General features: G+C 68.3%; 62 protein-coding genes (2 of these 62 only partly in view). 10 read left to right on the top strand and 52 right to left on the bottom strand.

Going from position 1 to position 54,944, the window contains the following annotated elements; genetic code table 11:
* Both DC434_RS13065 and DC434_RS13060 read left to right on the top strand, forming a co-directional pair.
* On the top strand, positions 1–739 hold the 3' portion of the coding sequence (locus tag DC434_RS13065) for an HSP90 family protein (protein WP_116635723.1). 1,106 nt of this gene lie to the left of the window's left edge; 739 of the gene's 1,845 nt are visible here — the last part of the coding sequence; the start codon falls outside the window, past its left edge; it ends in the stop codon at positions 737–739.
* A gap of 24 nt (positions 740–763) precedes the next feature.
* Positions 764–3,562 (top strand): hypothetical protein, encoded by a 2,799-nt coding sequence (locus DC434_RS13060; RefSeq protein ID WP_116635722.1) that lies wholly within the window; start codon positions 764–766, stop codon positions 3,560–3,562.
* A gap of 14 nt (positions 3,563–3,576) precedes the next feature.
* On the opposite strand, the gene poxB is transcribed toward DC434_RS13060, so the two are convergent.
* The 7 genes from poxB to gabT all read right to left on the bottom strand — a co-directional run bounded on the left by poxB (position 3,577) and on the right by gabT (position 13,593).
* Positions 3,577–5,301, bottom strand: a complete 1,725-nt coding sequence (poxB, locus tag DC434_RS13055) for a ubiquinone-dependent pyruvate dehydrogenase (protein ID WP_116635721.1) — start codon at positions 5,299–5,301, stop codon at positions 3,577–3,579.
* 133 nt (positions 5,302–5,434) lie between these two features.
* Entirely contained in the window at positions 5,435–6,799 is a 1,365-nt protein-coding gene (locus tag DC434_RS13050) for an NAD-dependent succinate-semialdehyde dehydrogenase (RefSeq protein WP_116635720.1), read from the bottom strand.
* A gap of 26 nt (positions 6,800–6,825) precedes the next feature.
* Complete coding sequence (locus DC434_RS13045; RefSeq protein WP_116635719.1) at positions 6,826–8,292, bottom strand: NAD-dependent succinate-semialdehyde dehydrogenase; 1,467 nt, start codon at positions 8,290–8,292, stop codon at positions 6,826–6,828.
* A 31-nt stretch (positions 8,293–8,323) separates the two neighbouring features.
* Complete coding sequence (locus tag DC434_RS13040) at positions 8,324–9,868, bottom strand: APC family permease (RefSeq protein ID WP_116635718.1); 1,545 nt, start codon at positions 9,866–9,868, stop codon at positions 8,324–8,326.
* On the bottom strand, positions 9,868–10,752 hold the full coding sequence (locus tag DC434_RS13035) for a universal stress protein (protein WP_116635717.1): 885 nt from the start codon (positions 10,750–10,752) through the stop codon (positions 9,868–9,870). Before DC434_RS13035 ends, DC434_RS13040 begins: the two co-directional genes overlap by 1 nt.
* Positions 10,752–12,152, bottom strand: coding sequence for an NAD(P)/FAD-dependent oxidoreductase (locus DC434_RS13030; RefSeq protein WP_116635716.1), 1,401 nt, complete (start codon positions 12,150–12,152; stop codon positions 10,752–10,754). Before DC434_RS13030 ends, DC434_RS13035 begins: the two co-directional genes overlap by 1 nt.
* Positions 12,153–12,231: 79 nt before the next feature.
* On the bottom strand, positions 12,232–13,593 hold the full coding sequence (gabT, locus tag DC434_RS13025) for a 4-aminobutyrate--2-oxoglutarate transaminase (protein ID WP_116635715.1): 1,362 nt from the start codon (positions 13,591–13,593) through the stop codon (positions 12,232–12,234).
* A gap of 95 nt (positions 13,594–13,688) precedes the next feature.
* Between gabT and DC434_RS13020 the strand changes: the two genes are divergently transcribed.
* Positions 13,689–15,197, top strand: coding sequence for a PucR family transcriptional regulator (locus DC434_RS13020; protein WP_116635714.1), 1,509 nt, complete (start codon positions 13,689–13,691; stop codon positions 15,195–15,197).
* Positions 15,198–15,240: 43 nt separating this feature from the next.
* Here DC434_RS13020 and DC434_RS13015 read toward each other — a convergent pair whose 3' ends face one another.
* From DC434_RS13015 to DC434_RS13005, 3 genes are all read right to left on the bottom strand, one after another.
* Positions 15,241–15,867 carry a TetR/AcrR family transcriptional regulator gene (locus DC434_RS13015; RefSeq protein WP_243408923.1) on the bottom strand — a complete coding sequence of 209 codons (627 nt, stop codon included), beginning with the start codon at positions 15,865–15,867 and terminating at the stop codon, positions 15,241–15,243.
* Positions 15,868–15,925: 58 nt separating this feature from the next.
* Positions 15,926–17,464 carry a glucoamylase family protein gene (locus DC434_RS13010; protein ID WP_243408922.1) on the bottom strand — a complete coding sequence of 513 codons (1,539 nt, stop codon included), beginning with the start codon at positions 17,462–17,464 and terminating at the stop codon, positions 15,926–15,928.
* Positions 17,465–17,596: 132 nt separating this feature from the next.
* Positions 17,597–19,069 (bottom strand): helix-turn-helix transcriptional regulator, encoded by a 1,473-nt coding sequence (locus DC434_RS13005; protein ID WP_116635712.1) that lies wholly within the window; start codon positions 19,067–19,069, stop codon positions 17,597–17,599.
* Between the two features lie 121 nt (positions 19,070–19,190).
* Between DC434_RS13005 and aceA the strand changes: the two genes are divergently transcribed.
* The 3 genes from aceA to DC434_RS12990 all read left to right on the top strand — a co-directional run bounded on the left by aceA (position 19,191) and on the right by DC434_RS12990 (position 22,799).
* Positions 19,191–20,531, top strand: a complete 1,341-nt coding sequence (gene aceA / locus DC434_RS13000; RefSeq protein WP_116635711.1) for an isocitrate lyase — start codon at positions 19,191–19,193, stop codon at positions 20,529–20,531.
* A 58-nt stretch (positions 20,532–20,589) separates the two neighbouring features.
* Complete coding sequence (gene aceB, locus DC434_RS12995; RefSeq protein WP_207769971.1) at positions 20,590–22,245, top strand: malate synthase A; 1,656 nt, start codon at positions 20,590–20,592, stop codon at positions 22,243–22,245.
* 119 nt (positions 22,246–22,364) lie between these two features.
* On the top strand, positions 22,365–22,799 hold the full coding sequence (locus DC434_RS12990) for a hypothetical protein (protein ID WP_116635710.1): 435 nt from the start codon (positions 22,365–22,367) through the stop codon (positions 22,797–22,799).
* A gap of 28 nt (positions 22,800–22,827) precedes the next feature.
* Here the strand turns inward: DC434_RS12990 and DC434_RS12985 are convergent, their stop codons facing one another.
* Positions 22,828–23,346, bottom strand: a complete 519-nt coding sequence (locus DC434_RS12985; protein ID WP_116635709.1) for an Lrp/AsnC family transcriptional regulator — start codon at positions 23,344–23,346, stop codon at positions 22,828–22,830.
* 101 nt (positions 23,347–23,447) lie between these two features.
* On the opposite strand from DC434_RS12985, the gene ald reads away from it, so the two are divergent.
* On the top strand, positions 23,448–24,542 hold the full coding sequence (gene ald, locus DC434_RS12980; protein WP_116635708.1) for an alanine dehydrogenase: 1,095 nt from the start codon (positions 23,448–23,450) through the stop codon (positions 24,540–24,542).
* A gap of 72 nt (positions 24,543–24,614) precedes the next feature.
* Positions 24,615–25,814 (top strand): pyridoxal phosphate-dependent aminotransferase, encoded by a 1,200-nt coding sequence (locus DC434_RS12975; RefSeq protein WP_116635707.1) that lies wholly within the window; start codon positions 24,615–24,617, stop codon positions 25,812–25,814.
* 62 nt (positions 25,815–25,876) lie between these two features.
* On the opposite strand, the gene DC434_RS12970 is transcribed toward DC434_RS12975, so the two are convergent.
* Genes DC434_RS12970 through DC434_RS12935 form a run of 8 tightly spaced genes read right to left on the bottom strand, consistent with a single transcriptional unit; the run spans position 25,877 to position 32,293 of the window.
* Positions 25,877–26,278: a VOC family protein gene (locus DC434_RS12970; protein WP_116635706.1), complete on the bottom strand. Its 402-nt coding sequence runs from the start codon at positions 26,276–26,278 to the stop codon at positions 25,877–25,879.
* Positions 26,279–26,300: 22 nt separating this feature from the next.
* Positions 26,301–27,431 (bottom strand): UDP-N-acetylmuramate dehydrogenase, encoded by a 1,131-nt coding sequence (locus DC434_RS12965; RefSeq protein WP_116635947.1) that lies wholly within the window; start codon positions 27,429–27,431, stop codon positions 26,301–26,303.
* Between the two features lie 14 nt (positions 27,432–27,445).
* Positions 27,446–27,844, bottom strand: coding sequence for a MaoC/PaaZ C-terminal domain-containing protein (locus DC434_RS12960; protein ID WP_116635705.1), 399 nt, complete (start codon positions 27,842–27,844; stop codon positions 27,446–27,448).
* Positions 27,844–28,317: a MaoC family dehydratase N-terminal domain-containing protein gene (locus DC434_RS12955; protein ID WP_116635704.1), complete on the bottom strand. Its 474-nt coding sequence runs from the start codon at positions 28,315–28,317 to the stop codon at positions 27,844–27,846. The genes DC434_RS12960 and DC434_RS12955 overlap by 1 nt, the downstream gene beginning before the upstream one ends.
* A gap of 26 nt (positions 28,318–28,343) precedes the next feature.
* The gene (locus tag DC434_RS12950; RefSeq protein WP_116635703.1) at positions 28,344–29,141 is read right to left on the bottom strand and encodes a sulfite exporter TauE/SafE family protein; all 798 of its coding nucleotides are present in this window, start codon (positions 29,139–29,141) and stop codon (positions 28,344–28,346) included.
* A gap of 38 nt (positions 29,142–29,179) precedes the next feature.
* Positions 29,180–30,727 carry a tripartite tricarboxylate transporter permease gene (locus DC434_RS12945; RefSeq protein ID WP_116635702.1) on the bottom strand — a complete coding sequence of 516 codons (1,548 nt, stop codon included), beginning with the start codon at positions 30,725–30,727 and terminating at the stop codon, positions 29,180–29,182.
* Positions 30,727–31,272, bottom strand: coding sequence for a tripartite tricarboxylate transporter TctB family protein (locus tag DC434_RS12940; protein ID WP_116635701.1), 546 nt, complete (start codon positions 31,270–31,272; stop codon positions 30,727–30,729). The genes DC434_RS12945 and DC434_RS12940 overlap by 1 nt, the downstream gene beginning before the upstream one ends.
* 1 nt (position 31,273) lies before the next feature.
* A complete protein-coding gene (locus DC434_RS12935; protein WP_116635700.1) occupies positions 31,274–32,293 on the bottom strand; it encodes a tripartite tricarboxylate transporter substrate binding protein in 1,020 nt (339 codons plus the stop codon).
* A gap of 163 nt (positions 32,294–32,456) precedes the next feature.
* Here DC434_RS12935 and DC434_RS12930 point away from each other — a divergent pair, with 163 nt between their 5' ends.
* Together DC434_RS12930 and DC434_RS12925 are read left to right on the top strand one after the other, a co-directional pair.
* A complete protein-coding gene (locus DC434_RS12930) occupies positions 32,457–33,677 on the top strand; it encodes a PAS domain-containing protein (RefSeq protein ID WP_116635699.1) in 1,221 nt (406 codons plus the stop codon).
* 104 nt (positions 33,678–33,781) lie between these two features.
* Positions 33,782–35,356: an AMP-binding protein gene (locus DC434_RS12925; RefSeq protein WP_116635698.1), complete on the top strand. Its 1,575-nt coding sequence runs from the start codon at positions 33,782–33,784 to the stop codon at positions 35,354–35,356.
* Positions 35,357–35,431: 75 nt separating this feature from the next.
* Here DC434_RS12925 and rplQ read toward each other — a convergent pair whose 3' ends face one another.
* The 33 genes from rplQ to fusA all read right to left on the bottom strand — a co-directional run.
* Positions 35,432–35,983, bottom strand: coding sequence for a 50S ribosomal protein L17 (rplQ, locus tag DC434_RS12920; protein ID WP_116635697.1), 552 nt, complete (start codon positions 35,981–35,983; stop codon positions 35,432–35,434).
* 33 nt (positions 35,984–36,016) lie between these two features.
* Complete coding sequence (locus DC434_RS12915) at positions 36,017–37,006, bottom strand: DNA-directed RNA polymerase subunit alpha (RefSeq protein ID WP_116635696.1); 990 nt, start codon at positions 37,004–37,006, stop codon at positions 36,017–36,019.
* A 153-nt stretch (positions 37,007–37,159) separates the two neighbouring features.
* Positions 37,160–37,558: a 30S ribosomal protein S11 gene (gene rpsK, locus DC434_RS12910; RefSeq protein ID WP_046013422.1), complete on the bottom strand. Its 399-nt coding sequence runs from the start codon at positions 37,556–37,558 to the stop codon at positions 37,160–37,162.
* Positions 37,559–37,589: 31 nt separating this feature from the next.
* Positions 37,590–37,964: a 30S ribosomal protein S13 gene (rpsM, locus tag DC434_RS12905; protein ID WP_017201568.1), complete on the bottom strand. Its 375-nt coding sequence runs from the start codon at positions 37,962–37,964 to the stop codon at positions 37,590–37,592.
* A 176-nt stretch (positions 37,965–38,140) separates the two neighbouring features.
* Complete coding sequence (gene rpmJ, locus DC434_RS12900; RefSeq protein ID WP_005050492.1) at positions 38,141–38,257, bottom strand: 50S ribosomal protein L36; 117 nt, start codon at positions 38,255–38,257, stop codon at positions 38,141–38,143.
* A 65-nt stretch (positions 38,258–38,322) separates the two neighbouring features.
* Positions 38,323–38,544, bottom strand: coding sequence for a translation initiation factor IF-1 (gene infA, locus DC434_RS12895; RefSeq protein ID WP_017201569.1), 222 nt, complete (start codon positions 38,542–38,544; stop codon positions 38,323–38,325).
* A 160-nt stretch (positions 38,545–38,704) separates the two neighbouring features.
* On the bottom strand, positions 38,705–39,367 hold the full coding sequence (locus DC434_RS12890) for a thioredoxin domain-containing protein (RefSeq protein ID WP_116635695.1): 663 nt from the start codon (positions 39,365–39,367) through the stop codon (positions 38,705–38,707).
* On the bottom strand, positions 39,367–40,218 hold the full coding sequence (gene map / locus DC434_RS12885) for a type I methionyl aminopeptidase (protein WP_116635694.1): 852 nt from the start codon (positions 40,216–40,218) through the stop codon (positions 39,367–39,369). Before map ends, DC434_RS12890 begins: the two co-directional genes overlap by 1 nt.
* A 9-nt stretch (positions 40,219–40,227) precedes the next feature.
* On the bottom strand, positions 40,228–40,824 hold the full coding sequence (locus DC434_RS12880; RefSeq protein ID WP_116635693.1) for an adenylate kinase: 597 nt from the start codon (positions 40,822–40,824) through the stop codon (positions 40,228–40,230).
* Entirely contained in the window at positions 40,821–42,143 is a 1,323-nt protein-coding gene (gene secY, locus DC434_RS12875) for a preprotein translocase subunit SecY (RefSeq protein ID WP_116635692.1), read from the bottom strand. Before secY ends, DC434_RS12880 begins: the two co-directional genes overlap by 4 nt.
* A 153-nt stretch (positions 42,144–42,296) precedes the next feature.
* Positions 42,297–42,959 (bottom strand): 50S ribosomal protein L15, encoded by a 663-nt coding sequence (gene rplO, locus DC434_RS20355; RefSeq protein WP_116635691.1) that lies wholly within the window; start codon positions 42,957–42,959, stop codon positions 42,297–42,299.
* Positions 42,959–43,144, bottom strand: a complete 186-nt coding sequence (rpmD, locus tag DC434_RS12865) for a 50S ribosomal protein L30 (protein ID WP_046013417.1) — start codon at positions 43,142–43,144, stop codon at positions 42,959–42,961. Before rpmD ends, rplO begins: the two co-directional genes overlap by 1 nt.
* Positions 43,144–43,821: a 30S ribosomal protein S5 gene (gene rpsE, locus DC434_RS12860; protein WP_279303210.1), complete on the bottom strand. Its 678-nt coding sequence runs from the start codon at positions 43,819–43,821 to the stop codon at positions 43,144–43,146. Before rpsE ends, rpmD begins: the two co-directional genes overlap by 1 nt.
* Positions 43,822–43,841: 20 nt before the next feature.
* Positions 43,842–44,201, bottom strand: coding sequence for a 50S ribosomal protein L18 (gene rplR, locus DC434_RS12855; protein WP_029260926.1), 360 nt, complete (start codon positions 44,199–44,201; stop codon positions 43,842–43,844).
* A 2-nt stretch (positions 44,202–44,203) separates the two neighbouring features.
* Positions 44,204–44,740 carry a 50S ribosomal protein L6 gene (gene rplF / locus DC434_RS12850; protein ID WP_116635689.1) on the bottom strand — a complete coding sequence of 179 codons (537 nt, stop codon included), beginning with the start codon at positions 44,738–44,740 and terminating at the stop codon, positions 44,204–44,206.
* 6 nt (positions 44,741–44,746) lie between these two features.
* Positions 44,747–45,145, bottom strand: a complete 399-nt coding sequence (gene rpsH / locus DC434_RS12845) for a 30S ribosomal protein S8 (protein ID WP_046013414.1) — start codon at positions 45,143–45,145, stop codon at positions 44,747–44,749.
* A 131-nt stretch (positions 45,146–45,276) separates the two neighbouring features.
* Complete coding sequence (rplE, locus tag DC434_RS12840) at positions 45,277–45,867, bottom strand: 50S ribosomal protein L5 (protein WP_116635688.1); 591 nt, start codon at positions 45,865–45,867, stop codon at positions 45,277–45,279.
* A complete protein-coding gene (gene rplX / locus DC434_RS12835) occupies positions 45,867–46,226 on the bottom strand; it encodes a 50S ribosomal protein L24 (RefSeq protein WP_116635687.1) in 360 nt (119 codons plus the stop codon). Before rplX ends, rplE begins: the two co-directional genes overlap by 1 nt.
* A gap of 2 nt (positions 46,227–46,228) precedes the next feature.
* A complete protein-coding gene (rplN, locus tag DC434_RS12830; protein WP_116635686.1) occupies positions 46,229–46,597 on the bottom strand; it encodes a 50S ribosomal protein L14 in 369 nt (122 codons plus the stop codon).
* Positions 46,594–46,926, bottom strand: coding sequence for a 30S ribosomal protein S17 (rpsQ, locus tag DC434_RS12825; protein WP_116635685.1), 333 nt, complete (start codon positions 46,924–46,926; stop codon positions 46,594–46,596). The genes rplN and rpsQ overlap by 4 nt, the downstream gene beginning before the upstream one ends.
* Entirely contained in the window at positions 46,926–47,243 is a 318-nt protein-coding gene (gene rpmC, locus DC434_RS20420) for a 50S ribosomal protein L29 (protein WP_017829202.1), read from the bottom strand. Before rpmC ends, rpsQ begins: the two co-directional genes overlap by 1 nt.
* Positions 47,243–47,662: a 50S ribosomal protein L16 gene (rplP, locus tag DC434_RS12815; RefSeq protein WP_045278748.1), complete on the bottom strand. Its 420-nt coding sequence runs from the start codon at positions 47,660–47,662 to the stop codon at positions 47,243–47,245. Before rplP ends, rpmC begins: the two co-directional genes overlap by 1 nt.
* Positions 47,662–48,417 (bottom strand): 30S ribosomal protein S3, encoded by a 756-nt coding sequence (rpsC, locus tag DC434_RS12810; protein WP_017201587.1) that lies wholly within the window; start codon positions 48,415–48,417, stop codon positions 47,662–47,664. The genes rplP and rpsC overlap by 1 nt, the downstream gene beginning before the upstream one ends.
* A complete protein-coding gene (gene rplV, locus DC434_RS12805; protein WP_116635684.1) occupies positions 48,417–48,815 on the bottom strand; it encodes a 50S ribosomal protein L22 in 399 nt (132 codons plus the stop codon). The genes rpsC and rplV overlap by 1 nt, the downstream gene beginning before the upstream one ends.
* Complete coding sequence (gene rpsS / locus DC434_RS12800) at positions 48,815–49,096, bottom strand: 30S ribosomal protein S19 (protein WP_116635683.1); 282 nt, start codon at positions 49,094–49,096, stop codon at positions 48,815–48,817. Before rpsS ends, rplV begins: the two co-directional genes overlap by 1 nt.
* Before the next feature lie 12 nt (positions 49,097–49,108).
* Positions 49,109–49,948, bottom strand: coding sequence for a 50S ribosomal protein L2 (gene rplB / locus DC434_RS12795; RefSeq protein WP_116635682.1), 840 nt, complete (start codon positions 49,946–49,948; stop codon positions 49,109–49,111).
* Between the two features lie 20 nt (positions 49,949–49,968).
* A complete protein-coding gene (rplW, locus tag DC434_RS12790; RefSeq protein WP_017829206.1) occupies positions 49,969–50,292 on the bottom strand; it encodes a 50S ribosomal protein L23 in 324 nt (107 codons plus the stop codon).
* Positions 50,289–50,951: a 50S ribosomal protein L4 gene (gene rplD / locus DC434_RS12785; RefSeq protein WP_116635681.1), complete on the bottom strand. Its 663-nt coding sequence runs from the start codon at positions 50,949–50,951 to the stop codon at positions 50,289–50,291. Before rplD ends, rplW begins: the two co-directional genes overlap by 4 nt.
* 2 nt (positions 50,952–50,953) lie before the next feature.
* Complete coding sequence (gene rplC / locus DC434_RS12780) at positions 50,954–51,613, bottom strand: 50S ribosomal protein L3 (RefSeq protein ID WP_116635680.1); 660 nt, start codon at positions 51,611–51,613, stop codon at positions 50,954–50,956.
* 8 nt (positions 51,614–51,621) lie between these two features.
* Positions 51,622–51,930 carry a 30S ribosomal protein S10 gene (gene rpsJ, locus DC434_RS12775; RefSeq protein ID WP_017201594.1) on the bottom strand — a complete coding sequence of 103 codons (309 nt, stop codon included), beginning with the start codon at positions 51,928–51,930 and terminating at the stop codon, positions 51,622–51,624.
* A gap of 864 nt (positions 51,931–52,794) precedes the next feature.
* Entirely contained in the window at positions 52,795–53,007 is a 213-nt protein-coding gene (locus DC434_RS12770) for a hypothetical protein (protein ID WP_116635679.1), read from the bottom strand.
* A 150-nt stretch (positions 53,008–53,157) separates the two neighbouring features.
* Entirely contained in the window at positions 53,158–54,348 is a 1,191-nt protein-coding gene (gene tuf / locus DC434_RS12765) for an elongation factor Tu (protein WP_116635678.1), read from the bottom strand.
* 148 nt (positions 54,349–54,496) lie between these two features.
* A protein-coding gene (fusA, locus tag DC434_RS12760) for an elongation factor G (protein ID WP_116635677.1) crosses the window boundary here: on the bottom strand, positions 54,497–54,944 show its end. It continues 1,670 nt past the right edge of the window; only the last 448 of its 2,118 coding nucleotides appear in the window; its start codon lies beyond the right edge, outside the window; it ends in the stop codon at positions 54,497–54,499.

Raw genomic sequence — 54,944 nt, 5'->3', positions numbered from 1 at the left:
CACGCGCTGGCTGACGGTGGAGACCACGCACGGCACGATGCGCATCGGCGATCTCGTCGAGCGGTACCCGCACATCCGCTATGCGCAGAGCGTCGACGAGTTCCGCCAGGTGGCCGGGATCTCCCCCGCCGACGAGGTGCTCGTCAACGGCGGCTACCTGTACGACGCCGACCTGATCCGGATGCTGCCCGAGCTGCACCCGCACGTCTCGGTCGAGCAGGTCGACGTCACGGGCGAGCTCGACCGATTGGACCCCCCGCCTCTCGACGACCGCGATGCCGCCGTAGCCCTCGAAGCCCGAGCGGGCGCCGTGCTCGCGGCATCCGACTGCTCGGTCGTCGTCCGCTCGATCGACCGACCCGAGCTCGCGGCGCTCTACGTCGCCGACCCCGAGGTGCTGAGGGCGATCGACCGCGGACGCACCAAGGGCGTGACCGGGGCGCTCTGGGGCGGCGTGCTCGACCGCATCGACCGGACGCTCTCGACGGCGCGCGAGGACGACCTCCGTGCGCGGCTCTGCCTGAACTGGTCGAACCGCGTCGTCCGCGCCCTCGTCCGCGTGCAGGACGAGGCGGTGTTCGGCCGGACCGTCCAGCTCCTCTACATCCAGGCGCTGCTGGCGGGTCATCATCCGCTCGGCGACGCCGACCGCGCGTTGATGACCAGCGCGCTCTCCGACCTCGTCTCGCTCTCGGCCGGTCTGGAAGGGGACTCGATCCCCTTCGGCGACGCCCACTGACATCTCCACCGAAAGGGCACGTCCATGGCACGTCCGAAGAAGCGCTTCCAGCAGCTCATCGAGGAGATCGACCGCACCCCGTGGGGTCCGGCGGAGCAGGCGCTCGTCGCCGAAGCCGTCGCCCTGGCCGTCGAGCTCGGCGACGAGCGGCTCGAGTACGACGCACGGATGCGGCAGACGGCATCTGCCAACATGGGCGGCGCCACCGACGTCATGCTGAACTCGTTCGCGTGGTGCCTGGCGCACCACGACGCCGACCCGCAGCGCTTCCCCTCCGACATCGACAACGGCGGCGCCGACCTGATGTGGCAGTTCAAGTGGATGGCCTCGGCCCTGCGCTCCTCTCCGGCCTTCTCGCAGGAGCAGATCGCCGCCGTCCTCGACGACATGGAGTCGCACTACCGCACCGCGGGCCTCGGGCTGAGCGGTGTGCTCACGGCGCGCTTCGAGGACGCCTGGGATGCCGGACGCTTCGACGATGCGGAGGCGCTGCGGGTGCAGCTCGAGGCGACCCCTCGCGACGAGCACAGCCACTGCGACGCGTGCGGGCGCAGCCAGTTCGCCGGATTCTTCGCCGAGACCGACCGCGATGCCGATGCCATCCGCCTCGTCGAGGAGATGATCGAGGGCGGCTTCTCCTGCGGAGAGGAGCCGGAGCACGCCCTGTCGCGTGTGCTGCTGCCCTATCTGCGCGCGGGACGCCCCGACGACGCGAAGACGGCGCACCTGCGCAGCTACCGGCTGGCGAAGGACAACCCCGACAATCTGCGCATCGTCGCAGGCAACATCGTCTTCGCCGCGGTCACCGGCAACGAGGCAAGGGCTCTGGCGATGGTCGAGCGGCACATCGGGTGGCTGGCGCACGACGGACTGAACGTCGACGCGCACTTCGCCGCCCTCGCCGCCTTCGCGGTCGCGCTGGACCGGGTGACCGCCGTCGGGCACGGCGAGACTCCCGTCCGCGGCGCCGACTCCGCCGGGCTCGTCCCGTTCTTCGGTGCGCACGACGGGGCGTGGACCGCCGCGGAGCTCGCCGCTGCCGCCTGGGCCGCCGCCGAGCGGATCGGCGCCGAGTTCGACCACCGCGACGGGACCGACGGTCATGCGCGCGCCCTGGCGCGGATGCGCGCGCTCGAGACCGAGAAGCACGACGTGCCGATCCGCTCGGACGCGTTCACTGCTCCTGCGCCGTCGGTCACGCCGGTCGACGCGGACGGCTGGTACGAGCGCGCGATGCAGCTCGCGCAGTTCGGCGCGGAGCACGAGATGCTCGAAGCCCTGCCCCGCGCACTGGAGGTCGACGACCCCGCGAAGCTCGCGCAGCTCCAGTCCATGCGGCTCGGCATCCTGATCGCGCTCGACCGCGCCGATGAGGCCGCCGAGCTGCTGCCGCAGCGGATCGCGGCCCTGCGCGCCGCCGGCCGGGACGAGCAGGCCGACCTGGAGGAGCGCCTGGGCCTCGCCACCTTCGGGCTGAACACCCCCGAGGCGGCCGCCGGACTCGAAGAGGAGATCGCCGCGTCCGCCGCGCTCCCCGCATGGTCGCGAGGCGATCTCGCGATCAGCCGCGCGTCCCTGCATCTGCAGGCCGATGAAGCGGATGCCGCGCTCGACCACGCCGAGGTGGCGGCGCGGGCGTTCGCCGAGGCGGAGGACACGCGCCTGTCCAACACGACCACCCTGGTGGCGATCTCGGCGCTGCTCAGCAAGGGCGACCTCGAAGCGGCATCCGCGCTGCTCGATCGCTTCCTGGCGCAGGACGACGTGAGCGCCGGCCATCGGGCGCAGGCACACCAGACCAGGGCGCGCGTGCGTGGAGGCAGCAGCGCCTATGTCGATGGCGCCACCGACGCGGATGAATCCTGCCGGCTGCTCGCCGAGCTCGGCGCGACCCGCGCGCTGGCCGAGGCGCACCTGCTCGCCGGCGCGCTCTGGGAAGACGCCGACGAGCCGGAGAAGGCCGTGTCGCGCTATCGGCTCGCGGCGCGCATGGGCGGGGAATCGGGAGGGGATTCGACCGGCGTGAACTTCCGGATGGCGCGCGCCATGCTGCGCGCCGGCGACGCCGTGGAGGCCGCCGAGCTGTTCGGCGAGGTGCTCCAGCAGGAGGAGCAGGCCGAGGTGCCCCCGGGTTCGCGCGCCATGACCGCGTCGATGCTGGCGCGTTCGCTGAGCGCGGCAGGCGAGTTCGGCCAGGCGGTGGGCGCGCACGGCTACGCGTCCGAGCTGTTCGCCGAGGCCGAGGAGCACGCCGACCAGGCCATGGCGATGACGGAGCAGGCCAAGATCCTCGCCCGCTTCGACGAGAACGACGACGCGATCGCCCTCCTCGAGTCGGCGGCCGAGATCGTGCGGCAGGCGGAGGATGCCGCCGGGGCCCGCGCCGAGGTGCTGCACAGCCTCGGCCAGGCCTACGGCGGGCGCGGCGACCAGCGCGCCTTCGGGCTCTTCGACGAGGTCGCGGCCCTGGCAGAGGAGCACGACGCGGGCTGGCTGCTGGCCGATGTGACCGACTCCCGCGGACGGGCTCTCGCCGAGCTCGGCAGGGTCGACGAGGCCGTCGCGGCGGCGCTCACGGCGGCCGACGGCTTCGCAGGGCTCGGCGACAGCGGGGCGGCCGGCAGCTCTGAGCTGTTCGCGGCCCGCGTTCTCGCCGGGAACGAGCGACCCGCCGACGCGGTGCCGGTCTACCGCAGTGCCCTCGAGCACGGCGCCGAGATCCCTCCGCTCCGTCAGGTGGCCGCGCTCGAGCTCGGCGATGTCCTCGAGGCGCTCGGACGGCACGGCGAGGCCGCCGAGGTCCGCGCGCTCGTCGAGAGCTGAGCGACCACCGCGACTCAGAAGAGCTGGCGCCAGTTGGCCTTCGCGAGATCGAGGAGCTCGTCGCCGCGGCCGGACATGACCGTGCGGATCGCGTAGAGCGCGAAGCCCTTGACCTGCGCGGCCTCGATCGCCGGCGGCATGGACAGCTCCTGCCGCTCGGTGACGACGTCGAGCAGGGCGGGCCCGTCATGGTCGAGCACTTCGCGCACGGCATCCGGCAGATCCTCGCTGCGCTCCACGCGGCGCGCGAAGATCCCCATCGCCTCGGCGATCGCGGCGAAGCTCGGGTTCTCCAGCCCCGTCCCGTAGGTGACGAAGCCGGCCGCCTTCATCTCCAGCTCGACGAAGTTCAGCGAGGAGTTGTTCACGACGATCGTCTTCACGGGCAGCTTGTTCTGCGTGAGGGTGAGGAGCTCGCCGAGCATCATCGAGAGGCCGCCGTCTCCGGCGAGCGCGACGACCTGTCGCTCCGGATGCGCGACCTGCGCCCCGATGCCGTGCAGCAGAGCGTTCGCCATGGAGCCGTGGGTGAACGAGCCGATGAGGCGGCGGCCCTCGGTCATCGAGAGGTAGCGGGCGGCCCACACGGTCGGCGACCCGACGTCGGCCGTGAAGATCGCGTCGTCGGCCGCGTACTCGTTCACGAGTCTGGCGAGGTACTGCGGGTGGATGGGGCGCTTACCCTTCGCCGGAACCGCCAGTTCGTCGAGCTTCTTCCGCGTCTTGCGGTAGTGGGCGGTGGCGTCGTCGAGGTGGCTGCGGTCGTCGCGCGTCGCCAGCCGGGGCAGCAGCGCCTCGGCCGTGGCGCGCACGTCGCCGACGAGACCGAGATCGAGCGGATGCCGCCTGCCGAGCTGCGCACCGCGGATGTCCACCTGGATGGTGGTGGCATGCTCCGGATAGAACTGCTCGTAGGGGAAGTCGCTCCCCAGCACCAGGAGGGCGTCTGCGGCCTCCATCGCGCGATAGCCCGAGGCGAAGCCGAGCAGCCCGGTCATCCCCACGTCGAACGGATTGTCGTACTCGATGAACTCCTTGCCGCGGAGCGCGTGCACGATCGGCGCGCCCAGTCGGTCGGCGAGCGCGATGACCTCGTCGTGCGCGCCCTCGACACCCGCACCGGCGAGGATCGTGACCTTCTTGGCGGCGTTCAGCAGCGTGGCGGCCTTCTCGAGCTCGGGCCCGCTGGGGACGATCACCGGGCGGGCGCGCTCGATCACGACGGCGCGGTTGTCGGCGATCTCGGCGAGGGCGACGTCGCCGGGGATGACGAGCACCGCGACGCCGCGCTGCTCGATGGCGGCGCGCATGGCGATCTCGAGCAGCCGCGGCATCTGCGCGGGATCCGCGACGTACTCGACATAGACGCTGCACTCCCGGAACAGCTCCTGCGGATGCGTCTCCTGGAAGTAGCCGGTGCCGATCTCGGTCGTGGGGATCTGCGCCGCGATCGCGAGCACCGGCACACGCGAGCGGTTCGCGTCGTACAGCCCGTTGATGAGGTGCAGGTTGCCCGGGCCGCACGATCCCGCGACGACGGCGAGCTCGCCCGTGGTGGCGGCATCCGCGGCGGCGGCGAAGGCCGCGGCCTCCTCGTGGCGCACGTGCACCCATCGGATCGTGCCGTCCTTGCGGAGCGCATCCGTGAAGCCGTTGAGCGAGTCCCCCGGGATGCCGTACACCCGCTCGATCCCGTTGGCGTGCAGAGTCTTGACGATGTTCTCAGCGACGTTGGCCATGCTTCGACCCTACGCCCGTGGTGCGGCCCCGGATCGGGAGCGCCCTTCGTCTCGTCGCTGCGCTCCTCGATCAGGAACCGAGGCTGCCGGTTCCTGAGCGAGCGCAGCGAGACGAAGGGCGCACGCCCTACGCTCAGCCGACGCGGATGAGCTTCTTGTTGACGAACTCGTCGGCCGCCAGGTGTCCCAGCTCGCGGGCCGTGCCGCTGCGCTTGATGCCGCCGAAGGGCAGCTCGGGGCTGTCGGCGAGCACCAGGTTCACGTAGACCATGCCGGCCTCGATCCTGTCGGCCACGCGCTCGGCCTGGTCGGCATCCGTGGTGAAGACGTACGAGCCGAGACCGAAGGTGGTGTCGTTCGCCAGGGCGACGGCCGCATCCTCGTCCGCGACGCGGTAGACGACCGCTGCCGGTCCGAACAGCTCCTCGCGGTAGACGTTCATGTCGGGCGTCACGTCGGCGAGCACGGTCGGCGCGAAGAACGCGCCATCGCGGGTGCCGCCGGTGAGCAGCGTGGCTCCCTGCTCGACGGCCTGGTCGACCTGCTTCTGCAGGTTCTCCGCCGCCGTCTCCGACGACACCGGCCCGAGGACCGTGTCGTCGAGCATCGGATCGGTCGCCTTCACGGCGCCCATCGCTGCCGTGAACTTCTCGACGAAGGCGTCGTAGAGACCGTCGACGATGATGAACCGCTTGGCGCCGTTGCAGGCCTGGCCGTTGTTGTCGAGGCGCGCGTCGACACCCGCCTGGACCGTCGCATCCAGGTCGTCGGTCGAGAGCACGATGAACGGGTCGGACCCGCCGAGCTCCAGCGCGACCTTCTTGAGGTTGCGTCCGGCGACCTCGGCGACGGCGGCTCCCGCACGCTCGGAGCCGGTGAGCGACACTCCCTGCACGCGGGCGTCGGCGATCATCGTCGCGATCTGCTCGTTCGTGGCGAGCACGCTCTGGTACGCGCCCTTCGGGAACCCGGCGTCGTGGTAGATCGCCTCGAGAGCGGTCGACGACTCCGGGCACTGCGGCGCGGGCTTCAGCAGGATCGTGTTGCCCACGATGAGGTTCGGGGCCGCGAAGCGCACGATCTGGTAGGCCGGGAAGTTCCACGGCATGATCCCGATGAGCGGGCCCAGCGACGAACGGCGGATGATCGCCGAGCCCTCGCCGAGGATCGCGATCGGCTGGTCGGCCATGATCGCCTCGGCCTGATCGGCGTAGTACTCCGCGATGTCGGCGGCGAAGTCCACCTCGCCGAGCGCGGCCTCGCGGGGCTTCCCCATCTCGCGCACGAACACGTCGGCGAGCGCCTCGCGGCGCTCCCGGTGCAGCTCGGCGGCACGGCGCAGGAGCGCCGCACGCTCCGCGACGGTCGACGAACGCGACCAGTCACGGTGTGCCTGGTCGGCGGCCGCGACCGCCTCGTCGATCTGCGCGTCCGTGAAGGTGTCGAAGGACGCCAGCGTCTCTCCGGTGGCGGGGTTGATGACGGCGTAGTCGGTCATGATTCGTCCTCTCGTTCGGATGCCGGTCAGGAGACGGGGATCAGCGTGTACTTCGTGGACAGGTACTCGTGGATGCCCTCGAAGCCGCCCTCGCGTCCGACGCCGGACTGCTTGACGCCGCCGAAGGGTGCTGCCGCGTTCGACACCACGCCGACGTTGAGACCCATCATGCCGGTCTCGAGCTTGTCGATCATGCGCTGGCCGCGCTGCAGGTTCTCGGTGAAGACGTACGAGACGAGTCCGTACTCGGTGTCGTTCGCGAGGCGCACGGCCTCGTCCTCGGAGTCGAAGGTCGCGATCGCGAGCACCGGTCCGAAGATCTCCTCACGGAGGATCGCCGATCCCGCCACGACGTCGGTGAGGACGGTCGGCTCGTAGAACGTGCCGGTGCCCTCGACGGCCTTGCCGCCCGCGAGCAGGGTGGCGCCGCGGCCGACGGCCTCGTCGACGAGCTCGCCCGCCTTGGCGACGGCATCCTCGTCGATGAGCGGTCCGATCGCGACGCCCTCTTCGGTGCCGCGGCCGATCTTCATCGCCTTGACGCGCTCCGTGACGCGTGCGGCGAACTCGCCCGCGACGTCCTTGTGCACGATGAAGCGGTTCGCCGCCGTGCACGCCTGCCCGATGTTGCGGAACTTCGCGGCGAGCGCCCCCTCCACGGCCTTGTCGAGGTCGGCGTCGTCGAAGACCACGAACGGCGCGTTGCCGCCGAGCTCCATCGACACGCGCAGCACGCCCTCGGCCGCCTGGGCGATGAGCTTGCGGCCGACCTCGGTCGAGCCGGTGAAGGACAGCTTGCGCAGACGCGGGTCGGCGATGATGGGGGCCGACAGCGCGCTGGACTTCGACGTCTGCACGACGTTGACGACACCGGCGGGGAGACCCGCCTCCTCCAGCAGCTTCGTGAAGAACATCGTCGTGAGCGGCGTGAGGGCCGGGGGCTTGATCACGACGGTGCAGCCGGCGGCAAGCGCGGGCGCGATCTTGCGGGTCGCCATCGCGAACGGGAAGTTCCACGGCGTCACGAAGAACGACGGTCCGACCGGCCGCTGCGACACGACCATGTGGCCGGTCCCCTCGGGGTTGATGCCGTAGCGGCCGCTGATGCGCACGGCCTCCTCGCTGAACCAGCGCAGGAACTCGCCGCCGTAGCCGACCTCGCCGCGCGCCTCCGCGAGCGGCTTGCCCATCTCGAGCGTCATCAGCAGCGCGAGGTCCTCCTTGTGCACCTGCACCAGGTCGAACGCCCGGCGGAGGATCTCGCTGCGAACGCGCGGAGCGGTGGCCGCCCACGAGTCCTGAGCGGCGACCGCGGCGTCGAGCGCGCGCTTGCCGTCGGCGGGCGTCGCGTCGGCGATCGTCCGGATGACGGCTCCCGTCGCGGGGTCCTGCACGTCGAAGGTGCCGCCGGTCTCGGCATCCGTCCACTCGCCGCCGATGAAGAGGCCGGTGGGGATGCTGTCGAGCAGCGCCTGCTCGGTCTGAATGCTCATGGATTCTCTTTCTGTGGGGAGGAGTGCGGGGTCAGCGACGGCGGAGGCTCGGCGGAGCGTCGATGCCGAGGGTCTCGCCGCGGAAGAACGCGGGCCGCTTGACCCGCTGCCAGATCATCACCGCGATGCCCACCACGATGATGAGCATCCCGAGGATGAAGACGATGCCGACGCCGCCGATCTGCGATCCGGATCCGTATGCCGGATCCATGGAGTCGATGAGGGTCGTGAAGAACAGCACCGCGAGGATGATGCCGCCGACGAGGGGGAACAGGAACGTGAAGAAGAAGTTCCTCGTCGAGTCGAACCACTGCTTGCGGAAGTACCAGACGCAGGCGAAGGCGGTGATGCCGTAGTAGAAGCAGATCATCATGCCGAGCGTGAGGATGGTGTCCCACAGCGTGTCCTCGCTGACCACGCGCATGACCGCGTAGAACGCGGAGGCGACGATGGCCGAGACGATGGTCGCGTATCCCGGGGTGAAGAAGCGCGGGCTGACCTTGGCGAACGACTTCGGCAGCGCGCCGTAGTGGCCCATCGCCAGGAGAGTGCGCGCCGGGCCGACGAAGGTCGACTGCAGCGACGACGCCGAGCTGGTCAGGACCGCGAGCGACACGAGGAAGGCGAGCGGGCCGAGGATCGGACCGGAGAGGTGGAAGAACACGTTCTCCTGGATGTCCTCGTTGCCGAGCCCGAGGTCTCCCGTGCCGACGCCCGCGAACATGATCATCGCGACCGCGAGGAGCAGGTACAGCGACACGATCGTGAGCACGGTCAGTGTGGCGGCGCGTCCCGGGGTCTTCTCCGGGTCCTTGGTCTCCTCGTTCATCGTGAGGGTGACGTCCCAGCCCCAGAAGATGAAGATCGAGAGCGAGAGACCGGCGGCGACGGCGCTGAACGACGAGATGGCGAACGGGTTGAACCAGTTGAGGTCGAACGGCTGATAGTCGAAGCCGTTGCCGTTCACCGCCTGCACGATCGCGGCGCCGGCGAAGAACACAAGCACCAGGATCTGGAAGCTGACGAGCCAGTACTGCAGCTTCTGCGTGGTCTGCATGTCGCGGTAGGAGACCCAGGTCGCACCGAGCATGAAGAGCAGACACACCCCGATGTTGATCCAGGTGTTGCTGGCGAGCGCCGAGATGTCGGGATTGTTCGTGATCTGCGAGAGCAACAGGAACAGGAAGTCGACCGCGACGCCGGCGAGATTGGACAGCACCAGGATCGTCGCGACGATGAGGCCCCAGCCGGCCATCCACCCGATCCACGGGCCGAAGGCCCTGGTCGCCCAGGTGAAGGAGGTTCCCGAGTCCGGCATCCGGTTGTTGAGCTCGCGATAGCCGAAGGCGACGAGGAGCATCGGGATGAAGCCGACGAGGATGATGGCGGGGATCTGCGCGCCGACGACGGATGCCGTGGGCCCGACCGCCGCCGTGAACGTGTAGGCGGGCGCGATGCAGGAGATGCCGATCACGACCGCGCCGATGAGGCCGATCGTCCCGGCGCTCAGGCCCTTCGTGGAGATGCCGGTCGTGACACCGGATTCGGGCTCCGTCGCCCGATTCGTGCTGCTCATCAGCGGACTCCTGCTTCGGCGCGGGTGCGCGGGACGACGATCATCGGGACGGGCAGCTCGTGCAGCATCTTCGCTGCCGTGGAGCCCAGGAACAGTCGGCGGGGCTGAGCCAGCCGGCTGGAGCCGACGAGGACGACCTCGCCGGGGAGCCAGGAGAGATGCGCGACCGCGTCCTCCACGGTGTCGCCGGGCGCCCGCTCGACGGCGGCGGTCCGACCGTCGGGCAGCAGCTCCGAAGCGACCGCGAGAACCTCCTGCGAGTGCTCGTCGCCGACCACGCGGATCGCTCCGGTGTCGAGTCCCGGCGGGACGTCGAAGGGCACGAGCGACACGAGCCGGAGATCGACGTCGGCGTCGCCCGCGAGGGCCACCGCCTCGTCGAGCAGCGCGTCGGCGCCCGGGCGGGTGCCGACGGCGACCGTGACGCGCGGGATGACGTGATCGTCCTGCTGCGCCGAACCCACCGGCGCGAGCGCGACCGGGATCGTCGACGAGTGCAGCAGCTCCGAGGCGACGCTGCCGAGACGATGCCGACCGAGGATGCCGCCTCCGGCAGCACCGACCACGATGACGCGTGCGCCGAACTCCTCACCGGCGGCGATGAGTCCCTCGGCGAAGGACTCCGCGAAGCGCACGTGCCCGCTGCGGGTCAGCTCCTGCGGCAGCCGGACGATCGCGTCGGCGAGCCACTTCTTCGCCTGGCCGCGGATGTGCTCCTCGTAGGCGCGCTCCGGAGGGACCGCCGCGCTGCGCGTGCCCTCGTTCGGGAGCACGATGACGAGGTGCAGCGTCGCCCCGAGGCTGCGGGCGAGGCGGGCACCGAGTGCTGCGGCATCCGCTCCGGTGTCCGTCGCGGTGTAGCCGACGACGACCGAGCCGGTCATCAGACGCCGCCCTCGGCCGAGCCGGCGTCGCGGATCGCGTCGACGATGTTCGCGGCGGCGAGCTGCCCCATGCGGATCGCCCCGTCGACGTGCTGGTAGCCGGCGCCGGCCAGGTCGCTGCACGCGAAGTGGATCGGTCCGACGGGGGTGCGCAGGTCGGCGCCGTAGCGGTGCAGGCCTCCCATGTCGAAGCTCGCGGCGTAGGCACCGCGGGTCCACTCCTCGCTGCCCCAGTCGCTCTCGTAGTAGACGACGGGGTTCTTGGCCTCGGCGCCGTAGTAGTGCGAGAGCGACTCGAGGATGCGCTCCTTGCGCTCCTCCGCCGACAGCTCGAAGACGCCGTCGGCGTTCGCGTCGGACACGAAGCCGACCAGCGTCCCGCGCTCGTCGCCGTGATTGGTGTTGTCATACGCCTCGTGCACGAGCTCGTACGGGCTGAAGGCCGTGGCGCTCAAGCCGTCATTCCGCCAGAAGGGCGTCTCGTAGACCGCGTGCACCTTGATCACGAACCCCATCGACAGGTGCTGGTGCATCTGGTGCTGGCGGCGCGGCAGGGGCGGGACGAACGAGATGCGGTGGTACAGCACCGGCGCGTGGGCGAGGATCGCGTAGCGGGCGGTGACCGTGAGATCGTCGGTCGTCGCGCGGACGAACGGGGTCCCCGAGCCGGTCGACGGCCCCCACTCCAGGCTCCGCACGGGCTGGTTCAGCAGCACGTCGTCGCCCAGACGCTCGGCGAGGCGGAGCGGCACCTGCTGCAGACCGCCGACCACGCGCTTGTCGAGGATGAAGTCGGCGTCGACGAGGTTCGAGTACGAGCCGGCGGATGCCGCCATGAGCAGCGACTGCAGCAGAGAGAAGGAGTGCGTGGGCTTGGTGAGCATCGCGGTGCCGGTGGCGAAGGCCAGGTTGCGCACGGCCTCGTCGTCGTCGGTCTGGGCGCGCAGCCAGGCGTCCCAGGTGACGGTGTCCCATTCCTCGGCCTGAGGGTGCGCCCAGGGGCGATCCGGGTCGATCTCCGCGACCATCGCGTCGAGACGCTCGGTGATCTCGGCGATCACGGCCTCGGTCGCAGGCGACACCGGGAACATCTCACCCGTGAAGCGGTGCGACGTGCCGTCCGGGCCGACATACACGCTGTCGCCCTCGCGGTAGCGGCTGTACGTCTCGAGCCCCAGTTCCTCGATGGCGTCCTTCAGCGCGTCCTGATCCGGAGAGACCCACTGCCCGCCGATCTCGAGCATCGCGCCCTCGATCACGTCGGTCCACAGTCGTCCGCCGACACGGTCGCGCGCCTCGAGCACGGCGACCGAGAGGCCGGCCTTGCGCAGGTCGTTCGCCGCCGTGAGCCCTGCGGCTCCGGCGCCGATGATCAGTACGTCGCGTGTGATCTCAGCCATGTGCAACTCCTTCGTTGGGGGATGAAGTGCCGGTCGCGACCCGCAATCCCCCGATCAGGGTCGCGACCGGACGTGTGTGTCAGGCGGCGGCGAGAGCCGCGGCGACGATGTCGAGTCCTTCGTTCAGCAGATCGTCGCCGATCGCGAGCGGAGGCAGGAAGCGGATGACGTTGCCGTACGTGCCGCAGGTGAGCACGATCACGCCCTGGGCGATGCAGGCCTTCGCGACGGCGGCCGTGAGCGCGGCATCCGGCGCGTTGGTCTCGGGGTCCACGAACTCGGCGGCGATCATCGCGCCGTGGCCGCGGACATCGCCCACGCGGGCGTCGCCCTGCTGGATGGCGGTGAGGCGGTCGGTGAGGATCGTGCCGATCTCACGCGCGCGCTCGATCACGCCGTCGTTCTCGAACACGTCGATCGCGGCGAGCGCCGCGGCGCAGGCGATCGGGTTGCCGCCGTAGGTGCCGCCGAGGCCGCCGGAGTGCGAGGCGTCCATGATCTCGGCGCGGCCGGTGACGGCGGCGAGCGGGAGGCCGCCGGCGATGCCCTTGGCCGTGGTGATCAGGTCGGGCTCGATGCCGAAGATCTCGCTCGCGAACATGTGGCCGGTGCGGGCGAAGCCGGTCTGCACCTCGTCGGCGATGAAGACGACGCCGTTGGCACGGCACCAGTCGACGATGGCCGGCAGGAAGCCCTCGGCGGGAACGATGAATCCGCCCTCGCCCTGGATCGGCTCGATGATGACGGCGGCGAGGTTGTCGGCGCCGATCTGCTTCTCGAGCTGCAGGATGACGCGGGCCGCGGCCTCGGGGCCGGCGAGGCCGTCGCGGAACGGGTACGACATGGGCGCACGGTAGACCTCGGGCGCGAACGGGCCGAAGCCGCTCTTGTACGGCATCGACTTGGCGGTGAGGGCCATGGTCAGGTTCGTGCGGCCGTGGTAGCCGTGGTCGAAGGCGACGACGGCCTGGCGACCGGTGTGCTTGCGGGCGATCTTGATCGCGTTCTCGACAGCCTCGGCGCCGGAGTTGAACAGGGCGCTCTTCTTGGCGAAGTCACCGGGCGTGACCCGGTTCAGCGCCTCGGCCACCTCGATGTACGACTCGTAGGGCGAGATCATGAAGCAGGTGTGGGTGAACTGCGCGGCCTGGGCGGCGACGGCGGCGGCGAGCTTCGGGTGCGCGTTGCCGACCGTCGTCACGGCGATGCCGGAGCCGAGGTCGATGAGCGAGTTGCCGTCCGCGTCCACCACGACGCCTCCGCCGGCGGCGACGGTCGCGACGGGGACGGTGTGGCCGACACCGGCGGCGACGGCATCCGCCTTGCGCGCGAGGATCTCGGCCGAGCGGGGCCCGGGAAGCGCGGTGACGAGGCGTCGCTCCTGGGGGAGCTCGGGTCCGCCGAGGGGAACTGCAACAGCTGCGGTGTCGAGGAGTGCCATGCTCGCGAGCGTACGGCGGCATCGGACACCGCCGCACTCGCCCGACTGTACAATCTGGAGAGTCGGATCGCCGACCTGTACAACGGGAGTCCACCATGGCCGCTGCGGAAGAGCCCACGCTGCGGGCACTGCTGCACCGTCGCGACCTCGGTCTGACCCTCGTCTCGCACGAGGATGATCTCCCCGAGAGCGCGCTCGACCGGTCGCTGCGGTGGGTGCACAGCTCCGATCTCGAGGACCCCACGCCGTTCCTCTCCGAAGACCTGGCGCTGCTGACCACCGGCCGGCAGTTCGACGAGCCGGGCGACATCGGCGCCTACGTCGGGCGTCTCGCCGACCGCGGGGTGCTCGGGCTCGGCTTCGGCACCGAGGTGCACCGCTCCGGCATCCCGGAGGAACTCGTCCACGCCTGTGCCGCGAAGGGGATGCCGCTGTTCGAGGTCCCCTACCGCACGCCGTTCATCGCCGTCGCCCGCGCGCACTCCGAGGTCATCGCCGCGCAGGCCTACGCCCGCCGGTCGTGGGCGCTCGACACGCAGCGTGCTCTCGCCCTCGCCGCCCTCCGTCCGCATGGCCTCGACGCGACGATCGCCGAGCTGGGCCGGCGCCTCGACGTCTGGGCCGGGATGTACGACGCGGCCGGAGCGCTGCTGAGCTCGCATCCGCGCGATGCGGTCGAGACCGGCGTGCTCGACGACCTCGGCGAGCGCGTGATCGAGATCCTGGCCCGCGGACTCGAGGCCGGCCAGTCGCTCACGCTCGACGACCGCACCTTCACTCTCTTCACCGTCGGCCGGGGCGGGCACCTGCGCGGCGTCATCGCGCTCGCGATCGACGTGCTCGATGCGGAGGCGCGTTCGGTCGTGACCTCGGTCATCGCGATGGCGGGGCTGGCCATGGAGCAGAGCGAGCAGCTGGCCCGGAGCCGACGGCGGCTGCACGCCCAGCTCCTCGGCTCGCTGCTGACCGATGACCCGGGACTGGCCCGGCGCGTCCTCGGCGGCCTCCCGCCCGCCCCCATGCTCGTCGCCGTCGCGGCCGATGCTCCGGCGGGGACGCTCACCGACTGGTGGGAGCGGCACCGCTCCGAGCACGGCACGCCGTTCTTCCTGGCCGAGTCCGAGGAGGGCGTGACGCTCTGCCTGTCCGAGGCCGACGAGAACCTCCTCGACGAGGTCGCCGTGCGCTTCGGCATCCGCATCGGCGTCTCCGACCCGGAGGGCTACGACGCGTTCTCGCGCGCCCACGCGCAGGCCCTGACGGCACTCCGCCAGCAGGGCGAGCGCGGTGCGGTGAGGTACGCCGACACTGTCGGCTCGAGCATCCTCACCGCTCTCGCGACCGATGAGGCGCGACTCGTGGCGGAGTCCCGCCTCGCACCGCTGCGCGAGCACGACGCGCGGACGGGCGCGGATCTCGAGCGCTCGCTGCGCACCTGGCTGGAGCACGACGCGCGCGCCGAGTCCGCCGCCGCCGCGCTCGGTGTGCATCGGCACACGCTCCGCTCCCGTATCGCCCAGGCGGGAGGGATGCTCGGGATCGACCTGTCGTCGTTCCCGGCTCGAGCCGAGCTCTGGACGCTGCTGCAGACCGCGAGGGACTGAGCGCACATCGCTCCGGTCGCACCGTCTCACCGATCGGGGTCGATCACCCCTGCGTTCTCGCGACCGGAGGGGCGGCCGGGTCAGCGGGGTGCAGGTAGCGGCTCACGAACTCGTCGAAGAGCACGACCATGTCGACCGACTCGTCGAGCAGCCACTGGAGCTGGATCCCGTCCATGACGGCGCTGATCAGACGCGCGGCCAGCGCAGGGTCGATGTCGTCGCGCACCTCACCGGCTTCCTGACCTCGGCGGAGGATCTCCTCGGCCTCGACGGCGCGCGTCCGGTAGCGCTCGGAGAAGTCGTCATGCGAGGGATGCTCGGGGTCGGTCGCCTCCGCCGAGACGATCGCGTACAGCGAGGTGAGCCCGCGAGAGGTCTGGTTGTGCGCGACGACGCGCCTCGCCTGCTCGAGCAGCGTGTGCTCGGCAGGGTCGCCCGCCGCGGCGCGCACCTTCTCGTCGCGCTGGTGGATGACCTCGGCGAAGAGCTCGTCCTTTCCGGCGAAGTGATGAAGGAGCCCGGCGGGCGTCACCCCGACGCGCTTGGCGATCTCCCGCAACGAGCCTCCATGGAAGCCCGTGCGGGAGAACACCCCGAGCGCCTCGTCGACGATGGCCTGACGCCGCGCCTGCCCCGTCGCATAAGGGCCGCGGGTTCCGCGGGAGGTCACCGGTCGTTCATCCGCATCCACAGCCAGCTCTCTTCCCACGGTCCGCGGCGGCGGGGTCTCAGCCGTGGTGGCCGCCCGCTCCCCACGACGAGCCGAACACCTGCTGCTTCATCGCCGGCCGCAGGCGCTGCTCCATCTCGCGATCCACGAAGTAGTCCTTGAGCTTATCCCCCGTGAGCTCGTTGCCGATCGCCGCCATGATCATCGACTGATCGAGCGACAGGTAGCGTTCGGCGACGGTGCCGCTGCGCACGGCGACGGCATCGTAGAACCCGCCGGGGCCGTAGGCGCCGAGGTCCTGCTCGATGCCGTGGAGATTGCTCAGCGCACCCTCCCGGTCGTAGGGCAGCGCGAGGAAGGCGGCGTGCGGCGTCACGACACCGTCGCCGAACGCGGGGGCGGGATTCGTACCGACCGTGCAGCCGGGCCGGTCGACGTCGACGTCGGTCTTCTCGGCGTCGGACGTGTATCCGTCGGATCGCATGCCGGCGATGTCGACCCCGTACTCCGCATATCCGCCGAAGGGATTGCTCGCGGGCGAGAAGCCCCAGTATCCGTAGCCGGCCTCGTCGAGCCCGTGCTGCTTCTGCACGGCGACCGTGATCGGGTGGTTGAGCTTCCAGGACTTCGGGCCCCACTTCGTCTCCGGTACGAGCAGGTCCGGCATGAGCGACTCGAACATGCTGCCGCCCCAGCTCGGGACGAACGACATCCCCTCGTACGTGTACGCGCCCTCCCAGACCTCGACGCCGTCGTAGGTGCGGTACTCGCCTTGCGGGAGCTGCTCCTGCCAGGCCCAATCGCAGCCCGGGGGCATGGTGCGGTGCGTGCCGTACAGCGCCGTCGCCGGGATCTGCCCGTTGGCGATGCCCAGGTAGGTCGCGATGCGGCTCTCGCTCACCGTCGTGTCGTAGTGATGGCACGTGTAGTAGGCCGTCGCTCCCGACCCGTTGTACATCGGCGCCGCGACGCTGCAGTCCGGCGGTGCGGCATCCCAGAATCCTCCTCGATTCGTTCCGGCCGGGAGCCCTGCGGCGCCGGCGGGATCGAAGAACGCGGCGAAGTCCATGGAGTCGTAGAGTGCGTCGGCCTGCGCCGCGAGCGCGGGCTCCGCCTCGCGCACGATGCGCAGCGCGGCGGCCAGCCAGCCGTTGTCGACCGTGCTGAGGAACGGATGCACGGCATCGCCGGAGTCGGGCCAGGTCGTCAGCTTCTCCCCGGTCGCGGGCGAGTACCAGTTGTAGAACATACCGCTCGCGTCGTTGCGCTCGAGTCCGGCCAGCGTCTCGAGGGTCGCGGACATGCGCGAGCGCGCCTCGTCGGCGGTGATGATGCCGAGGTCGCGCGCGGTGACGGTCGACCAGAGGTACCCGCCGATGTTCGTCGGCGAGGTGTAGGCACTCGAGGTCTCGAGATCGCCGGTGACGTTGTCGGCAGGAAGCCCGGTCTCCTCGTCGGTCATCGCCACGAGGGACTGCCAGGTGTCCTCCGCCCATCGATTCAGGTCCTGGGTGCCTGGTCGTCCGCCACCCGCCGCGGCGGGGCCGGCGAGGGCCAGGCCGGCGACGACCACTCCGATCGTCGCCACTGCACTCATCCATCGCTTCATCGCGTCTCCTCATCGAGAACGGCGCTGCGGATCGCAGCGCGACTGACACGCGAAAACCTAACATGTGTTCAGTGTTGGCTCAACCCCCTCTGCCGATCGACGATGGCGACGGGATCCCGTTCAGCGCGGTGCGTGCGCCTCGAGGAACTCGTACACATCCGTCGTGTCGACGCCGGGGAACGACCCGGTCGGCAGTGTCGCGAGCAGCGTGCGGGGCGTCTTCACATTCGGCCAGGAGTTCTCGCGCCAGCGCTCCTCGAGGTCTGCGGGCGCCTGCCGGCAGCACACCTCGACCGAGTGCTTCGATACCCCGCGATGCGCGGTGTCTCGTCCGACGAACCACTTCGTGTCGTCGAAGCGCACGCCCACGCTCACCGAGTGCAGCCCTTCGCTCGACGCCTCGACGCGGGCCGTGCACCAGTAGGTGCCGTTGCCGGTGTCTGTGTACTGGTAGTAGGGATTGAAGCGGTCGTCCTCGTCGAAGACGACCCGGCTCGTCCACCGCCGGCAGCACATCTGGCCCTCGATCGCACCGAGGCGGTCGGTCGGGAAGTTGACGTCGTCGTTCTCGTAGGCCTTCGTGATCGTGCCCGACTCGTGCACCTTGAGGAAGTGCACGGGGATGTCGAGGTGACGCGTCGCGAGGTTCGTGAAGCGATGCGCCGCGGTCTCGTACGAGACGGAGTACGCGTCGCGCAGATCCTCGATCGAGATGGATCGCCGCTCCTTGGCATCCTTCAGCGAGGGCACGACATGCGCCTCGGGGATGAGGAGTGCGCCGGTCAGGTAGTTCGTCTCCACGCGCTGACGCAGGAACTCGGCATAGCTGTGCGGTTCGGAGTGCCCGAGGATCCGGCTCGACAGCGCCTGCAGCACGGCCGTGCGGGCATCCCCCTTGGCCGGCACGCTGCTCGACAGGTACAGGCGCCCGTGCGCGAGGTCGGCGACGCTGCGTGTCGTCTGCGGCAGATCGGGCGCGTAGTGCAGCGTGAATCCCAGGTAGGCGGCGATCTCGGATGCCGTGCGCTGGGTCAGCGGACCGCCGGGATGGCCGACCGCCGCCAGGATCTCCGAGGCCTTCGCCTCGAGGTCGGCGAAATGGTTGTCCTGCCGGCGCATGAGGTGCCGCAGCTCGACGTTCGCCCGCCGCGCCTCCTCCGGGGTGGCCGCACGCTCATCGCGCAGGCGGTCGATCTCCCCGTGCAGGGCGAGGAGCGCCTTGAGGGCGTCGGTCGGCACCGACTTCGCGATGCGGAACGGATCGATCCCGAGCGCCCGGAACGTCTGCCCCTTCATCGCACGCTCCAGTGCGATCTCGATCGCACTGCGCTCGTCGAGGGGCTCGCCCTCCAGCAGCGCGTCGAGCGTGACGCCGAGGGCACGCGCGATGGCCTGCAGCTGGGTGAGCTTCGGCTCGCGTTTGCCCGTCTCGATCATCGACATCTGGCTGGGGGCGCGCTCGACCGCGGCGGCGAGATCGTCGAGGGTCATCCCCCGCGCCGTGCGGAGCTGACGGATGCGACGCCCGATCGTGAGGGCGTCGGTGTCTTCCGCGTCGGGGACCGGGGTCCCTGTGCCTGTCGAAGGGGTCATGGCCGCGATTCTGTCACAGAAACAGAATTTCGGGCATTCTTCACCCCCTGATCGGTCGTCGGAGGATGAGAACTTCACCCAGAGTGGATGCCAAGCCACCCACTCTCACCGAGGAGACACCATGACGAACACCGCAGCAACCCCCGCACCTCGCCCCGCCGGACTGCGCGCCGGCGACCAGGTACAGACGGCCGCGGAGCTCCGGGAGATCTGGGAGACCGACCCGCGGTGGGACGGCGTCGAGCGCACCTACACCGCGGAGGACGTCATCCGCATCCGCGGGTCCGTCCGCGAGGAGTCGACGCTCGCCCATCGCGGCGCCGAGAACCTCTGGAACCTCCTGCACACCGAGGACTACGTCCGGGCGCTCGGCGCCTACACCGGCGGTCAGGCAGTGCAGCAGGTGCGCGCCGGCCTCAAGGCGATCTACCTCTCCGGGTGGCAGGTCGCCGCCGACGGCAACCTCGCCGGCCAGACCTACCCCGACCAGTCGCTGTACCCGGCGAACTCGGTCCCCGCCGTCGTCCGCCGCATCAACAACGCGCTGATCCGCCAGGACCAGCTCGAGCATGCCGAGGCCCTGGCGGGAGAGGGCGAGATCACGCAGGACTGGCTCGCCCCGATCGTCGCGGATGCCGAGGCCGGCTTCGGCGGCCCGCTGAACGCCTACGAGCTCGCGCAGTCGCTGATCCAGTCGGGTGCCGCCGGCATCCACTGGGAGGACCAGCTGGCCAGCGAGAAGAAGTGCGGTCACCTCGGCGGCAAGGTGCTGGTGCCCACGCAGCAGCACATCCGCACGCTCAACGCCGCGCGTCTCGCGGCGGACGTCGCCGGCGTGCCGACCGTGATCATCGCCCGCACCGACGCTCTCGCCGCGGACCTCCTCACGAGCGACGTCGACGAGCGCGACCAGCAGTTCACCACCGGCGAGCGCACCACCGAGGGGTTCTACCGGATCCGCCCCGGGATCGAGTCGGTCATCAGCCGCGGCCTCGCCTTCGCGCCCTACGCCGACCTGCTGTGGGTCGAGACGGGCGAGCCCGACATCGAGCTCGCCCGTGAGTTCGCCGCCGCGATCCACGCGGAATTCCCCGGTAAGCTCCTGGCCTACAACTGCTCACCGAGCTTCAACTGGAAGCGCCACCTCTCCGACGCCGAGATCGCGACGTTCCAGCAGGATCTGGCAGACCTGGGCTACAAGTTCCAGTTCATCACCCTTGCCGGGTTCCATGCCCTGAACCACTCGATGTTCGACCTCGCCCGCGGCTACGCCGAACGCGCCATGAGCGCGTACGTCGAGCTGCAGGAAGCCGAGTTCGCCGCCGAGGCAGACGGCTACACCGCCACCAAGCACCAGCGCGAGGCGGGCACCGGATACTTCGACGTCATCTCCACCGCGCTCAACCCCGACAGCGCGACCCTCGCCCTCGCCGGCTCCACCGAAGCCGCGCAGTTCCACTGATCCCCGTCCTGGGTTGCTGAGCCTGTCGAAGCACCCACCTCACGCGAAGGACTTCATCATGACCACTCCCACCGCTCCCCCGACCACGGCTCCGATCCAGACGACCCAGCAGGGTCCGACGATCGCGGTCACCGGCCCGCTGCGCGACCGATACGACGAGATCCTCACCCCCGAGGCCATCGCCTTCCTCACCGAGCTGCACCACCGGTTCGCCTCGCGTCGCCACGATCGGCTCGCCGACCGCATGCGCCGCCGCTTCGAGATCGGCAACGGGCACGATCCCCGCTTCCGCGACGACACCGCCCACATCCGCGAGGATGCCGAGTGGCGCGTCGCCGGAGCCGGACCCGGCCTCGAGGACCGCCGAGTCGAGATCACTGGACCGACCGATCCGAAGATGACGATCAACGCGCTGAACTCGGGTGCGCGGGTCTGGCTCGCCGACCAGGAGGATGCCACGAGCCCCACCTGGAAGAACGTCATCGAGGGTCAGCTCTCCCTGCGGGACGCGATCCGGGGCGAGCTGTCCTTCACCTCCCCGGACGGCAGGGAGTACCAGGTCACCGCCGAGCACACGCCGACGATCGTGATGCGACCGCGGGGCTGGCACCTGCCGGAGAAGCACGTGCAGTTCACCGATCGGGCGGGGCGCCGCACCGCGGCATCCGGTTCGCTCGTCGATTTCGGTCTCTACTTCCTGCACAACGCGCAGGCGCTGATCGACGGTGGCCGCGGACCGTACTTCTACATCGCCAAGCTCGAGTCCAGCGAAGAGGCGAAGCTGTGGGACGACGTCTTCTCGTTCAGCGAGGAGTACATCGGCATCCCGCACGGGACCATCCGCGCGACCGTGCTGATCGAGACGCTGCCCGCCGCGTTCGAGATGGACGAGATCCTCTACGAGCTGCGCGACCACTGCGCCGGCCTCAACGCCGGACGCTGGGACTACATCTTCTCGATCATCAAGAACTACCGCGGCCGCGGTGCGCGCTTCGTGCTCCCCGACCGCAGCGAGGTCACGATGACGGTGCCGTTCATGCGGGCGTACACCGAGCTGCTCGTGCAGACATGCCACAAGCGGGGCGCCTTCGCGATCGGCGGCATGAGCGCGTTCATCCCGAACCGTCGCGACCCGGAGGTGACCGCGCGCGCGATCGAGAAGGTCTCGGCCGACAAGAAGCGCGAGGCCGGCGACGGCTTCGACGGCACCTGGGTCGCCCACCCCGACCTGATCCCGACGGCCCAGGCGGAGTTCGACGCCGTGCTCGGCGATCGCCCGAACCAGGTCGACCGTCAGCGCGACGACGTGCACGTCGAAGCGCGCGACCTGCTCGACCTCCGCATCGGGAGCGCGGTCACCGATCGGGGCGTGCGCGACAACGTGTCGGTGGCCATCCGCTACCTCGAGGCGTGGCTGCGCGGCCTCGGCGCCGTCGCGATCGACAACCTCATGGAGGATGCCGCGACGGCCGAGATCAGCAGGTCGCAGGTGTGGCAGTGGATCCACCAGGACCGCGTCACGCAGGAAGGGACGCCGATCACGGCGGAGTACGTGGAGGGGCTGATCACCCAGGTCATCGCCTCGGCCACCCGCAGCGCCGGCGACCGATTCGACGATGCCGCGGAGATCTTCCGCGAGGTGGCCCTGCAGGAGGAGTTCCCCACGTTCCTCACGCTCGGCGCCTACAGCCGCTTCCTCGTCGACGAGGACTGAGTCGACGGGCGAGGCCCCCGGGTGCGCGGTTCGGCATCCGGGGGCCTCGTCGCGCGCACGGTCGACTCCCTCCACCCCCTGTCGGCCCGTGGCCCGATCACTCGGCGTAGCCTGGATTCATGGCCGACGTGTGGACCGACATCTCCTCCGAGTTCCTGCATCTCTACCCCCGGGGGCGACGGCTGCTCGCCGTGGCGGGAGCGGATGCCGAGCGTTCGCGCCGCAGCGCCGACGAACTGTCCGCAGCGCTCAGCGCGACAGGATTGCAGGTCGAGCGGGTGCATACCGCCGACGGCGACGAGCAGGCTCTTCGCACCGAGGTGATCGCCCCGTTCCGCGCCACCGCCGAGAGCGAGAGCGTGCTCGTCGTCTCCGGCCCCTCCGCGCTGCTGAGCGAGACGGCCCGTGGGATGTGGCACTACGTCGTCTGGCAGCTGGCCGACGATGAGGCACCGCACACGATCGCCGCCGCGATCGTCGACGTCACCGACCCCGCGAACGCGAAGCGTCGCTTCGCGGACTACTGCGCTCTTCCGGCATCCTTCGGCGCGTGAGCGGGACGCCCGACCCGCGCTGATCCCCTCACGCGAACGACGCGGCCACCGAGTTGCGGTGATAGTCGAACACGATGCTCGTCCGCGTCGACGCGACGCTGCTCTGCGCGGAGAGGTGCTCCAGCACGAACTCGCGCATCTCCGACGAATCGGCGACCGCGATGTGCAGCAGGAAGTCGTCGTCGCCACCGAGGAAGAACACCTGGATCACCTGGGGCAGCACGCGCACGCGTTCGGCGAACTCGACGATGCTCTCGCGACGTCCGCTCGGACGCAGCGTCACCCCGATGATCGCCTGGAGTCCGGCGCCCAGCATCCGCTCGTCCACACTCGCGTGGAACCCCGTGATGACCCCGCGCTCGACGAGGGCGCGCAGCCGCGCGTGGGCCGTCGAGGGGGCGACCCCGAGTTGCCCTGCGAGCTCGGCGTTCGTCATCCGCCCGTCGGCCGCGAGCAGCTGGACGATGCGCGCGTCGGTGGCATCCAGCGCGGGCGCCCGAAGAGTATTCGGCTGGGGGCCCTTCGATGTCGTCTCCATGCGAACCATTATTCAGGATCGTCCGCTCTGGCGAATGATCTTCACAGAATCTGTTGCTGGACCGAAGTTTCTGCGAATCTGTATCCACGAAACCGAGCCCTGGAGGATCGATGAAGATCGGCGTGCCCACCGAGGTCAAGAACAATGAGAACCGTGTCGCGCTCACCCCCGCGGGTGCCGACCGCCTCGTCCACGAGGGCCACCGCGTGCTGGTGCAGTCCGGGGCGGGCGTGGGCTCGCGCATCGACGACGACGCCTACCGGGCCGTCGGCGCCGAGATCGTCGCGACCGCGGCCGACGTGTGGGGCGACGCCGACCTGCTGATCAAGGTCAAGGAGCCGATCGCGCAGGAGTACGGATTCCTCCGTCCCGACCTCACGCTCTTCACCTACCTGCACCTGGCCGCGGACCGCGCGCTCACGACCGCGCTCGTCGACGCGGGCACCACCGCCGTCGCCTACGAGACGGTGCAGCTGCCCGACCGCAGCCTTCCTCTGCTCGTACCGATGAGCGAGATCGCCGGACGGCTCTCGGTCACGATGGGCTCCTACTCGCTGCTGCGCTCGAACGGCGGCCGCGGCATGCTGCTCGGGGGCATCGCCGGCACCCCGCGCGCGAAGACCGTCGTCATCGGCGGTGGTGTCGCGGGCGAGCACGCGGCGGCGAACGCGCTCGGCCTCGGCTCCCAGGTGACCGTGATCGACATCTCCCTGCCCCGCCTCCGCGACCTCGAGCACCGCTACGGCGGCGCCCTCCAGACCCGCGCCTCGAGCCGCTACGACATCGCCGAGGAGCTGGCCACCGCCGATCTCGTGATCGGCTCGGTGCTGATCCCCGGCGCGGCGGCCCCGAAGCTCGTCACCGACGACATGGTCGCGGGCATGAAGCCGGGCGCCGTGCTCGTCGACATCGCCATCGACCAGGGCGGATGCTTCGAGGGTTCACGCCCGACCACGCACGACGACCCGACGTTCGCGGTCCACGACGCCATCTACTACTGCGTCGCGAACATGCCGGGCGCCGTCCCCGAGACGGCCACGCGTGCCCTGACCAACGCGACGCTCCCCTACGTCTCGGCGATCGCCGGCAAGGGCTGGGAGCGCGCGGCATCCGACGATCCCTCCCTCGCCAAGGGCTTGAACGTCCAGGGCGGGCGCATCACCCTCGACGCCGTCGCCCGGGCGCACGGCTTCGCGACCGCCTGACGCGGAAAGAACCCCGGTTCTTGATGACGACGCGCCCGGCATCCGGCGTGCCCACCCGAGTACGCTCTTAACGTGACCGAACGCGCTCCTCTCTCCCGCAAGCTGTCCGCCATCGCCGAGTCGGCGACCCTGAAGGTCGACGCGAAGGCGAAGGCCCTCAAGGCCGAAGGCAAGGACGTCATCTCCTACGCCGCCGGCGAGCCCGATTTCGCGACGCCGCAGTTCATCGTGGATGCCGCCGCCGAAGCCCTGGCCGACCCGGCGAACTACCGGTACACCCCGGCGGCCGGACTCCCCGCGCTGCGTGAGGCGATCGCCGCGAAGACCCTCCGCGACTCCGGTCTCGAGGTCTCCCCCAGCCAGGTCATCGTGACCAACGGCGGCAAGCAGTCGGTCTACCAGGCGTTCCAGACCGTCGTGAACCCCGGCGACGAGGTGCTGCTCCCCGCGCCGTACTGGACCACGTACCCCGAGGCGATCCGTCTCGCCGACGGCACCCCCGTCGAGGTCTTCGCCGGAGCCGACCAGGACTACAAGGTCACCGTCGAGCAGCTCGAGGCCGCCCGCACCGAGCGCACCACGGTGCTCGTGTTCGTCTCGCCGTCGAACCCGACGGGGTCGGTGTACACCGCCGAGGAGACCCGCGCCATCGGCGAGTGGGCTCTCGAGCACGGCATCTGGGTCATCACCGACGAGATCTACCAGAACCTCACCTACGAGGGCGTGACGGCGACGTCGATCGTCGCGGCCGTGCCCGAGGTCGCGGGCCAGACCATCCTCGTGAACGGCGTCGCGAAGACGTACGCCATGACCGGCTGGCGCGTCGGCTGGATGGTGGGCCCCGCCGACGCCATCAAGATCGCCGGCAACCTGCAGTCGCACCTCTCGAGCAACGTGAACAACGTGGCCCAGAAGGCCGCGATCGCCGCACTCAACGGTCCGCAGACCGAGGCAGAGCAGATGCGCGAGGCGTTCGACCGGCGTCGGAAGCTCATCGTCTCCGAGCTCTCGAAGATCGAGGGGCTCGTGGTGCCGAACCCGCTCGGCGCGTTCTACGTCTACCCTGACGTGCAGGGCCTGCTCGGCCGCACCTGGGGCGGGGTCACGCCGACCACCTCGCTGGAGCTGGCCGACCTGATCCTCGAACAGGCCGAGGTCGCCGTGGTCCCGGGTGAGGCCTTCGGCCCGAGCGGATACCTGCGCCTTTCGTACGCCCTCGGCGACGACCAGCTGCTCGCGGGTGTACAGCGCCTGCAGCGCCTGTTCGCCTGACCGGCCTCTGTTCTCCTGACCGGCCTCTGTTCTCCTGACCGGCCCGGCCTGCCGACCGCCGGTCAGGATTCGGGCTGGTACCCGATGAGCCAGCGGATGCCGTAGCGGTCGACCAGCGTGCCGTTCCAGTCGCCCCACGGGCGACGCTGGAGCGGGTCGATGACCCTGCCGCCCACCGAGAGGTCGGCGAACCACCCGGTCAGCGTCGATGCGTCCGCGGTGCCGAGCAGGGAGAAGAACATCCCTCCCATCTGCACGGCGTCGGCATCGATGCCGGCATCCGCGCCCGAGAGATCCACGACGCCCTCGAGCATCGCGTGCGCGATCGCGTCGGACGGGCCGTCGTGCCGATCGAACTGCGCGTAGTCGAACAACCGCAGCTCGCCGCCGAACACCGACTGGTAGAACCGCATCGCCTCCGCGGCGTTGCCGGGGAACAACAGGTACGGGGTCAGTCCGCTCATGCGGCCGAGTGTAGCGCGCGGGCTACAGCTCGACGCCGACGAGCACCGGCTCCGGCTGCAGCACGAGTCCGAACTCGGCGTGCACCCTGCTCTGGATGAACCGCGCCAGCTCCGCGACCTCGCCCGCCGTCGCGCCACCGCGATTCGTCAGAGCCAGCGCGTGCTTGGTGGAGACAGACGCCCGCGAACGGGGCAGCTTGAAGCCCTTGCGGATGCCGGCCTGCTCGATGAGCCAGGCGGCGCTGACCTTGACGTCGGGCGCCTCGGTCTTCGCCTGCGGCACGAGGCCGTCGTACGAGGCGAGCGGGATCACGGTCACCGTGTCGAGGTCGGGGGCCACGGGCCAGCGCGGGCACTCCGGCGGAAGGCCCCGCGCCACGGACTCCGGCACGATGGCGTTCTGGAAGAACGAGCCGACGCCATGGGTGTCGGGGTCCGCGTCGTCGAGCAGCATCCCCTTGGACGCGCGCGTGGCGAGGATGCGCTCGCGCACCCAGCCCAGCGGCACGGGAGCGTCGTCCTGGAGCGCGAGAGCGCGGCGCAGCTGCTCGCCGCGCACGATGCGCTCTCCGGCGACGAGAAGGTCGACGGTCACCGAGAGGATGACGGCGCGGCGCAGGGGCTCGCCGCCGTAGTGGTGCTTCAGGACAGAGGTGCGGAACCCGAGACCGAGCTCGGATGCCGGTACGGTCGAGATCTCGCCGGTGGCCTCGTCGATGAGTTCGACCTCGACGAGCGTCTCCTGGATCTCCTGACCATAGGCGCCGATGTTCTGCACCGGCGCGGCTCCGACTGTTCCGGGGATGCCGCTCATGGCCTCGAGCCCCGCGTAGCCGCGCTCGACCGCATAGGCGACGAAGGCGTCCCACCCGTGGCCGGCCTGCGCCCGAAGGCGGATGCGACCGGCGTGCGGGGAGGGCAGTTCCTCGATGCCCTCGGTGCGCACCCGGATCACGGTGCCCTCGAAGGGCTCGTCTCCGACGAAGAGGTTGGAGCCGCCGCCGAGCACGAACCACGGATCGCGGCCTGACCAGGTGTCGCGCAGCACGTCGACCAGCTCGGCGGTCGTCGAGGCCTCGCGCATCCGCTCGGGGGCAGCGCCGGTGCGCAGCGTCGTCAGCTGCGCGAGCGGGATCGACTCGATGTCGTGCACCTCGGACGCCCCCATCAGACGGCGACGCGCAGCTGCGCTTTGACCAGCACGGTGACCTCGTCGAAGGTGACCTTCAGGTCGATGCGCGCGGAGGTCTCGTCGACGGCGCCGACGGTCGCGACGACGTGCAGGTCGGCACCGGTCTGCGGGTCGACCACGACGGGCTTGGTGAAGCGCACGCCGTAGTCGAGGACCTTCGCCCCGGGCTCGAGCGCGGCGACCACCACCGACGAGGCGATGCCCATCGTGAGCATGCCGTGCGCGAGCACTCCGGGGAGGCCGACGGATGCCGCGACATCATCGCGGTAGTGGATGGGGTTGAAGTCTCCGGATGCTCCGGCGTAGCGCACGAGCGATTCGCGGGTCAGGTGCACGGTGCGCTCGGCGATCACGTCTCCGACGGTGTAGCCCATCAGGCGACCTCTCCCTTGTCTGCACCGTCTTCATCCGCGCCGACCAGCAGCACGCTGGTGGCGGTCACGACATGAGCGCCCGTCGCATCCGTGATCTCCGCCTCGCTGGTGATCATCGCGTTGCCGCCCATCATGCGGATGCCCGTGACACGGAGCTGTCCGGTGAGCTCGTCGCCCGCCACGATCGGACGGGTGTAGCCGAACCGCTGCTCCGCATGGATCGTGCGGGCGAGGACGATCCCGGAGTCCTCCAGGGCGAGGAGCTGCTGGAGTGTGTGGTCCTGGATCACCATCGCGAAAGTGGGCGGTGCCACGACGTCGGCGAAGCCCAGCGCACGAGCGGCCTCGACGTCGGTGTGCTGCGGGGCGTCGGCGAAGACCGCGCGGGCGAACTCGCGCACCTTCTCGCGTCCGACGAGGTACGGGGCGGTCGGCGGGAACTCCCGGCCGACAAGATCTTGGTTCACTGCCACCCCTCGATCCTACCGAGCCGCGGCAGTCAGTCCTTCTTGCGCCCGCGGATCGCCTTCATCGCCATCTGCACCGCGATCACGACGAGGTATGCCGCGAACAGGATGTTGCCGGTGAACGGATCGATCAGCGTCGCGAGCCAGGCGCCCAGCGCCGTCGTCGTGCAGGCCGAGAATCCGACGACGGCAGCCGCCACGAGATCGACGTTGCGATTGCGGATGTTGCCGATCGTGCCGGAGATGGCGGTCGGGATCATCATGAGCAGCGAGGTGCCCTTGGCCACGAGATCGCTCGTGCCGAAGGCGAGCATCAGGACCGGAACGACGATCACGCCGCCCCCGACGCCGATCAGACCCGCCAGGATGCCGGTGACGACTCCGACGGCGACGAGTGCGAGACCGTTGAGCAGTTGCAGATCGAACGTGGCCTCGCGGGACGGGATCACCAGGAACAGGCTCACGATCACGACCACGAGGAAGCCGACGAAGAACCATCGCAGCGTCGTCTGCGAGATCTTGGGCAGCAGGCGGGTGCCGATCTGTGCACCCACGACCGAGCCTGCCGCGAGGATGAGGGCCGGTATCCAGGCGACCGAGCCGTGGATCGCGTACGACACCACTCCGACGGCGGCGGTCGGCACGATCGCCGCGAGCGATGTGCCGGCCCCGAGCCGCTGGTTGAAGTGCAGGAACAGGACGAGCAGCGGGACGATGACGGTGCCGCCGCCGACGCCGAAGAGTCCGGAGAGGAGCCCGGCGAGCAGGCCGATGCCGATGAACGCGGCGTAGGCGCGAGGCCCTCGGTTCCGGGTCTCTGCATCGCTCACCGGATCAGCCTACTCGCGCCGTCGCCCTGCTCCTGCCGTCACACCTCCGCATCGGCCTTGATCGGCACCGAGATCGACTCGGTCAGCGCCTGCTCGTACCGACGCTGGCGCCGCCGCAGCCACAGCCCGCCGGCGACGAGGAGCGCCAGCACGATGTAGGCCGTCGCGGCGAACGGCTGGACGAACAGCGTCGACAGGTCGCCCTGGCTCAACTGCAGCGCCTTGCGGAGATACTCCTCCCCCATCGGCCCCAGGATCATGCCGACCACGAGCGGAGCCACCGGATAGCCGTACCGTCGCATGAAGTAGCCGAGCACTCCGATGATAGCCAGGATCAGGATGTCGACGACCGCGAAGTTCAGCGCGTACGCGCCGAAGGCGGCGAACAGCAGGATGCCCGCATACAGATACGGCCTGGGGATCTGCAGCAGCTTCACCCACATGCCGACGAGCGGCAGGTTGAGGACGATGAGGATGACGTTGCCGACGTACAGGCTCGCCACCAGCGCCCAGACGAGTGCCGGCTGGTTCTGGAACAGCTGCGGTCCCGGCTGCAGGCCGTACGCCTGGAAGGCGACGAGGATGATCGCCGCGGTCGCGGTCGTGGGCAGCCCCAGCGTGAGCAGAGGGACGAGCACCCCGGCCGCCGCCGCGTTGTTCGCGGACTCGGGGCCGGCGACCCCCTCGATGGCTCCGCGGCCGAACTCGCTCTTGTGCCGCGAGAGATTGCGCTCGGTGGCGTACGACAGGAACGTCGCGACGTCCGCCCCGCCCGCGGGGATCGTGCCGATCGGGAAGCCGATCGCCGTGCCGCGCAGCCAGGGCTTCCACGAACGCTTCCAGTCGCTCTTGGTCATCCAGTTGCGCCACCCGCGGGTGACCGGGATCACATCGATGCCGCCGTGGCGCAGGCGAGCCGCGATGTACAGCGTCTCGCCCACGGCGAAGAGCCCGACCGCGACGAGCACGATGTCGATCCCGTCCGACAGCGGCAGCAGTCCCAGCGTGTAGCGCTGCTGGGCCGTGAGGGTGTCGGTGCCGACCAGGCCGAGGAACAGGCCCACCCCGAGCGACATCATCCCGCGCGGGACGGAGCTGCCGATCAGGGCCCCGACCGTGATGAACGCGATCACGATGAGCGCGACGTAGTCGGCCGGGCCGAGGTTGACGGCGAACTGCGCCAGCACGGGTGCGAGCAGAGTGAGACCGACGGTGGCGATGGTGCCGGCGACGAACGAGCCGATCGCGGCGGTGGCGAGGGCGGCGGCCCCGCGCCCCAGCTTCGCCATCCTGTTGCCTTCGATGGCCGTGACTATCGATGCCGATTCACCCGGCGTGTTCAGCAGGATGCTGGTGGTGGAGCCGCCGTACATGCCGCCGTAGTAGATGCCCGCGAAGGTGATCAGTGCCGCGGTGGGGTCGAGCGTGTAGGTGAGCGGCAGCAGGAGCGCGACGGTCATCGCCGGCCCGATGCCGGGGAGCACGCCGACCGCCGTTCCCACCAGCACTCCGAAGAAGGCGAACACGAGGTACTGCGGCTGCAGCGCCGTCGCGAAGCCGTCGAGAAGCAGGGCCCAGCTGTCCATCAGAACACCTCCCCGAGCCATCCGAGAGCCGGTCCCCAGGGCAGCGACAGCCCCATCAGGCCCCCGAAGACCACCTGGATCACCAGACTGACGCCGAGCCCGATGACGAAGGCCAGCCACCAGCGCCTGGCACCGAGCGACCACGCGACCACGCCGAAGAGCACGGTGGCCGCCGGCGCCCAGCCGATGACGTCGATCAGCAGCAGATGGGCGACCACGGCTCCGACGATCTTCGCGATCGTGAGCCAATCGGTCTTGGCGTCGGGGTCGATGTCCTCGCCCTCCTCGACCTCCGCGCGCTCTCCGCGCAGCACGCTGACGAGAACGGCCACGGCCGAGCCCAGCAGGATGATCGAGACGAAGATCGGGAAGATCGTCGGCCCGGCTTCCACCCCGACCGGGACGTGGATCGTGACGACACCCACCAGCGCGAAGACGCCGAGGGCCAGCATGAGGAGAGCGAAGACGAGTTCTCCGAGGGGAACCCGCGGGGCGGGCCGAGTCGCCTCGGCCCGCCCGCTCACCCCGAGGATCGGGGTCTCCATGTCAGATCAATCCGATGTTCTCGAGCGTGCCGGTCACATCGGTGATGTTCTTCTTGAGGAAGCTGTCGAACTCGTCGCCGGTCAGGAAGGCATCCGCCCAGCCCTTGGTCTCGAGCTCGTCCTTCCAGGCGCCGGAGTCGTGCATCTCGGTGACGATCCGCTCCAGCTCGGCGCGCTCCGCGTCGGAGATGCCTCCGGGAGCGATCACACCGCGCCAGTTGGTGAGCTCGACGTCGAACCCCTCGTCGGTGATGGTCGGCACGTCCGGAAGAGACGCGACCGGCTCGGCACCCGAGACCGCCAGCGCCCGCATCGAGCCGTCCTCGATGTACTGGAGGAACTCACCGACACCGGAGATGCCTGCGGCGACCTTGTCGCCCACGAGGAGCGAGACGGCCTCGCCACCCCCGGAGTTCGGTGTGTAGTTGAGCTTCTCGGGGATCTCGTCCGCGTCGAGTCCGGCGGCTTCGAGGAGGAGGCCGGCGAGGATGTGATCGGCACCACCCGCTGAACCGCCGGTCACCGTCACCTCCTGGCCCTTCTCGACGATGTCGTCGACGAGATCCTCGAGGGTGTCGTACTTCGAGCTCTCCGGCACCACGATGACGAGCGACTCATCGGTGAGCCGGGCGATCGGGGTGGTGTCCTCGAGTCGCACCGTCGACGCGTTCGTCTCGATCGCACCGACCATCACGAGGCCCATGACCATGAGGGTCGCCGGGTCCTTCTCGTTCGCGAGCTGGGCGAGCCCGACCGTACCGCCCGCCCCTCCGACATTCGAGACGGGGGCGGATCCGACGATCTCGTCGGCGGCCAGAACCTGCGACATCGCGCGGCCGGTCTGATCCCAGCCGCCACCGGGGTCGGCCGGGACGATGATCTTGACATCCTCGATGGCCGCGGCGTCGTCGCCTCCCCCGCCTCCGCTGCCCGACCCCGTGCTTCCCCCGGCGCATGCCGTCAATGCCAATGCGGCGGCCGCGAAGGCGGCTGTGGCCGCCACCAGACGTGTGTGCTTCATGTGCGCTCCTCCTTGAGCGTCGGTGTTGCTGTCGGTTCACTCTGGAGGGACGGGTGCGGGTGTTCAAGCTTCGGAAACCATTGGTCGGAGTTCTGAAACTATTGTTCGCGAACGCTGCCGGAGACCCCTCGCCGTCCGTCACGCGAGCGACGAGAATGATCGGGTGGCCTCGAAGATGACGCTCCGAGTGCAGCTCCTCGTCCTGCAGGCGCTGATCGTGTTCCTGGTGACGCTCGCGACCGGCATCGTCGCAGGCGCCCTGCAGGAGCAGGCGCTGCGCGAGTCGTACAAGGACCGCATGCAGGCCGTCGCCCAGTCGATCGCGTCGCTCCCCACCGTCCGCGAGGCGTTCGACGATGCAGACCCGTCGTCGACCATCCAGCCGATCGCCGAGGTGATCCGTGAGGCGTCGGACCTCGCATACGTGGTGGTGGCGAACGCCGACGGCATCCGCTATTCCCACCCGAATCCCTATCGGATCGGCGAGAAGGTCTCGACGGATCCGTCCATCCCGCTCGCGGGGGAGATCTACGTCGGCACCCAGACCGGCACGCTCGGAACGTCCTGGCGCGTCAAGGTGCCGGTCTTCGCGGATGACGGGGCGGTCATCGGCACGGCATCGGTCGGGATTCTCGAGTCGGAGCTGAACGACGAGTTCATGCGGAACCTCGCCTGGCTGATCTCGGCGATGCTCGCCGCCGCCGTGCTCGGTGTGTTCGGCTCGGCGTGGGTGACCTCGGTGATCCGTCGTCGCATCTACCTGCTCGAACCGGATCAGATCGCGGCCCTCGTGAAGAATCAGGAGACCACGCTGCACGGTCTGAGCGAGGGTGTGATCACAGTGAACGCAGCCGGTCGGATCACGCTCGTGAACGATGCCGCCGCCCGCTTCCTCGACAAGGACGCCGCGGAACTCGACGGTGCGGATGCCGCATCCGCGCTCGGTGAAGACCTCCACACGGCCCTCCGCGAAGGTGAGGACGCCGGGCGGCCGGTGATCGTCGGACCGCACGTGCTCGTCGCTCGCAGCACAGGGAGCAGGCACGACGGCGTCGACGTCGAGGCCACTCTCCTGCTGCGCGATCACACCGAGCTGCATGACGTGGTCCGGCGGGTGGAGGCCGCGGATGCCATCATCGCGTTCCGCCAGCGGTTCGGGCTGCCGAAGGGGCTCAGTGCGGAGACCCTCGATCGCGTCGCCACCGCGCTCGTCACCCGCCCCGACGCGTCGGCGACCGAGATCGGCGCCGACGTGCAGATCTCGCGGGTGAGCGCCCGGCGATACCTCGAGCACCTGGCGAGTTCGGGCCGGGCGATCCGTACCCTCGACTATTCGACGAAGGGCCGCCCGAGCACGCGCTACCGGGCCAACGACACCGTCTGAGGTTCCGCCTCCACAACGCCGTACCCCTGGTACGCAGTGCCGTGGTATGCGAAACTGAATGCCAGCGCGCGCCGCCGCCGCCCACCCGGATCGAAGGAGATCTCATGGTTCGCAGCACCTACCCCGACGTGGAGATCCCGGCGGTCTCCGTGTACGACTACCTGTTCGGCGATCTCGATGAGAGCCGGCTCGACGCGACCGCTCTCATCGACGGGACGAGCGGCGCGGAGACCACCTATCGGCAGCTGATCACCCAGATCGACCTCTTCGCCGGCGCCCTCGCGGCACGGAACGTCGGCGTCGGCACCCGCGTCGGCGTGCTCTGCCCGAACGTCCCGGCGTTCGCGACCGTCTTCCACGGCATCCTCCGTGCGGGGGCGACCGCGACGACGATCAACTCGCTCTACACGGCCGATGAGATCGCGAACCAGCTCACCGACGCCGAGGCGGAGTGGCTCATCACCGTGTCGCCGCTGCTCGCCGGCGCGGAAGCCGCGGCCGCGAAGGTCGGCATCGACGCCGACCACCTCATCGTGCTCGACGGCGCCGACGGGCATCCGTCCCTCGCAGCACTCCTGGGTGAGGGGCATACGGCACCGGACGTCGCCTTCGACCCGGCGGAGCACCTCGCCGTGCTCCCCTACTCATCAGGGACGACGGGTCGCCCCAAAGGCGTCATGCTCACGCACCGGAACCTCGTCGCGAACGTCAGCCAGTGCCGCTCGACGATCTCGCTGGCCGACGACGACCGCGTCCTCGCGGTCCTCCCTTTCTTCCACATCTACGGCATGACGGTGCTGCTCAACTTCGCGCTGCGTCAGAGAGCCGCCCTCGTGACGATGCCGCGTTTCGACCTCACCGACTTCCTGCGCGTGGTCGCAGAGCACCGCACCAGCTGGGTGTTCATCGCCCCGCCGATCGCGGTGGCACTGGCCAAGCATCCGCTGGTCGACGAGTACGACCTGTCGTCCATCAAGGTGATCTTCTCCGGCGCCGCTCCCCTCGACGGGGCGCTCGCCTCGGCGGTGGCGACGCGGCTCGGGTGCACGGTGTGCCAGGGGTACGGCATGACGGAGACCAGCCCCGTGACCCACGCGATCCCCGCCGGGAGCCACGACATCGACCGCTCCTCGGTCGGGCTGCTGCTCAGCGGCACCGAGGCCCGGCTGCTCGATCCCGAATCGGGAGCCGATGTCGCCGTGCCCTCGGACGGCGTGAGCGAACCCGGCGAACTGCTGATCCGCGGTCCGCAGGTGATGAAGGGCTATCTCAACCGGCCGGATGCCACGGCGGAGATGCTCGACGCCGACGGCTGGCTGCACACGGGAGACGTCGCGACAGTCACCCACGACGGCATCTTCCGGATCGTTGACCGCCTCAAGGAGCTGATCAAATACAAGGGCTATCAGGTCGCCCCCGCTGTGCTGGAGGCCGTGCTGCTCGAGCATCCGGCGATCGCGGACGCCGCCGTCATCGGCGCCCAGGACGATGACGGCCAGGAGGTGCCGAAGGCTTTCGTCGTGCGGCAGGCGGATGCCGACCTCGACGCGGATGCCGTCATGGCGCATGTCGCCGCGCACGTCGCCCCGCACGAGAAGGTGCGTCAGGTGGAGTTCATCGACGCCATCCCGAAGTCCGCATCCGGCAAGATCCTCCGCAAGGATCTGCGCGCGCGCTGACGCTCCACCCCCGCCCGCAGCAACGACGAAGCCCGCCACCCCGGAAGGGGCGGCGGGCTTCGTCGTGAGAGGTGCTTACTTCTCGACAGCGTCCTCGGCGGCAGCCTCGGCTGCTTCGCCCTCGGCCTGCGACTCGGCACCGGCGTCAGCGGCCGGCGTCTCCTCGGCGGGGGTCTCCTCGGCGGGAGCCTCCTCGGCGACCTCGGCGGGCTTCTCCGCCTTCGGAGCGGCAGCGGCCGTCTTCTTGGCCGACTTCGGCTTCGGGTTGACGGGCTCGAGGACGAGCTCGATCACAGCCATCGGAGCGTTGTCGCCCTTGCGGTTGCCGACCTTCGTGATGCGGGTGTAGCCACCCTCACGGTCGGCGACCAGCGGCGCGATCTCGGCGAAGAGCGTGTGCACGACGCTCTTGTCGCCGATGACCGACAGCACGCGACGACGCGCGTGCAGGTCGCCGCGCTTCGCGAACGTGATCAGACGCTCGGCGAGCGGACGAAGGCGCTTGGCCTTGGTCTCGGTCGTCTTGATCGACTTGTGGGTGAACAGAGCCGCCGCGAGGTTGGCAAGCAGCAGGCGCTCGTGCGCGGGGCCGCCTCCGAGGCGGGGACCCTTAGTGGGCTTGGGCATAATCGTCTAACTCCTGGTCAGAAAGGTCGGGTATCAGAAGGACTCGTCTTCGCTGCCGCCGTAGAAGTGGGCACCGTCGAAACCGGGCACCGAATCCTTGAGCGACAGACCGAGCGAGATGAGCTTGTCGCGCACCTCGTCGACCGACTTCTGGCCGAAATTGCGGATGTTCATGAGCTGCGTCTCCGAGAGGGCGACGAGCTCCGAAACAGTGTTGATGCCCTCACGCTTCAGGCAGTTGTACGAGCGGACCGACAGGTCGAGGTCCTCGATCGGCATCGACAGCTCGCTGGAGTTCACAGCCTCCACCGGCGCCGGGCCGATCTCGATGCCCTCGGCCTCGACGTTCAGCTCGCGAGCGAGACCGAACAGCTCGGTGAGCGTCTTCGCAGCCGAAGCGACGGCGTCGCGGGGGCTGATCGACGACTTGGTCTCGACGTCCAGGACGAGCTTGTCGAAGTCGGTGCGCTCACCGGCACGAGTCGCCTCGACGCGGTAGCTGACCTTGAGGACCGGCGAGTAGATCGAGTCGATCGGGATCTGACCGGCCTCGGCGTACTCGTTGCGGTTCTGCGTCGCCGAGACGTAGCCGCGGCCGCGCTCGATCGTGAGCTCGAGCTCGAACTTCGCGGTCTCGTTGAGAGTCGCGATGACGAGCTCGGGGTTCTGGACCTCGACACCGGCCGGAGCCGAGATGTCAGCGGCGGTCACTTCGCCCGCACCGGTCTTGCGCAGGTAGGCGGTGATGGGCTCGTCGCGCTCCGAGGAGACGACGAGCTGCTTGATGTTGAGGATGATCTCGGTGACATCCTCCTTCACGCCGGGGATGGTGCTGAACTCGTGCAGCACGCCGTCGAGACGAACGCTGGTGACAGCGGCGCCGGGGATCGACGACAGCAGGCTGCGACGCAGCGCGTTGCCGATCGTGTATCCGAAGCCGGGCTCCAGAGGCTCGATGATGAACCGGCTACGGTTCTCGACGATCTTTTCCTCGGTCAGTGTGGGACGCTGTGCAATGAGCACTCTGTGTTCCTTTCGATCACATGCCCGCTATATGACATGTGGTGTGGTGAGGTCTTCAATTGTGGAAGTCGATGCCCGCACGCGGGCGTCGAGTCGCCCGACCCGACATGGCTCCGTGAGCCTGTCGCAGGGCGGGCGACTCGACAAGCGTTGTCAGACGCGGCGACGCTTCGGCGGGCGGCAACCGTTGTGCGCCTGCGGGGTGACGTCCGAGATCGAACCGACCTCGAGGCCGGCGGCCTGGAGCGAGCGGATCGCGGTCTCGCGGCCGGAGCCCGGACCCTTCACGAAGACGTCGACCTTCTTGACGCCGTGCTCCTGCGCCTGACGCGCAGCGGACTCGGCGGCGAGACCTGCCGCGTACGGGGTCGACTTGCGGGAGCCCTTGAAGCCCACGCCACCCGACGAAGCCCAGCTGATGACAGCGCCGGACGGGTCGGTGATCGAGACGATCGTGTTGTTGAACGTCGACTTGATGTGGGCCTGGCCCAGCGCGATGTTCTTCTTTTCCTTGCGGCGCGGCTTGCGCGCGGCGGCCTTGGGTGCAGCCATGAAAGTGTTCTCCTAGTCCCTGGGGCCCCGCTTAGCGGGCCTTCTTCTTGCCTGCGACGGTGCGCTTCGGGCCCTTGCGGGTACGGGCGTTGGTCTTGGTGCGCTGACCACGGACCGGGAGACCACGACGGTGGCGGATGCCCTCGTAGGAGCCGATCTCGACCTTGCGGCGGATGTCTGCGGCGACCTCGCGGCGCAGGTCACCCTCCACCTTGTAGTTGCCTTCGATGTGGTCGCGGAGGGCGATCAGCTGGTCGTCGCTGAGGTCCTTCACGCGGATGCTCTCATCGATGTCCGTCGCCTTGAGGATCTCGACCGAGCGGGTACGGCCGACGCCGTAGATGTAGGTAAGGGCGATCACCACGCGCTTGTCGCGCGGGATGTCAACGCCGGCAAGACGTGCCATGCGGTTCTCCTGGATGTAGTGGAGGTATGGAACAGGATCGGTGCCCGGGCCTCCGCCCCGAGGTGTCAGCCTCGACAGTTCCGCCGGTCACCCGGTCGCTGAGCCTGTCGAAGCGTCTGATCCTGCCGTTTCGTATTGAGTTGTGAGATGTGCGCGAGCGAGCCGCGCAGCGCAGGTCAGCCCTGGCGCTGCTTGTGACGCGGGTTGCTCTTGCAGATCACCATGACGCGGCCGTGACGACGGATCACCTTGCAGTGATCGCAGATCGGCTTGACGCTGGGGTTGACCTTCATGATGTTTCCTTATCGCTGTCTTCGTACCGCCCCGTGACCGAGGCAGGCCGTTACTTCTCGACCGATCAGCGGTAGCGGTAGACGATACGTCCGCGGGTCAGGTCGTAGGGGCTGAGCTCCACGACCACGCGGTCCTCGGGGATGATGCGGATATAGTTCTGCCGCATCTTTCCGGAGATCGTTGCCAGGACCTTGTGTCCGTTGCTGAGCTCAACGCGGAACATCGCGTTGGGCAGAGCCTCGGAGATCACGCCCTCGATCTCGATGACACCGTCTTTCTTAGCCATAGCCTCGCTGACGCTTCTGCAGACCGGTCGATCTGCGGTGGGTGGGTGGTGTGCGGTGCCGCACCGATCGGACACGCCGAATCAAGGCACAAGGCACCAAAGATCTATGTTATCCGACCCCGGAGCATCCGGCAACTCGAGCGGATGCGCGGGTGGAGGATCAACCGAGGAGCTTCTCCATCTCGGTGATCTCGCCGGCCTGAAGGTCGAGACGCTTGCCGTTGACCTCGATGGTCGGCGTGCCCGCGATCTCCTGAGCCTTGGTCTGATCCAGGACGAAGTCCATGTAGGTGCCGTCGGCGATGCAGTCCGCCGCCGCGCCGGCGCCCGCCTGTTCGGCGAATGCGGCGAGCTCCTCATCGCTGAGGCCGGCCGTGTTCTCCTCCGGCTGGTTGGCGAAGAGGAGGTTGAAGTAGTCGAGCGCGGCCTCCGGGGCCTTCTCGGCGACGCAGTACATCGCGCCGGCGGCCCGGGTGGAGAACTGCGTGTTCTGCGAGAAGCGGTCGAGGATCGAGACCGGGTGGATGTTCAGCGTGATCGTGCCGTCGGCCGCGGCGGCCTGCAGCTTCTCGCCGTACTGGTCCTCGAAGGTGCCGCAGATCGGGCACATGAAGTCGACGAAGGTGTCGACCTCGTCCTCGCCGTCGCCGAACGAGATGGCACCGGTCTCCTCGTTGATGATGTCGCTCTTCGGAGCGACGCCGGGAGCCGTGGCCTGGTTGTTGAGGAACACCACGAGACCACCGAGCACGACCAGCACCACGACCACGGCGATGGAGACGCCGATCGCGAACCAGTTCGTGTTGCTCTTCGCCGCTGCCATTACTTTCCGATCTCTCGAGGCTCGACCCCGAACGGGGCGAGTCCGGCCTTTCCGCCATCGGGCGCGGTCAGCACCCAGATACCCCCATCATGCAGGGCCACGCTATGTTCCCAATGTGAGCCGTCTGTGCCGTCGACGGTCGTGACGGTCCAGTCATCGTCTTCGATATAGGTCGCCTCACCTCCTGCGGTCACCATCGGCTCGATCGCGAGGACGAGTCCCGGCCTGACGTCCGCGCCGCGGTCCGGCGTGCGGTAGTTGAAGACGCTCGGCGCCTCGTGCATCTTGCGCCCGATGCCATGGCCGACGTACTCGCGGAGGATGCCGTAGGGCTCCCCCGACACCGCCGACGGCCCCTGGGCCTCGATGTACTCCTGGATGGCCGCACCGATCTCGTCGATCGAGTCCACCGCTGCCATCGCGGCGATCCCCGCCCACATCGAGCCCTCCGTGACGCGCGAGAGCTCCTCGCGCTGCGCCACCAGCTCCGGGCGCTCGGGATCCGGGACGACGACCGTGATCGCGCTGTCGCCGTTCCAGCCCTGGAACTGTGCACCGCAGTCCACCGAGACGATGTCTCCGGGGCGCAGCACGCGGTCGCCAGGGATGCCGTGCACGACCTGCTCGTTCACGGACACGCACACGGTGTGGTGGTACCCGCGCACGAGCTGGAAGTTCGACTCGGCTCCACGATCGAGGATCGTGCGGTTCGCCGCGGCATCCAGCTCCAGTGTGGTGACACCGGCCCTGATCAGCGGACGCACGGCATCGAGAGCCGCCGCCGTGATGAGTCCAGGCTCGACCATGGCTCGAAGCTGAGCCGGGGTCTTGTAGATCGACCGGCGGAACATCGCGAGGCCTCAGGCCGCGAGGCGCAGGCCGCGAGCGGCCAATGCGGCGGAGATGCGCTCGGTGATCTCGTCGAGCGACCCGACCCCGTCGATCCGGTCGACGATGCCCTTGGCACCGTAGACCTCGATGATCGGAGCCGTCTCGTGCTCGTAGATGTCCAGACGGTGCGCGATGGCCGCGTCCGTGTCGTCCGAACGCCCCTGCTCGGCGGCGCGCAGACCCAGGCGAGCGATGCTCTCCTCGCGCGGCACCTGGAGCAGGATGACGGCATCGAGCGCCTCGCCGCGTCCTGCGAGGAACTCCTCGAGGTGCGCGACCTGGGCCACGTTACGGGGGTATCCGTCGAGGAGGAAGCCGTTCGCGGCATCCGCCTGCGACAGACGGTCGCGCACGATCTCGCTCGTCAGCTCGTCCGGAACGAGGTCGCCCTTGTCGAGGATCGCCGTGACCTGCTGGCCGAGGGGCGTCCCCTCCTTGATGTTCGCCCGGAAGATGTCACCGGTCGACACGACCGGGATGCCGTAGGACTCGGCGATGCGCACGCCCTGCGTGCCCTTTCCGGAGCCCTGCGGGCCGACGATGAGAAGACGTGCGGATGCTGTCATCGGAGAAGCCCTTCGTAGTGACGCTGCTGCAGCTGTGCATCGATCTGCTTCACCGTCTCGAGGCCGACGCCGACGATGATGAGGATCGAGGCGCCACCGAACGGGAAGTTCTGGTTGGCGCCGACAGTGGCCAGGGCGATCAGCGGGATGAGCGCGATCAGGCCGAGGTACAGCGAGCCGGGGAGCGTGATGCGGGTGAGGACGTAGTCGAGGTACTCGGCCGTCGGACGACCGGCACGGATGCCGGGGATGAACCCGCCGTACTTCTTCATGTTGTCCGCGACCTCGACAGGGTTGAACGTGATCGCGACGTAGAAGTAGGTGAACCCGATGATCAGCAGGAAGTACGCCGCCATGTAGACCGGGTGGTTGCCCGTGGTGAAGTTCGCGCTGATCCACGTGACCCAGGGCGCCGGCACGGAGCCGTCCTGCGGGGTGTTGAACTGCGCGATGAGCGCCGGGATGTACAGCAGCGACGAGGCGAAGATCACGGGGATCACACCCGCCATGTTCACCTTGATCGGGATGTAGGTGTTCGTGCCGCCGTAGGTGCGGCGGCCCACCATCCGCTTGGCGTACTGCACGGGGATCCGTCGCTGCGACTGCTCGACGAAGACGACGAGACCCATCACGACGATTCCGACCAGGAGCACGAGCAGGAACACCTCGAAGCCCTTGGTCTGCCAGATGAGGCCCATGGCGCCGGGGAACGTCGCGGCGATCGAGGTGAAGATCAGCAGGGACATGCCGTTGCCGATGCCGCGCTCGGTGACGAGCTCGGCGAACCACATGATGAGTCCGGTGCCGGCGGTCATCGCCATGATGATGAGCAGCTGCGCCCACCACACGTCGTTGGTCAGGAGCTGCTGGCAGGCGGCGAGGTCGGTCGTGCCGAAGAGCTGGCCGCTGCGGGCGACGGTGACGAGCGTGGTCGACTGGAGCAGCGCGAGCGCGATGGTGAGGTAGCGCGTGTACTGGGTCAGCTTGGCCTGGCCGGCCTGACCCTCCTTGTGCAGCGCCTCGAAGTGCGGGATGACCACGCGGAGGAGCTGCGTGATGATCGTCGCGGTGATGTACGGCATCACGCCCAGCGCGAAGATCGACAGCTGGAGGAGCGCGCCGCCCGAGAAGAGGTTGACGAGTCCGAGCAGTCCGTCGGTGCCGGAGTTGGCCGCGAGGCACTCCTCCACGTTCGGGAAGTTCACGAACGGTGCGGGGACGTTGGAGCCGAGTCGGTAGATCGCGACGATGGCGAGAGTGAAACCGATCTTCCGACGCAGGTCGGGCGTGCGGAAGATCCGCGCGATGGCGCTGAACAAGAACGTTCCTCCTGAAAAGTTGCCGATTCCCGAAGGACGGCTGAAAGACCAGGGTAACCCATCCGGGAACCCCGGACTGCGTGGGCCGAACCTGACCCGCGTGGTGTAACCACAAGAGGGGCCGGAGAATCTCCGGCCCCTCTTGTGCGGTGGTTACTTGACGGAACCGCCCGCAGCCACGATCTTCTGCTCGGCGGAACCCGAGACCTTGTCGACCGCGACGGTGAGCTTCACGGCGATGTCGCCGTTACCGAGAACCTTGACCTTCTCGTTCTTGCGAACGGCGCCCTTGGCGACCAGGTCGGTGACGGTGACGTCGCCGCCCTTCGGGTACAGCTCCGCGAGCTTCTCCAGGTTCACGACCTGGTACTCGACGCGGAACGGGTTCTTGAACCCGCGCAGCTTCGGGGTGCGCATGTGCAGAGGCATCTGCCCACCCTCGAAGCCGACGCGAACGGTGTTGCGAGCCTTGGTGCCCTTGGTGCCGCGACCGGCGGTCTTGCCCTTGGAGCCCTCACCGCGACCCACACGGGTCTTCGCGGTGTTGGATCCGGGGACCGGACGCAGGTGGTGCACCTTCAGCACGCCGGGGCGGGATGCCGGAGCATCCTTCTTCGGCGCAGCCTTCTTGGCGGCGGGCTTCTTGGCGGGAGCGTCGGCCTTGGCGTCGGCGGCGGCGGACGTGGCCGGCGCCTTCTTCGCAGCGGGCTTCTTCTCTGCCGTCTTCGCAGCCGGCTTCTTCTCGGCGGCAGCCTTGGGAGCGGCAGCCTTCTTCGGGGCCTTCTCGGCCTCGACGGCGTCGTTCTTCTCAGCCATTAGTCGATCTCCTCAACCTTGACGAGGTGGGCGACGGTCTTGACGTAGCCGCGCGTCTGCGCGTCGTCGGGGCGCACGGTGCTGTCACCGATGCGCTTCAGACCGAGGCTGCGCAGCGTGTCACGCTGGTTCTGCTTCTCGCTCACCTTGGACTTGACCTGCGTGACCTTGAGGCGCGAAGCCATCAGGCACCTACCTTCTGTGCGGCGATGGCGTCAGCCTCCGCACGGACGAGACGCGCCGGAGCAACCTGGTCGAACTCGAGGCCACGGCGTGCGGCGACCGCACGAGGCTCCTCGAGCTGCTTCAGGGCAGCGACGGTCGCGTGCACGATGTTGATCGTGTTCGACGAGCCGAGCGACTTCGACAGCACGTCGTGGATACCGGCGCACTCGAGCACGGCGCGGACCGGACCACCGGCGATGACACCGGTACCGGCAGCGGCCGGACGAAGCAGGACCACACCGGCGGCCGCCTCACCCTGCACCGGGTGCGGGATCGTGCTGCCGACGCGCGGAACGCGGAAGAAGTTGCGCTTGGCCTCTTCGACACCCTTCGAGATCGCCAGGGGGACCTCACGGGCCTTGCCGTAGCCGACGCCGACCAGACCGTTGCCGTCACCGACGACCACGAGGGCGGTGAAGCTGAAGCGACGACCACCCTTCACGACCTTCGAGACGCGGTTGATGGTGACGACGCGCTCCAGGAACTGGTTGTCACCACGGTCGCGCGAGTTGCGGTCGCGGCCACCCTGGTTGCGGTCACCACGGCCGCCGCGGCGGCCGTCGCGCTGATCGCGAGCCGGCTCAGCCTGCGTGGTGCCGGCAGCCGTCTCGGAAGTGGCAGCAGCCGCTTCGGTCACTTCGTTCTCCTTGTTGTCACTCACAGTGCCAGACCCCCCTCGCGGGCGCCGTCGGCGATGGCGGCGACACGACCGGCGTAGCGGTTGCCGCCACGGTCGAACACTGCCTCGGAAACGCCGGCAGCCTTCGCACGCTCGGCGAGAAGCTCGCCGACCTTGCGGGCCTTGGCGGTCTTGTCACCCTCGAGCGAGCGCAGGTCGGTCTCGAGCGTCGAAGCCGACGCGACGGTGTGACCCTTGCTGTCGTCGACAAGCTGCACGAAGACGTGGCGAGCCGAACGGTTGACGACGAGGCGCGGACGCACCTCGGTGCCGACGACCTTCTTGCGAAGGCGGGCGTGACGACGCGCGCGGGCGTCAGACTTTGACTTGAGAGCCATGGTTACTTACCACTCTTTCCGGCCTTGCGACGCACGTTCTCGCCGGCGTAGCGCACACCCTTGCCCTTGTACGGCTCGGGCTTGCGGATCTTGCGGATGTTGGCAGCTGCCTCGCCGACAGCCTGCTTGTCGATCCCGCTGACGGTGAGCTTGTTGGTGCCCTCGACCGTGAGCGTGATGCCGGCGGGCGGGTCGATGAGGACCGGGTGCGAGAAGCCGAGGGCGAACTCGACCGAGCTGCCCTTCTGCGCCACGCGGTAACCGGTGCCGACGACCTCGAGACCCTTGGTGTAGCCCTGGGTCACGCCGATGATGTTGTTGTTGATGAGCGTGCGGGTCAGGCCGTGAAGCGACCGCGACTCGCGCTCGTCGTCGGGGCGGGAGACCAGAACCTGGTTCTCCTCGACCGCGACCTCGATGGGGCTGGCCACCGTGAGGGTGAGTTCACCCTTGGGGCCCTTCACCGCGACCTCACGGCCGTCGACCGAAACGGTGACGCCCGCAGGCACGTCGATGGGAAGTCGTCCAATACGCGACATGAGGGATTACCACACGTAGGCGAGAACTTCTCCGCCCACGCCCTTCTGCTCAGCCTGACGGTCGGTGAGAAGACCGGAGGAAGTGGACAGGATGGCCACGCCGAGGCCGCCGAGCACCTTGGGGAGCTCCGTCGACTTCGCGTACACGCGAAGACCGGGCTTCGACACGCGCTTGATGCCGGCGATCGAGCGCTCACGGTTCGGGCCGTACTTCAGCGACAGCGTGAGGTTCTTCCCGACGCGGGCGTCAGAGGTCTCCCAGCCGGCGATGTAGCCCTCCTGCTGGAGGATCTCGGCGATGTGCGTCTTGAGCTTGCTCGACGGCAGGGTCACGGAATCGTGGTGCGCCGAGTTCGCGTTGCGCAGACGGGTCAGCAGATCTGCGACCGGGTCTGTCATTGTCATTGTTGTTTTCCTTTGTTCATGAGGTTCCGGCTGCCGTTACACGACAGACGGCCTGCGATGACACGCAATCTTCAATTGTACGTGCAGTTCGACAGGCTCAGTGACCGATGGTCACTGAGCCTGTCGAATGATCACGCCTGTGCGTCTTCCGAGCGGAACGGGAAGCCGAGGTGACGGAGCAGAGCCCGACCCTCTTCATCCGTCTTCGCGGTGGTGACGACGGTGATGTCGAAACCGCGAACCCGGTCGATCTTGTCCTGATCGATCTCGTGGAACACGCTCTGCTCCTGGAGACCGAAGGTGTAGTTGCCGTTCCCGTCGAACTGCTTGCCCGAGAGGCCGCGGAAGTCGCGGATACGGGGCAGTGCGAGCGAGACGAGGCGGTCGACGAACTCCCACGCGCGGTCACCGCGGAGGGTGACGTGCGCACCGATGGCCTGGCCCTCACGCAGCTTGAACTGCGCGATGGACTTGCGGGCCTTCGTGACGATCGGCTTCTGGCCGGTGATCTTGGTGAGATCGTCGACCGCGCCGTCGATCACCTTGCTGTCGCGAGCTGCCTCGCCGACACCGGTGTTCACGACGACCTTGACCAGGCCGGGGATCTGCATGACGTTCGCGTAACCGAACTCGTCCTGCAGCGCCTTCTTGATCTCGGCGTTGTACTTCTGCTTCAGGCGCGGCTGGATCTTGCCAGCCGGCGCGGCAGTGTCGGTGCTCATCAGAGGTCCTTACCGCTCTTCTTCGCGAAGCGCACGCGGACGGTGCGCTTGACGCCGTCCTTGGTCTTCTCCTCGACCCGGTGGCCGACCTTGGTCGGCTTCTTGGTCGAAGGGTCGACGACGGCGACGTTCGAGATGTGGATGGAGGCCTCGACGGTCTCGAGGCCACCGGTCTTCGTGCCACGCTGCGTCTGGCCGACGCGCGTGTGCTTGGTGACGTAGTTCACGCCTTCGACGATGACGCGGTTCTTCTCGGCGAGGACCTCGAGGACCTTGCCCTGCTTACCGCGATCGCCGCCACGCTCCTGCGTGGCTCCGGTGATGACCTGAACCAGGTCACCCTTCTTGATCTTCGCCATGACTAAATAACCTCCGGCGCGAGCGAGACGATCTTCATGAACTTCTTGTCGCGAAGCTCACGACCGACCGGTCCGAAGATACGGGTGCCGCGGGGCTCCCCGTCTGCCTTCAGGATGACGGCGGCGTTCTCGTCGAACTTGATGTACGAGCCGTCGGGACGGCGCGTCTCCTTCTTGGTGCGGACGATGACCGCCTTGACGACGTCGCCCTTCTTCACGTTGCCACCGGGGATCGCGTCCTTGACGGTCGCGACGATGGTGTCGCCGAGACCGGCGTAACGACGCTTCGATCCGCCGAGCACGCGAATCGTGAGCAGCTCCTTGGCGCCGGTGTTGTCGGCGACCTTGAGGCGGGACTCCTGCTGGATCACTTGGCCTTCTCCAGAATCTCCACCAGGCGCCAGCGCTTGGTGGCGCTCAGCGGGCGGGTCTCGTTGATGAGGACCAGGTCGCCGATGCCGGCGGTGTTCGCCTCATCGTGCGCCTTGACCTTCGAGGTGCGGCGGATGACCTTGCCGTAAAGCGGGTGCTTCACGCGGTCCTCGACCTCGACCACGATGGTCTTGTCCATCTTGTCGCTGACGACGTAGCCACGACGCGTCTTGCGGTAACCGCGGGCTGCGGCGTCGCGGACGTCGTGCTCGGACGACTCGTGTCCGGCGGCCTGCGTCTCCGCAGTCGCTTCCTTCTTGGTGGCCATCACTCAGCCTCTTCCTTCACGGCGTCGTCGGCGGAGTCCGCCTTCTTCGCCTTCGACTTGGTCGCCTTCTTCGCCGGAGCCTCGACCGGAGCGGGCGTCGCACGGATGCCCAGCTCGCGTTCGCGGATCACGGTGTAGAGACGCGCGATGTCGCGCTTGACGGCGCGGATGCGGCCGTGGCTCTCCAGCTGGCCGGTGGCCGACTGGAAACGGAGGTTGAACAGCTCCTCCTTGGCCTTGCGCAGCTCCTCAACGAGGCGCTGGTCTTCGAACGTGTCGAGCTCTGCCGGAGCGAGCTCCTTGGTGCCGATCGCCATTACGCGTCGCCCTCCTCGCGCTTGATGATGCGTGCCTTGAGAGGCAGCTTGTGAATGGCACGGGTCAGTGCCTCGCGGGCGAGCTCTTCGCTCACACCGCCGACCTCGAAGAGGACGCGACCCGGCTTGACGTTGGCGACCCACCACTCGGGGGAACCCTTACCGGAACCCATGCGGGTCTCGGCAGGCTTCTTCGTGAGCGGACGGTCCGGGTAGATGTTGATCCACACCTTGCCGCCACGCTTGATGTGACGGGTGACCGCGATACGAGCGGACTCGATCTGACGGTTCGTGACATACGCAGGCGTGAGCGCCTGGATGCCGAACTCGCCGAACGAGACCTTCGTGCCGCCGGTGGCCTGACCCGAACGACCCGGGTGGTGCTGCTTGCGGAACTTGACCTTACGGGGGATGAGCATTATGCCGACGCTCCTTCTGCGACAGGTGCCTCGTTGCGCGGCGCGCGGCGGCGGTCGCCACCACGGTCGTCACGACGGGCCTTGGGTGCATTGGCCTGCTCGCGAGCGAGCTCCTTTGCGGTCAGGTCACCCTTGTAGATCCAGACCTTCACGCCGATGCGGCCGAAGGTGGTCTTCGCCTCGTAGAAGCCGTAGTCGATGTTCGCGCGCAGCGTGTGCAGCGGCACACGACCCTCGCGGTAGAACTCCGAACGGCTCATCTCGGCGCCGCCGAGGCGGCCGGAGACCTGGATGCGGATGCCCTTGGCGCCGGCGCGCTGAGCGCCCTGCAGACCCTTGCGCATCGCACGACGGAACGCCACACGAGCAGAGAGCTGCTCGGCGATGCCCTGTGCGACGAGCTGAGCGTCGGCCTCGGGGTTCTTGACCTCGAGGATGTTCAGCTGGATCTGCTTGCCCGAGAGCTTCTCGAGGTCGCCGCGGATGCGCTCGGCCTCGGCGCCACGACGACCGATCACGATGCCCGGACGGGCGGTGTGGATGTCGACGCGGACGCGGTCACGGGTGCGCTCGATCTCGATGTTCGAGACACCGGCACGGTCGAGCTGCGTCTTCAGCAGGTTGCGGATCTTGATGTCCTCGGCCACGTAGTCGGCGTAACGCTGACCCGGCTTCGTCGAATCAGAGAACCAGCGCGAGACGTGGTCCGTCGTGATGCCGAGGCGGAAGCCGTACGGGTTTACCTTCTGTCCCATTACTTGCTCGCCTTCTTCTTGCTGTCGCCCGCAGCGGCCGGAGCCGCCTCAGGCGTCGAGAGCACGACCGTGATGTGGCTCGTGCGCTTCTTGATCTGGAAAGCGCGACCCTGTGCACGGGGCTGGAAACGCTTGAGCGTCGTACCCTCGTCCACGTACGCGTTGGCCACGTACAGGTCCTGCTCGTCGAGGAACTCCCCGTCGCGATCCGCCTTGACCTGCGCGTTGGCCATGGCCGACGCGACAAGCTTGTAGATCGGCTCACTGGCGCTCTGCTGTGCGAACTTCAGGATCGCCAGAGCCTCCTGGGCCTGCTTGCCCTTGATGAGCGCGACGACACGACGAGCCTTCTGAGGGGTCACGCGGATGTGTCGCACGCGTGCGATCGATTCGACCATTAGCGGCGCCGCCCCTTCTTGTCGTCCTTCTCGTGGCCGCGGAAGGTGCGGGTGGGCGCGAACTCGCCCAGCTTGTGACCGACCATGGTCTCGGACACGAACACAGGGATGTGCTTGCGTCCGTCGTGGACCGCGATCGTGTGACCCAGCATGGCCGGGATGATCATGGACCGACGGGACCAGGTCTTGATGACGTTCTTGGTGCCGGCTTCGTTCTGCACGATGACCTTGCGAAGCAGGTGATCGTCGACGAAGGGGCCCTTCTTAAGACTGCGAGGCATCTTCTCTTACTCCTACTTGCGCTTCTTGCCGGCGTTACGACGACGCACGATGTACTTGTCGCTTTCCTTGTTGGCGTGACGGGTACGACCCTCAGCCTGGCCCCAGGGGGTGACGGGGTGACGTCCACCGGACGTCTTGCCCTCTCCACCACCGTGCGGGTGGTCGACCGGGTTCATCGCGACACCACGCACGGTCGGGCGGACGCCCTTCCAGCGCATGCGGCCGGCCTTGCCCCAGTTGATGTTCGACTGCTCGGCGTTGCCGACCTCGCCGATGGTCGCGCGGCAGCGCGCATCGACGTTGCGGATCTCGCCCGAGGGCAGACGCAGCTGGGCGTAGGGGCCGTCCTTCGCGACGAGACGCACGGATGCGCCCGCCGAGCGAGCCATCTTCGCGCCGCCACCGGGGCGGAGCTCGATCGCGTGGATGACGGTACCCGTCGGGATGTTCTTCAGCGGGAGGTTGTTGCCCGGCTTGATGTCCGCCCCGGCGCCCGACTCGACGACGTCGCCCTGCTTCAGCTTCGCCGGCGCGAGGATGTAGCGCTTCTCGCCGTCGAAGTAGTGCAGCAGCGCGATGCGCGCGGTGCGGTTGGGGTCGTACTCGATGTGAGCGACACGGGCATCGACGCCGTCCTTGTCATTGCGACGGAAGTCGATGACGCGGTACTGGCGCTTGTGGCCACCACCGATGTGACGGGTCGTGATGCGGCCCTGGTTGTTGCGACCACCGGTCTTCGAGAGCGGGCGCAGCAGCGACTTCTCCGGCGTCGATCGGGTGATCTCGGCGAAGTCAGCCACCGACGAGCCGCGACGGCCCGGGGTCGTGGGCTTGTACTTGCGAATAGCCATGATTGTCCTTATCCCCCGGATCAGCCGATTGCCGTGAAGATGTCGATGGTGCCCGACTTCAGGGTGACGATGGCGCGCTTGGTGTCCTTGCGCTTGCCGGTTCCGAAGCGGGTGCGGCGAGCCTTGCCGACGCGGTTGAGAGTGTTGACCCCAGCGACCTTGACGCCGAAGATCTTCTCGATGGCGAGCTTGATCTCGGTCTTCGAAGCGCGCGGGTCGACGAGGAAGGTGTACTTGCCTTCATCGATGAGCCCGTAGCTCTTCTCGGACACGACCGGCTTCAGGATGATGTCGCGCGGGTCCTTGTTCAGGGCCGTCTGGAGAACAGATGCCTGCTCGCTCATGCGGAGACCTCCTGGTTGGCGCCGGACTTGGAGGCGATGAAGCCCTCGAGCGCGGCCTGGGTGAAGACGATGTCGTCAGAGACGAGAACGTCGTAGGCGTTGAGCTGGTCGAACGTCAGCACGTGCAGGTTCGACAGGTTGCGGATGCTCTTCAGCGTCACGTCGTCGTTGCGCTCGATCACGACGAGCACGTTCTTCGACGACACGACGTTCGTGAGGAAGTTCACGGCGGTCTTGGTCGAAGGCGTGCCGTCGATCCCGAAGGACTCGATGGCGTGGATGCGGTCGCCGCGGAAGCGGTCGCTGAGCGCGCCCAGGAGGGCGGCGGCGATCATCTTCTTGGGCGTGCGCTGCGAGTAGTCGCGCGGCTTCGGGCCGTGGACGATGCCACCGCCGGTCATGTGCGGCGCGCGGATCGAGCCCTGACGGGCGTTACCCGTGCCCTTCTGCTTGAAGGGCTTGCGGCCGGCACCGGAGACCTCACCGCGACGCTTGGTCGAGTGGGTGCCCTGGCGAGCCGCCGCGAGCTGCGCAACGACGACCTGGTGGATGAGCGGGATGTTCGTCTTGACGTCGAACAGAGCGGCGGGAAGCTCGATGGAGCCTGCCTTCTTGCCGTCTGCCTTGAGGACGTCGAGCGCGAGAGTGGAGTCAGCCATGATCAGGCACCCTTCACTGCGTTGCGGACGTAGACGATGCGGCCACGAGCACCGGGGACGGCGCCCTTGACGAGCAGCAGACCCTTCTCGATGTCGACGGCGTGCACCGTGAGGTTGAGGACGGTCACGCGCTCGCCACCCATACGGCCGGCCATGCGCATGCCCTTGAAGACGCGGCTCGGAGTCGACGATGCGCCGATGGAGCCGGGCTTGCGGTGGTTGCGGTGCGAACCGTGGGATGCCGAGACGCCCTTGAAGTTGTGGCGCTTCATGACACCCGCGGTGCCCTTGCCCTTGCTCGTGCCGACGACGTCGACGAGCTGGCCGGCTTCGAAGGTGCCTTCGACCGTGAGCTCCTGACCGAGCGAGTACTCGGCAGCATCCGCGGTGCGGATCTCGGTGACGTGACGACGCGGCGTGACGCCGGCCGCTTCGAAGTGAGCCGTGAGGGGCTTGTTGACCTTGCGCGGGTCGATCTGGCCGTACGCGATCTGGACGGCGTTGTAGCCGTCCTTCTCGGGCGTGCGGACCTGGGTGACCACGTTCGGCGCGAGTTCGATGACGGTGACGGGAACGAGCTTGCCGCTCTCGTTCCACACCTGGGTCATGCCGAGCTTCGTGCCCAGCATGCCCTTGGAAACCTTGGAGTTGATGTCAGCCATGTCGAACCTCAGAGCTTGATCTCGATGTTGACATCGGCCGGGAGGTCGAGACGCATCAGCGAGTCGACGGCCTTGGGCGTCGGGTCGACGATGTCGATCAGACGCTTGTGGGTGCGCATCTCGAAGTGCTCGCGGCTGTCCTTGTACTTGTGCGGCGACCGGATGACGCACACGACGTTCTTCTCGGTCGGAAGGGGCACGGGGCCGACGACGGTCGCGCCCGCACGGGTCACGGTGTCGACGATCTTGCGTGCGGACGTGTCGATGACCTCGTGGTCATACGACTTCAGGCGAATGCGGATCTTCTGTCCCGCCATTGTCTGCTCTCTCTCTTTAGGCGTCGTACCGTCCTGGGCCGGGTGACCCTGGGGCATTGGACGCACGTCGGCGCTGTTCGCGCCTTCGGCACTCGTCTTCTCGGGCCAGGGACCGGGGTTCCTGTGCCTGTCGAAGGGCTGCACCACTGTTCTCATGTCAGCCGCCTGTCTTCCGACATGCGGATGCCGACCTTCGCCGCGCACGGCGAACCCTCTCGGAAGAGGGTGTCGGGGATTTGTTCTGCTACCCGCGGCCTAGAACCCTGCACCATCCCGGAGGAGGCGCCGTCTATGCACTGCCCTGGCAGTGATCCGACGCACGCACAGCGGCGACGGAATATCGAACCTGTCTATTCTGCCATGCCCGATTTCACTTCTGCAAACCCGGGCGTGTCGCGCCTGTCCCGCCGACCCCGGAACGGGGCGGAAACGGGTCCGGAACGGGTCAGATCAGGGAGGAGAGCGGGGCGAGGCATCCCCATGCCTCGCCCCGCTTGGGGAGGACGTTCAGTGCGAGGGGGCACACCGAACGCGAGGATGCCGACGTGAAGGGACGCCGGAATCCTCGATCGAGGGCGCGGCGGAGTACCCGCCGCGCAGGCAGGGAGACGCTCAGGCGCACAGAGTGCGCGCGTCGTACGATGATCCCCAAGATCGCTTATCCCCAGTTTGTTCGCGAAGAACGCGAGTTTCGGGAGCCGAACCCCTTCGGCTGCCCCGACCGCAAGATCCCCAGGCGGTCTCGAACATCATACGGGGTCCGGCGGCCTGGACGCGAGTCCGACAGGCCGAGAATACCGGTGGGATGCGAAAGCGGCGGCCCACCGCCGTGGTGGACCGCCGCTTCAGAGCTCGCGTCGAGTGCTACTCGTTGCCGACAGCCTTGTCCGCGCTGTCGCGGATCTCGTCGATCTTGTCGGCTGCACCGGGGGCGACCTTCTTGGCGAAGTCCGCGACGCCGTCGAGGACCTTGTCGCTGATGTCCTCGGCCTGCTCGCTCTTGACGGCCTCGGCGATCTTGTCCTTGTTCTGCTCGTACAGGTCCTTGCCCTTGTTGACGGCGTCCTCGATACCCATGATCTCCCTCTCAGGTGTGTTGCCGACCGCTTGCGGGCCGACACCACTCATTGTGCCCGCACGCCACCGCAAAAGGGAACCCTCGCGTCGTCGGTTAACGACAGAGGGGCCGGACCCGAAGGCCCGACCCCTCTGCGAGGAAGCAGATGCTTACTTGATGATCTTCGTGACCGTACCGGCGCCGACGGTGCGTCCACCCTCACGGATGGCGAAGCCGAGGCCCTCTTCCATGGCGATCGGCTGGATCAGCTCGACCGTCACGTCCGTGGTGTCGCCGGGCATGACCATCTCGGTGCCCTCGGGCAGCGTGATGACGCCGGTGACGTCGGTGGTGCGGAAGTAGAACTGCGGGCGGTAGTTCGTGTAGAAGGGGTTGTGACGCCCACCCTCGTCCTTGGACAGGATGTACGCGGTGCCCGCGAAGTCGGTGTGCGGCGTGACCGAACCCGGCTTGACGATGACCTGACCGCGCTCGACGTCCTCACGCTTCGTGCCACGGAGCAGGAGACCGCAGTTCTCGCCGGCCCATGCCTCGTCGAGCTGCTTGTGGAACATCTCGATACCCGTGACCGTGGTCTTGACGGTCGGACGGAGTCCGACGATCTCGACCTCGGAGTTGATGGCCAGCGTGCCACGCTCGGCGCGACCCGTGACGACGGTTCCACGACCGGTGATCGTGAAGACGTCCTCGACGGGCATCAGGAACGGCTTGTCCTTGTCGCGCACCGGGTCCGGAACGTGCTCGTCGACGGCCTCCATGAGGTCGAGGATCGACTGCGTCCACTTCTCGTCGCCCTCGAGGGCCTTGAGAGCGGAGACGCGCACGACAGGAGCGTCCTCGGCGAAGCCCTGCGAGGCGAGCAGCTCGGAGACCTCGAGCTCGACGAGCTCCAGGATCTCCTCGTCGTCGACCATGTCGGACTTGTTCAGCGCGACCAGCAGGTACGGCACGCCGACCTGCTTGGCGAGCAGCACGTGCTCACGCGTCTGAGCCATCGGGCCGTCGGTGGCGGCGACCACGAGGATCGCGCCGTCCATCTGAGCCGCACCGGTGATCATGTTCTTGACGTAGTCGGCGTGGCCGGGAGCGTCAACGTGCGCGTAGTGGCGCTTGGGGGTCTCGTACTCGATGTGCGAGATGTTGATGGTGATACCACGCTGGCGCTCTTCCGGCGCCGAGTCGATGGAAGCGAAGTCGCGCTGCACGTTGGTGTCAGACGGGAACTTGTCAGCAAGCACCTTCGAGATCGCTGCGGAGAGCGTGGTCTTGCCGTGGTCAACGTGACCGATGGTTCCGATGTTGACGTGCGGCTTGGTCCGCTCGAACTTGGCCTTAGCCACTGGGTCCTCCTCAGGACGTCGTGTAGAGGTTGCCGGGCACTGGTTTGCGACCGGTTCTCTACGGGTGTGAATCTCAGTTTAGTAGAGAGGGAATGTGAAGTTGTAGGAGACCTGGGAGCCGGGGCTTAACCGGCTCCCAGGAAGATGACTACTCGCCGCCCTGGTGCTTCTGGACGATCTCGTCGGCCACGTTGCGGGGAACCTCAGCGTAGCTGTTGAACTCCATCGAGTAGACGGCGCGACCCGAGGTCTTCGAGCGCAGGTCGCCGATGTAGCCGAACATCTCGGACAGCGGCACGTGTGCACGCACGACCTTGACGCCGGCGGCATCCTCCATCGACTGGATCTGACCACGACGGGAGTTCAGGTCGCCGATGACGTCGCCCATGTACTCCTCGGGCGTGCGGACCTCGACGGCCATCAGCGGCTCGAGCAGCACGGGGCTCGCCCGGCGCAGAGCCTCCTTGAAGCCCATGGAACCGGCGATCTTGAACGCCATCTCCGAGGAGTCGACGTCGTGCGCCGCACCATCGACGATGGTCGCCTTGACACCGACGATCGGGTAGCCCGCGAGGACTCCGACGTTCATGGCGTCC

Origin of the sequence: Microbacterium sp. TPD7012 (assembly GCF_003075395.1) — a bacterium.
Lineage (GTDB): Bacteria > Actinomycetota > Actinomycetes > Actinomycetales > Microbacteriaceae > Microbacterium.
The sequence above is the reverse complement of the archived record's forward strand: the minus strand, read 5'-3'. Positions and strand labels throughout refer to the sequence as shown.

What these genes read in the sequence shown, in the direction of transcription:
- DC434_RS13060 (WP_116635722.1), top strand. Translation starts at nt 764, where the DNA reads ATGGCACGTCCGAAGAAGCGCTTCCAGCAGCTCATCGAGGAGATCGAC.
- poxB (WP_116635721.1), bottom strand. Translation starts at nt 5,301, where the DNA reads ATGGCCAACGTCGCTGAGAACATCGTCAAGACTCTGCACGCCAACGGG.
- DC434_RS13050 (WP_116635720.1), bottom strand. Translation starts at nt 6,799, where the DNA reads ATGACCGACTACGCCGTCATCAACCCCGCCACCGGAGAGACGCTGGCG.
- DC434_RS13045 (WP_116635719.1), bottom strand. Translation starts at nt 8,292, where the DNA reads ATGAGCATTCAGACCGAGCAGGCGCTGCTCGACAGCATCCCCACCGGC.
- DC434_RS13040 (WP_116635718.1), bottom strand. Translation starts at nt 9,868, where the DNA reads ATGAGCAGCACGAATCGGGCGACGGAGCCCGAATCCGGTGTCACGACC.
- DC434_RS13035 (WP_116635717.1), bottom strand. Translation starts at nt 10,752, where the DNA reads ATGACCGGCTCGGTCGTCGTCGGCTACACCGCGACGGACACCGGAGCG.
- DC434_RS13030 (WP_116635716.1), bottom strand. Translation starts at nt 12,152, where the DNA reads ATGGCTGAGATCACACGCGACGTACTGATCATCGGCGCCGGAGCCGCA.
- gabT (WP_116635715.1), bottom strand. Translation starts at nt 13,593, where the DNA reads ATGGCACTCCTCGACACCGCAGCTGTTGCAGTTCCCCTCGGCGGACCC.
- DC434_RS13020 (WP_116635714.1), top strand. Translation starts at nt 13,689, where the DNA reads ATGGCCGCTGCGGAAGAGCCCACGCTGCGGGCACTGCTGCACCGTCGC.
- DC434_RS13010 (WP_243408922.1), bottom strand. Translation starts at nt 17,464, where the DNA reads ATGAGTGCAGTGGCGACGATCGGAGTGGTCGTCGCCGGCCTGGCCCTC.
- DC434_RS13005 (WP_116635712.1), bottom strand. Translation starts at nt 19,069, where the DNA reads ATGACCCCTTCGACAGGCACAGGGACCCCGGTCCCCGACGCGGAAGAC.
- aceA (WP_116635711.1), top strand. Translation starts at nt 19,191, where the DNA reads ATGACGAACACCGCAGCAACCCCCGCACCTCGCCCCGCCGGACTGCGC.
- aceB (WP_207769971.1), top strand. Translation starts at nt 20,590, where the DNA reads ATGACCACTCCCACCGCTCCCCCGACCACGGCTCCGATCCAGACGACC.
- DC434_RS12990 (WP_116635710.1), top strand. Translation starts at nt 22,365, where the DNA reads ATGGCCGACGTGTGGACCGACATCTCCTCCGAGTTCCTGCATCTCTAC.
- DC434_RS12985 (WP_116635709.1), bottom strand. Translation starts at nt 23,346, where the DNA reads ATGGTTCGCATGGAGACGACATCGAAGGGCCCCCAGCCGAATACTCTT.
- ald (WP_116635708.1), top strand. Translation starts at nt 23,448, where the DNA reads ATGAAGATCGGCGTGCCCACCGAGGTCAAGAACAATGAGAACCGTGTC.
- DC434_RS12970 (WP_116635706.1), bottom strand. Translation starts at nt 26,278, where the DNA reads ATGAGCGGACTGACCCCGTACCTGTTGTTCCCCGGCAACGCCGCGGAG.
- DC434_RS12960 (WP_116635705.1), bottom strand. Translation starts at nt 27,844, where the DNA reads ATGGGCTACACCGTCGGAGACGTGATCGCCGAGCGCACCGTGCACCTG.
- DC434_RS12945 (WP_116635702.1), bottom strand. Translation starts at nt 30,727, where the DNA reads ATGGACAGCTGGGCCCTGCTTCTCGACGGCTTCGCGACGGCGCTGCAG.
- DC434_RS12940 (WP_116635701.1), bottom strand. Translation starts at nt 31,272, where the DNA reads ATGGAGACCCCGATCCTCGGGGTGAGCGGGCGGGCCGAGGCGACTCGG.
- DC434_RS12935 (WP_116635700.1), bottom strand. Translation starts at nt 32,293, where the DNA reads ATGAAGCACACACGTCTGGTGGCGGCCACAGCCGCCTTCGCGGCCGCC.
- DC434_RS12925 (WP_116635698.1), top strand. Translation starts at nt 33,782, where the DNA reads ATGGTTCGCAGCACCTACCCCGACGTGGAGATCCCGGCGGTCTCCGTG.
- rplQ (WP_116635697.1), bottom strand. Translation starts at nt 35,983, where the DNA reads ATGCCCAAGCCCACTAAGGGTCCCCGCCTCGGAGGCGGCCCCGCGCAC.
- rpsK (WP_046013422.1), bottom strand. Translation starts at nt 37,558, where the DNA reads ATGGCTGCACCCAAGGCCGCCGCGCGCAAGCCGCGCCGCAAGGAAAAG.
- rpsM (WP_017201568.1), bottom strand. Translation starts at nt 37,964, where the DNA reads ATGGCACGTCTTGCCGGCGTTGACATCCCGCGCGACAAGCGCGTGGTG.
- rpmJ (WP_005050492.1), bottom strand. Translation starts at nt 38,257, where the DNA reads ATGAAGGTCAACCCCAGCGTCAAGCCGATCTGCGATCACTGCAAGGTG.
- infA (WP_017201569.1), bottom strand. Translation starts at nt 38,544, where the DNA reads ATGGCTAAGAAAGACGGTGTCATCGAGATCGAGGGCGTGATCTCCGAG.
- DC434_RS12890 (WP_116635695.1), bottom strand. Translation starts at nt 39,367, where the DNA reads ATGGCAGCGGCGAAGAGCAACACGAACTGGTTCGCGATCGGCGTCTCC.
- map (WP_116635694.1), bottom strand. Translation starts at nt 40,218, where the DNA reads ATGTTCCGCCGGTCGATCTACAAGACCCCGGCTCAGCTTCGAGCCATG.
- DC434_RS12880 (WP_116635693.1), bottom strand. Translation starts at nt 40,824, where the DNA reads ATGACAGCATCCGCACGTCTTCTCATCGTCGGCCCGCAGGGCTCCGGA.
- rplO (WP_116635691.1), bottom strand. Translation starts at nt 42,959, where the DNA reads ATGGCTGAGAAGAACGACGCCGTCGAGGCCGAGAAGGCCCCGAAGAAG.
- rpmD (WP_046013417.1), bottom strand. Translation starts at nt 43,144, where the DNA reads ATGGCTTCGCGCCTCAAGGTCACGCAGGTCAAGTCCAAGGTGAGCGAG.
- rplR (WP_029260926.1), bottom strand. Translation starts at nt 44,201, where the DNA reads ATGGCTCTCAAGTCAAAGTCTGACGCCCGCGCGCGTCGTCACGCCCGC.
- rplF (WP_116635689.1), bottom strand. Translation starts at nt 44,740, where the DNA reads ATGTCGCGTATTGGACGACTTCCCATCGACGTGCCTGCGGGCGTCACC.
- rpsH (WP_046013414.1), bottom strand. Translation starts at nt 45,145, where the DNA reads ATGACAATGACAGACCCGGTCGCAGATCTGCTGACCCGTCTGCGCAAC.
- rplE (WP_116635688.1), bottom strand. Translation starts at nt 45,867, where the DNA reads ATGAGCACCGACACTGCCGCGCCGGCTGGCAAGATCCAGCCGCGCCTG.
- rplX (WP_116635687.1), bottom strand. Translation starts at nt 46,226, where the DNA reads ATGGCGAAGATCAAGAAGGGTGACCTGGTTCAGGTCATCACCGGAGCC.
- rpsQ (WP_116635685.1), bottom strand. Translation starts at nt 46,926, where the DNA reads ATGGCCACCAAGAAGGAAGCGACTGCGGAGACGCAGGCCGCCGGACAC.
- rpmC (WP_017829202.1), bottom strand. Translation starts at nt 47,243, where the DNA reads ATGGCGATCGGCACCAAGGAGCTCGCTCCGGCAGAGCTCGACACGTTC.
- rplP (WP_045278748.1), bottom strand. Translation starts at nt 47,662, where the DNA reads ATGCTCATCCCCCGTAAGGTCAAGTTCCGCAAGCAGCACCACCCGGGT.
- rpsC (WP_017201587.1), bottom strand. Translation starts at nt 48,417, where the DNA reads ATGGGACAGAAGGTAAACCCGTACGGCTTCCGCCTCGGCATCACGACG.
- rplV (WP_116635684.1), bottom strand. Translation starts at nt 48,815, where the DNA reads ATGGTCGAATCGATCGCACGCGTGCGACACATCCGCGTGACCCCTCAG.
- rpsS (WP_116635683.1), bottom strand. Translation starts at nt 49,096, where the DNA reads ATGCCTCGCAGTCTTAAGAAGGGCCCCTTCGTCGACGATCACCTGCTT.
- rplB (WP_116635682.1), bottom strand. Translation starts at nt 49,948, where the DNA reads ATGGCTATTCGCAAGTACAAGCCCACGACCCCGGGCCGTCGCGGCTCG.
- rplW (WP_017829206.1), bottom strand. Translation starts at nt 50,292, where the DNA reads ATGAGCGAGCAGGCATCTGTTCTCCAGACGGCCCTGAACAAGGACCCG.
- rplD (WP_116635681.1), bottom strand. Translation starts at nt 50,951, where the DNA reads ATGGCTGACTCCACTCTCGCGCTCGACGTCCTCAAGGCAGACGGCAAG.
- rplC (WP_116635680.1), bottom strand. Translation starts at nt 51,613, where the DNA reads ATGGCTGACATCAACTCCAAGGTTTCCAAGGGCATGCTGGGCACGAAG.
- rpsJ (WP_017201594.1), bottom strand. Translation starts at nt 51,930, where the DNA reads ATGGCGGGACAGAAGATCCGCATTCGCCTGAAGTCGTATGACCACGAG.
- DC434_RS12770 (WP_116635679.1), bottom strand. Translation starts at nt 53,007, where the DNA reads ATGGGTATCGAGGACGCCGTCAACAAGGGCAAGGACCTGTACGAGCAG.